This window comes from Mameliella sp. MMSF_3455 (genome assembly GCF_030733205.1).
In the GTDB taxonomy this organism is placed as follows: Bacteria; Pseudomonadota; Alphaproteobacteria; order Rhodobacterales; family Rhodobacteraceae; genus Antarctobacter.
The window spans coordinates 1-49,588 of sequence record NZ_JASHJL010000036.1; the positions used below are offsets into that span (position 1 = coordinate 1).

Below are 49,588 nucleotides of genomic sequence, written 5' to 3' on the forward strand. Positions count from 1 at the left end.
TAGCCCGAGGTGAAGAGCAGCGCCGCCTCCTTGCCGTGCAGGTCGGCGAGTTCACGTTCCAGCGCGACGTGGTGCGCATTGGTGCCCGAGATGTTGCGCGTGCCGCCCGCCCCGGTGCCGCACTGGTCCACCACCTCCTTCATCCGCGCGCGAACCGCCGGATGCTGGCCCATCCCGAGATAGTCGTTCGAACACCAGACGGTCACTTCGTCCGGCGTGTCGGCGTCATGGCTGCGCGCGGCGGGAAAGGCCCCGCAGCGGCGTTCGAGTTCCGCGAAGATCCGGTAGTTGCCCTCCTGTTTGAGCGCGTCGAGCTGGGCGGTGAACAGGGCGTCAAATTCCATGAGGTTCCTCCGGGTGTCGTGTCGTCTTGTCAGGGCGGGGCGCGGGCAGCATCCAGCGCCAGAGTTTCGCATCGGGCAGGGGCAGCACCATCAGCCAGTGTTCCAGCAGCGCCAGCGCGGTCAGGGCCGCCAGCAGGGCGAACCCCGTGGCCGCCCCGGGCATTGCCGCTGCCGCCAGCCGTTCCAGCCAGCAGGCGGTGGCCAGGCTCAGCGCCGTGACCGAAACCGGGAACAGCCAATTGAGCCGCTGCACGCGGAAATGGCTGGCAAGGTGCGAGAGCGCCTCGGGAATGAACTCGGTGTTGATCCGGGGTACGCCGAAAAAGAGGTTCAGCTTGGCCGAGATGCGCGCGAAGTAGAGGATGGTAAAGGTCCAGGGGGCGACGCTGTTCGTGGCGTCATGGCCGTGCAGCCAGATCGCGATCAGCACCGCGGCCAGCAACATCTCATGGTAGGCGATGGTGCCCCAGGCGCGGATAAAGCGTTCCCATTCCGGCAGGTCACCGGGGCAGGCATAGGGATTGGGGCCGGTGATCGCACCGGTCATGAACGACAATTCAATCCAGCCCCAGACCGCCAGCGCCGACAGGAAGGCCCAGTAGGCGGCGCCACGGCCGTTCAGCCCCTGGGTGACGTGAATGCCCCAGGCGCCCAGTGCCAGCAGGGGCAGACCCGCCAGCGTGACCGCTCGCCGTGCGCGCGGGCCGTGCCGGTCTGCCATGCGAACGGCGATCAGGATCGCCCCGGTGGAAGACCACCAGAGAAACAGCGCGGCCAGCGCGGCGACCCATGGCGCGCCCGTCATGATGGGCCCGGCCGAAAGGCGCCGCCTGCGCAGAGGCACCGGGGGATATGCGCCCGGTCAGTCAATAGGCCGGCTCCAGCCGGGTGCTGGCCGGCAGACGATGCTTTTTCGCCGGGATGAAATAGAGCCCGGCAAAGGCGGTCACCGCCCGCATCTGCGCCGAGATCCGCCGCGCGAACCCGGCCACGCCGCCCTGTTTGCGGGCGCGGTCAAGATCGGCATTGGCCCGTTGCAACCGCTTCAGCCCGGCCGACCAGCGCGGGCTGTCGATGTCCAGCGTGATCGGAAAGATCTGTTTCGACAGGGTGCTGGTCTTGGCAAAGACCTCTTGCCCGTACCAATCCGGATCGACGCCAAGCGCCTTGTGAAAGGCCGGGCGCTGGTGGTCGCGGACATACATCGTGGCAAAGACCGCCGTGAGAAAGAACTTGATCCACAGCACGTTGACGCCCGAGGTCAGTTTCGGATCGGTCTTCATCAGCAGGGCAAAGGCTTCGCCGTGGCTGAACTCGTCGTTGCACCATTCCTGGAACCACTTGAAGATCGGGTGAAAGCGGTGCTCGGGATGCGCCTCGAGGTGGCGATAGATGGTGATGTACCGCGCGTAGCCGATCTTTTCCGACAGGTAGGTGGCGTAGTAGATGAACTTGGGCCGGAAATAGGTGTATTTCTTCTTCTGCGTCAGAAAGCCGAGGTTCACCGCCACGCCTGCCTCGCGCAGCGCGTCGTTGATAAAGCCCGCGTGCCGCGCCTCGTCCCGTGCCATCAGCTGGAACAGCTGGGTCACGTCCTTGTTGGTGCCGCGCCGCTTCATCTCCTTGTAGAGCACGCAGCCCGAGAATTCGGCAGTGCAGGACGAGATCAGGAAGTCGATGAACTCCTTGCGCAACTGCGGCTCCATCCCGTCCCAGTCGATCCGGTCCCAGTCCTCGTTCTTCTTGAAATGGCCCTTGTTCGGGTCGCTGACCATCTGCGCGATCAGCCGGTCCCAGTCGTCGCGCACCGGGCTGACGTCGATGGCGTCCAGCTCGTCGAAATCGGTGGTGTAAAAGCGCGGCGTCAGCAGGGTGTTCTGCATCGCCGTCTCGGTGGCAGCCTTGCTGTCGAATTTCGCCTGTTCCTCCTGGATCGCCAGGCCTTCCTCGGCGGTGGTGGCGTCGGCGCTGTGCATGTTCTGGACGTTCATAGCGTGACCTCCTCTGAGAAGGAGAATTCACAGAGCTCCATGACCTCGAAATCGCCGGTCAGCCGGGTCCAGAGCCGTTCCAGCCCGGAGGCGCGGACGATCGTCGCCTCGCGCGCCTCGCGGATCACCTCACCATAGGGCGCCATGATCTCGGGTCCGTGGACCCGGACGCTGTCGCCGGGGTAGACGGTGGTGCCGTTGTCGAAACGCACATGCGCGTGCAGGCTCTCGAACCGGTGAGAGATCTCTACCGTGCAGGGCGCCCTTTCCAGTTCATGTGTCAGCCATCCCATTTGTTGGCCTCCTTCCCTCATTGCGCCAGCAAACGCCCGAAGGCCCTGGCATTGTCTGCGCCGAACCCCATCAGGTCGGCGCGCCACCCGGTGCTGCTGTCGTGCAGCTCGAGCCTTCCGGTATCGCGTTGCAAGAGCGTGACGGGGGCGTCAGGCGCGACGCCGTGTTTGCCACGTTCGTGCAGCAGGACCCGGTAGACACCGGAGATGAATCCGCCCTCTTCGGGCGCAAGATCGGCGATCAGCACACCCTCGGGCGTGTGGACCCGCGCGGCACCGGCCATGTCGCCGGACAGCACGATCTCGCGGCTGAGGGTCACGGCGCCGCCGGGCGGCACGGCCTCCAGCGGACGGTCGGTCAGGCGGGCGGCGGTCACCAGTGCCAGCACCGTCAGCATCAGCAGGCCCACCAGCCGCACCATGACGCGCGGGACAAGCTCCTTGTCGTTGGCGGGGCGTCTCAGGCGGGGCGGCATGGCGGTGCGGGACATTGCGAAACCTCTATTCTGCGGCCAGGGTCGCGGGACGGGCAGGGGTGCCACGGGCTACGCGGGGCGTCGCGATCTCGGCCTCGGCCTGGTCTGCCAGCAGGCGCGCGACGTTTTCGGCCTCGGGGATGCAGCGCAACGCGGGCTGCGTGCGGCGCAGCACCCAGGGGCGCACATGCGGCCAGCACACCAGGTAGGACAGGCGCACGTCCCCGGGCAGCAGGTCCAGCGCGATGGTTCCTGTGCCCCGGCGGCGCAATGACAGGTCGGCGCTGCGGATCTGGCTGTAGGGCAGGTTCAGCGTCACGGTCAGCGCAGCACCGATGCGCATCGCGACCCGGCGATTGGTGATCGTGTAGACCGTGGCCCGGGCCTGGACAAAGCCGACGACCATCAGCAGCGCGCAGACGATCGCGCCCAGGATCAGGAAGGGGGACGAGGCCGCAAAGGCCTGAACCGCGCTGCCCTGGTCGACCAGCGTGACAAAGCGCCAGGCCGCCAGCCCGGAAAAGTAGAGCGCCACCCATTTCAGGTTAAGCGCCTCCACCGTCAGCGCCCACCAATCCGGGCGCCCCTGCCAGAGGATCTGCTCTCCCTCCGGTGGGCGTTCGGGCAGGCCGCGGACCGGCTCGAAGGCGAAATCGTCATGGCTCATGGCGCTTTTCCTTTCCCGGTCTCAGCCCAACTGCGGGTCCTGCCGCGCGGCGCTGGCGTAAAGCGTGCCGCCGCCGTACCAGGCGCAGATCTTTTCCTCTTCCAGCAGGGTCACCTGTCGCGGTGAGGCATGTTGCGGCACGCCCGCGAACTGCGCGCCAAAGATCGAGCGCACGCGAACGCCGTCCTTGCGGATGCGGGCCATCGTCATCGGGATCAGCCGCTTGCCCGCCTCGTCGTCCAGCGTCACCTCCAGGTAGCGGACCAGCTGTTCCGGCGCGTCCACCCACATGTCGGAAATCTTGCCGACGACGGCGCCGTCCCCGGCCACCACGGGCAGCCCGCGCGGGTCGCGCCCGGCGGCGACGTGAAAGGTGCCGGTGGCATTCATCGGCACGATCTTGGGGTGGCCGTGGCCGTCCAGTTCCGGCACGTCGCGCCGTGCCGCCCAGGAGGCGGGGCCGACACCATCGGCCATCGGGTCGCCGGTCGGCTCAAAGGGGAACCCGTCCGAGGCGGCGGTGCGTGCCAGCGCCAGGTCGGCCCGTTCCCTGTTCTGGCCCGACGGCACGGTGACGGTGCCGCGCCCGTGAGGCAGCGTAAAGGTCTTGTCGTCGGGAACCGGGAACATGCCCTGGTTGGGCGCCGGGTCGCCGTCGTCGTTTTCGAGTGGATAGCCCTCGCGCATGTTCTCGCGCTGGATGTAGTAGATCAGCAGGGCGAAGAAGACGAGAAACAGCCAGAGCGCCAGGCTCGCCAGGTCGAAGTTTCCGAAGAAGGGGTCTGCCATTGGTCTTTCCTTTCCAGGGTGTCCGTGCTCTCGCCTCGGGGTCTCAGGTGGGGAAATCCGCAAGTCCGATGCGGGTCTCCGATTGCGGGGTGGGGGGCGGCCTGCGCAGGCGCACCAGCGGGCCAAGGGCCGCGAGGGTCACGAAAAGCAGCCCGATTTCCAGGTGGTAGACAAAGGCATAGCCGGTGGCGGGGGATTGCAGCGCGGTTCCCAGGTCGCCGGCGCTGGCCAGCGCCCCGATCCAGTCGCGCAGGCCGCCGCCCAGGGCGATGGCCAGCCCGGCCCCGGTGGCCTGTGCGGCGCCCCATGCGCCCAGGGCCAGGCCGTGCCCGGCCCGGCCGGTGGCCGGCATCCGCATCGCCGCCAGCAGGGTCGAAACTGCAAAAAGCCCGCCGCCCAGGCCGATCAGCCCGGCCCCGGCAAAGAACAGACCGGGCGCCTGCATCGGCGCGGCAAAGATCACCGCGCAGAAACCCGCGATCCCGGTCAGCATCCCGGTGCCCGCCATGCGCATGGCGTCCCGCCCGCGCGCCAGGGCCCGGCCCGCCAGGGCAAAGCCCGCCAGCGCGCCCGTCGCCCAGATGGCGGTCAGGAGAGTCGTGGTGGACACGCTCAGGCCCAGGATCTCGCCGCCGTAGGGTTCCAGCAGCACGTCCTGCATGTTGAATGCCAGCGTGCCGAGGAAGACCACCGCCAGCAGCCGCCCGGCCTCTCCGCCGGCCAGCAGGTCGGCCCAGGCCTCGGCAAAGCGCGGGCGGGGCGCTTCGCGTTCGGCGCGAGACATCGGGCGCATGTGTTCCTGTTTCCACAGCGCGACGAGGTTCAGCAGGATGCCGACGACCGCCGCGCCCTGCACCACGCGCACCAGCGTCAGGGGGCTGAAGTCCCGCAACAGCCAGCCGATCACCAGCGACGACACCCCCATGCCCAGCAGGAACATGACGTAAAGCAGCGCCACCACGCGTGGACGCGTCTCCGCATCGGCGCGGTCCGTGGCCAGGGCCAGCCCGGCGGTCTGGGTCATGTGCAGGCCCAGGCCCGTCATCAGGAAGGCCAGCGCCGCCAGCACCTCTCCGGCAAAGGGCACTTGGTGCACCGCGTCGCCGGACAGGACCAGCAGCGCAAAGGGCATGACCGCCAGCCCGCCCATCTGCCAGAGCGAGCCGAACCAGAGGTAGGGAATGCGTTTCCAGCCGATCGCGCTGCGGTAGGTGTCCGACCGGAACCCCAGCAGCGCCCGGAACGGCGCGATCAGCACCGGCAGGGCGATCATCGCGGCGACCACCGTGGCCGCCACCGAAAGCTCGACGATCATCACCCGGTTCAGCGTGCCCAGCAGCATCACCGTCGCCATGCCGACCGAGACCTGGAACAGCGACAACCGCAAAAGCTGGCCCATCGGCAGGCCGGGGCTGGCGGCATCCGCAAAGGGCAACAGCCGCGCCGTCAGGGCCTTGAGATGTGCGGGGCGCAGGATCATGAGGCCAGCTCCATCGCCTGGCTGATGTAGAAGCCGACCGAAACCCTCTCCAGCACCGCCAGCCGCCCGGGCGCCCCGGCGCGTCCCAGCGCGCGCGACAGGCGGCCCGGGGCATGCGGCACCATCACCGGCGACCGGTCGGCGCGCGGGAACAGCTGTCCCATGCGCCACATCGCCATCAACAGGGGCGTGCGCGGCGCCACGGTAAAGACCAGGCGGCCCTCGGTGCGGCGGGCCAGCCCCTGCAGGGCCTGCGCGATGTCGCTTTCGGCGTAGTAGATCAGGCTGTCCATCGCGGTCACATGGTCGAAACGGCCAAGCGCCGGGTCCAGCATGTCGCCGCTGGTGAAATGTACCTGCCCGCGCAGGTCGATGGGCAGGCGGTCACGCGCGATACCGACCAGCGCCGGGGAAATGTCGACGGCCACCACCTCGGCCCCGCGCGCCGCCAGTTCGGCGGTCATCTGCCCGGTGCCACAGCCCGCGTCCAGCACCCGCGCCCCGCGCAGGTCACCGGGCAGGCGCGACAGGATCTGTGCCCGCATCGCGTCCCGTCCGCGCCGCACGGTCTCGCGGATGCGGCTGACCGGCGCATCGCTGGTCAACCGCTCCCACGTGCGGGTGGCGGTGGTGTCGAAATAGGTCTCGACCCGGGATTTGGTGGCCTCGTAGCTCATTCAGTCGAACCCCAGCATTTCAAAGATGTCGCGGTCTTCCATCGGCGCCGGCGCCAGCGGCTCGGTCCCGCGCCAGAGCGTCTCGGCCAGCCGCAGGTATTCCGCCCGGCAAGCGATGATGTCGTCTTCGTCGTCCATCTCGAACAGCGTCTTCTTCTTCAGCCGCGAACGGCGGATGGCGTCGACGTCGGGCATATGCGCGATGCGGTCGAAGCCGACCCTTGCGCAGTAGCGATCGACCTCGTCGGTCTCGCGCGAGCGGTTGGCGATACAGCCCGCCAGCCGCACCTTGTAGTTGGCCGACTTGGCCTGCACCGCGGCGATGATCCGGTTCATCGCGTAGATGCTGTCGAAATCATTGGCGGTCACGATCACTGCCCGGTCGGCGTGCTGCAGCGGCGCGGCAAAGCCGCCGCAGACCACGTCGCCCAGGACGTCAAAGATCACCACGTCCGTGTCTTCCAGCAGGTGGTGCTGTTTCAACAGCTTCACCGTCTGGCCCACGACGTAGCCGCCGCAGCCGGTCCCGGCGGGCGGGCCGCCCGCCTCGACGCAATGCACGCCCCCCCAGCCCTCGGTCACGAAATCCTCGGGGCGCAGCTCCTCGGCGTGGAAATCCACTTCCTTCAGGATGTCGATCACCGTGGGCTGCAACCGCCCTGTCAGGGTAAAGGTGCTGTCATGCTTGGGATCGCAGCCGATCTGCAGCACCCGCTTGCCCATCTTGGCAAAGGCCGCCGAGAGGTTGGACGAGGTCGTCGACTTGCCGATGCCGCCCTTGCCGTAGACGGAAAAGACCTTGGCCCCCTCGATCCTGGCGTCGGCGTCCTGGTGCACCTGTACCGAGCCTTCGCCGTCCTGACCGCGCCGCAGCTGCGGGATGTCGTCTCTCGGGCTCATGAAGTCCACCAAACGGGGCGCAGCGCCCCTTGTTTCTTTGGGCTGCAAATACTTCGGGGTCCGGGGCAGCGCCCCGGTCCGGCCGTGTCGGATGCGCAACGCCCGTTCATTCCGCGGCCACCCCTTCCATCCGGTCCTCTAGCGCATCCGCCGCCTCGCGCAGCGCCGCCAGTGTTTCGGCGCTGGTTTGCCAGTAAGCGCGGTCGTGCGCCTCCAGCAGCCGGTTCGCCATCCGGGACGAGGCCGCCGGGTTCAGCGCCGCCAGCCGGTTGCGCATGTCCTCGTCCAGAACGAAGGTCTCGGAGATCCGCTGGTAGACCCAGGGCTCGACCTCCCCGGTGGTGGCCGACCAGCCCAGCGTGTTGGTGACGTGGCTCTCGATCTGACGGACGCCCTCGGCGCCATGTTTCAGCAGCGCCTCGTGGAACTTGGGGTTGAGCGACCTGGCGCGTGTCTCCAGCGCAACCTGGTCGGCCAGGCTGCGGACCTTGCCCGCACCCCGCGTCGTGTCCGAGATGTAGACGGCGGCGCCCTGACCGCCGCGCGCGCGTTTCACCGCGCGGGAAATCCCGCCCAGCGTGTCAAAGTAATGGTCCACCGTGGTCACGCCCAGCTCGACGGATTCGAGGTTCTGATAGGCCAGGTCGACCCGGGCCAGCGCACGTTGCAACAGCGCCGGTCGCGCCTGTGCCTTGCCGTCGGTGCCATAGCCGAAACTCTTGCGCGCCTCGTAGGCGTCGGCCAGTTCGTCCTCGTCGCCGAAGGCGGAGGAATCCACCATCTGGTTGACGTTCGACCCGTAGGCGCCCTCGGCGTTGGAAAAGACCCGCAGAGCCGCCTGCGCCATGTCGCAGCCGGTTTCCTCGATGCAGGCCAGCGCATGGGCGCGGATGAAATTGCGGTCGGCGGGTTCATCGACCTCTGCTGCCTTCAGCGCCGCCTCGGCAAGCATCCGGGTCTGCAGCGGCAGCAGGTCGCGGAAGATGCCCGACAGGGTCATGACGACGTCGATCCGGGGCCGCCCCAGGTCCTCCAGCGGGATCAGTTCGGCGCCGCAGAGCCGTCCGAAGCCGTCGAACCGGGGCCGCGCGCCCATCAATGCCAGCGCCTGCCCGATGGGCGCCCCGTCGGATTTAATATTGTCCGACCCCCAGAGAACCACGGCGATGCTGCGCGGCATTGTCTTGTGCGTGTCCAGCAGCAGGTCCGCCTGCGCCGCGCCGTCGCGGCAGGCCAGCGCGCTGGGCATCCGGAAGGGATCGAAGGCATGGATGTTGCGCCCCGTGGGCAGGATCTCGGGCGAGCGGATCAGGTCGCCGCCCGGCACCGGCGGGGTAAAGCGCCCCTCCAGCGCCCTCATCAGCGCGGGCAGTTCCGTATCACGCCGCAGTTGCGCCGCGATTTCCTCGCGGTCGGCCTCGGGCGGCAACAGCTCCACGTAGCTGTTGCGTGCCTCGGGCGTCATGGCGCGCCCGACCACATGCAAACCCTCGGGGATCAGCGCCGTTTCGGTTTCCAGCAGGCGCAGCCACAGCGCCTCGGGGTCGGTGCCCCCCATGTCCAGCGCCTCTGCCTGGTCGGCGATCAGCGTGGCGATCTCGTCGCGGGCGGGATCGCCGGGGGCGGCGGCGCGCCAGCGGGTCAGGCTGTCCTTCAGCTCGGCCAGCCCCTTGTAGAGCCCCGCCGTCGCCAGAGGCGGCGTCAGGTGAGAGACCGTCACCGCGCCGCTGCGCCGCTTGGCCAGCGTTGCCTCTGAAGGGTTGTTGGCCGCATAGAGATAGACGTTCGGCATGTCGCCGATCAGGCGGTCGGGCCAGCAGGCGGGGCCGGGGCCGGCCTGTTTGCCGGGCATGAATTCCAGGGCGCCATGCATCCCGAAATGCAGCAGAACATCGGCGCGGAACCGGTCCCGCAGCCAGAGGTAGAACTGCGCAAAGGCATGGGTCGGGGCAAAGCCGCGCTCGAAGAGCAGGCGCATCGGGTCGCCCTCGTATCCGAAGGCGGGTTGCAGCCCGACAAAGACCGTGCCGAAGGTGGCCCCAAGGATGAAAACGCCGCGCCCGTCGCTCTGGACCTTGCCGGGGGCGGGACCCCATTGCGCCTCGATCTCGTCCAGCCAGGGGGTGTCGGTCACGATCCGTTCGGCGCCGACATGATCGGCGACGTTGGCCTCCTGTCCGTACTGTCGGGCGTTGCCGCCCAGCACCGTCTCGCGCAGCGCTTCGACACTGGCGGGCGGGGTCAGGTCATGGCCGCGATCCGCCATCGCGTGCAGCGTATTGAAAAGCGACTGGAACACGTCCAGGTAGGCCGCTGTCCCGGCGGCCCCCGCATTGGGTGGAAAACCGAACAGGACGATGCCAACCCGCCGCTCGGCCACCCGTGAACGGCGAAGGGCCGCCAGCCGGTCGACCCGGGCGGCCAGCGCCTCGATCCGGTCGTGACAAGGGGCCAGCGCCTTGACGGTCGAGGACGCCTGGCAGGCCCGCGCACAACCGTCGCAGCCCGACGGCCCGTGACGCCCGGCAAAGATCGTCGGGTTGGTCGCGCCGTCCAGCTCGGGCAGGGCGATCAGCATGGTGGTCTCGATCGGGCCCAGCCCCTGCGCCGAGGCGGCCCATTCGCCCAGCGTCTGGAACTCCAGCGGATGCGCGGCGACATAGGGCACGTCCAGCGCCTGCAACAACGCGGTGGCGGCGGCGTTGTCGTTGTAGGCCGGCCCGCCCACCAGCGAGAACCCCGTCAGCGACAGCAGCGCGTCGATCCTGGCGCCGTGCTGGTCCCGGAAAAAGCCCTCGATGGCGGGGCGCCCGTCCAGGCCCCCGGCAAAGGCGGGCAGGACGCGCAGGCCGCGCGCCTCAAGCGCGCGGATCACCGCGTCGTAATGTGCCGTGTCGCCGGACAGGACATAGCTGCGCATCATCAGCAGGCCGACGGCGGCGCGCGGTGCCGCCGGGCCGGGCAGGTCGGCGGCATCGGTGGCGATACGGTCGGGCAGGTCGGGGTGGTACAGGCCCACCTCTGGGTAGTCCTGCGGTGCCGGGGCTTCGGCCCCGCGCCAGTCCGCGTGGCGGCAATAGCGCGAGATCAGGAAGCGGATCAGCGCCTCGACATTGTCGTCGGACGCGCCCAGCCAGTATTGCATGGACAGGAACCAGGCCCGCAGGTCCTGCGCGCGGCCCGGAATCAACCGCAGGATGCGGGGCAGGCGGCGCAGCATCCGCATCTTGCGGGCGCCGTCCTGCACGCCGGACTTGCCGCTGCCGCGCAGCTTTTTCATCAGCTTGCGCACGCCGCTGTCCGGGGCCGCCATGTCCAGCCCGCCCATGCGGGTCAGCTTGACGATGCGTGCGTCCGAGATCAGCCCCGCCATCGCGTCGCAGCTTTCGCGCCGCGCCTGCAGGTCGGGCAGGATCGCGCGGATGTGCTCGTCGAGGAACAGCAGGCTGGTGACGATGATGTCGCCCGTGGCGATGTCGCGGCGCGCGGCCTCCAGCGCCTCGGGGTGTTCGCCCCATTCGGCGGCGGCATGGATCGCGACGCGCAGGCCGGGAAACTCGTTGCGCAGCCGGTCTGCGGCCCGGGCGCAGGGACCGGCGGCATGGGCGTCCAGCGTCAGGATCACGACGCTGTAGCCGTCCGGGGCGTTGGGGCCACCTATGAACCCGTCATCGCGCATAATGGGCCTTTGCGTCATAAAGCGTGTCCAGCCCGATCCGGGTCAGACCGCGTTCGCTTGCATAGGTTTCGGTGTTGCGGCGCGCCTTGCCGCGCACGAAAAAGGGCACCTTGCGCAACTCGCGCTCGGCCTCGTCCAGCCAGATAACCTCGCCGCCAGAATCGGGCGCCTCGGCGGCATCGGGATCAGGAGTGCGTGGCGTGGCGGCGGCGCCGTGATGGCTGGCCCCGGCATCGTCGTGAAACTCGAAATCCTCGCGGAACATGGTCAGCAGATGCTCTTCCAGCCCCATGACCAGCGGATGCACCCAGGTGTCGAAGATCACGTTGGCGCCCTCGATCCCCATCTGGGGCGAGTAGCGGGCGGGAAAGTCCTGGACGTGGACCGGCGCGCTGATGACCGCGCAGGGAATGCCAAGGCGCTTGCCGATGTGGCGTTCCATTTGGGTGCCCAGGATCATCTCGGGGGCCAGCTCCGCGATGCGGGCCTCGACCTCGAGATAATCCTCGGTGATCAGCGCCTCGACGCCATGCTCGCGCGCCAGGGCGCGGATCATCCGCGCCTGTTCGCGGTTGTAGCAACCCAGTCCCGCCACCTCGAACCCCATCTCGTCCCGGGCGATGCGGGCGGCGCTGGCCACATGGGTGCCGTCGCCAAAGATGAAGACGCGCTTGCCCGTCAGGTAGGTGCTGTCGACGCTGGCGGAATACCACGGCAGGCGCAGGCGGCTTTCGTCCAGTGCCACGGACCGGCCCGTCAGGGCTGCGACCTCGCCCAGGAAATCGCGGGTGGCGCCGACACCGATGGGCACGGTCCGTGTATAGGGCTGGCCCAGCTCACGCGTCATCCAGCGGCAGGCGGCCTCTCCGGTCTCGGGGTACATCAACACGTTGAAATGCGCCGCGCCCAGCCGGGTCAGGTCCTGCGGCGTGGCGCCATAGGGGGCGCAGACGTTCACGCCGATCCCCATGTCGCCCAATAGGGCGGTCAGTTCGATGATGTCGTCGCGGTGGCGGAACCCCAGTGCCGTCGGGCCGATCAGGTTGCAGGTGACATCGGCCGATCTGTCCATCGGCCGGGCGAGGGCCCGGACCAACTGGAACAGCGTCTCATCGGCGCCGAAATTCTCCTTGCGCTGGTAGCTGGGCAGGTCCAGGGGGATCACAGGCACCGGCAGGCCCATCGTCTCGGCCATGCCGCCGGGATCGTCCTGGATCAATTCCGCGGTGCACGAGGCGCCGACGATCATCGCTTGCGGCTGGAACCTGTCGTAGGCGGCCAGACAGGCGGTCTTGAACAGCTGCGCCGTGTCGGCGCCCAGGTCGCGCGCCTGGAAGGTGGTGTAGGTCACCGGCGGACGGTGGTTGCGCCGCTCGATCATGGTAAACAACAGGTCGGCATAGGTGTCGCCCTGCGGCGCGTGCAGGACGTAGTGCAGCCCCTTCATCGCCGTCGCGACGCGCAGCGCGCCCACATGCGGCGGACCTTCGTATGTCCAGACCGACAGCTTCATTCCGCCGCCTCCAGCCGCAGGGCCGCGCGGCGGCGCAGGGGGCGCGAGAAGAGCCCGGCCAGATCGCCCGCCTGTTCGTAGAAATGCACCGGGGTAAAGACCAGTTCGATGGCCCACTTGGTGGCCAGCCCCTCGGCCTCCAGCGGGTTGGCAAGGCCAAGGCCGCAAACAGTCAGGCCCGGCCGGGTGCCCCGGCAGCGGTCCAGCTGACGTTCGACGTCCTGTCCTTCGGTCAACAGCGGGCCACGGTCCAGCAGGTCGAGTTCCGGCCCGACGACGGCGCGGTGGATGTAAGGCGTGCCGACCTCGATGGCCCGCATCCCGCATTCGCGGGTCAGGAAACGCGCCAGCGGGATTTCCAGTTGGCTGTCGGGGAAGAAGAACACAGACCTGTCGCGCAGGTCCTCGGCGGCCCGGGCCACGGCGCGGGCGGCGCGGGCACGGGGCGCGGCGGTCACGGCATCGAAATGCGCCTGATCAACGCCGAATTCCCGCGCCACGGCGGTCAGCCACGCGGTGGTGCCCTCCTCGCCAAACGGGAACGGCGCGGGAATGTGCCGCGCCCCGCGCCGTTCAAGGGCGGCAAGCGTGCCACCCAGGAACGGCTGTGTGAGGGCGAAGACGGTGTTCGGCCCGATGGCCAGGCCGCTGTCGGCATGGCGCGCGGGCAGGACGGCGACGTCCTCGATCCCCAGCTTGCTCAAAAGGTCCAGCGCCTGGTCCTCGACCACGTCGGGCAGGGCGCCCACGAGGATCAGCTGCCGCCGGTCGGTCTCTGGCAGGGCCGGAACCATCGCGGCCAGGCAGGCGTCTTCGCCTTCGGTGAATGTCGTCTCGATCCCCGAGCCCGAGTAGTTCAGCACCCGCACCTTTGGGGCGTACCGCGCCGACAGCCGTTCGGCGGCGCGCGACAGGTCCAGCTTGATGACCTCGGACGGGCAACTGCCCACCAGGAACAGCTGGCGGATGTCAGGACGCCGTGACAGCAGGCGGTCGACCTCGCGTTCCAGTTCCTCCTGCGCATCGGCCAGCCCGGCGAGGTCCGTCTCTTCGAGAATCGCGGTGCCGAAACGCGGCTCGGCAAAGATCATCACTCCGGCGGCGCTTTGCAGCAGGTGGGCGCAGGTGCGGCTGCCGACAACCAGGAAGAACGCGTCCTGGATTTTGCGATGCAGCCAGATGATGCCGGTCAGCCCGCAAAAGACCTCTTGCTGGCCGCGTTCGGCCAGGACGGGGACGTCACGGCATCCTGTTGCGGGGGCGGGTGCGGTCATGCGGGCACCGCCGCCTGCAACCGCGCGGCCCGCAGTTTCAGCAGGAACTGGGCCGCGTTGACGACATAAGCGGCGTAGGCCGCCAACGCCAGCAGCATCAGCCCGCCCGGTGTCAGGCTGCCCGCCAGCAGCGCCCAGACATAGGCGCTGTGCAGGGCGATCACGACCATGCTGAAGACGTCTTCCCAGAAAAAGGCGGGGGCAAACAAGTATTGGCCAAAGACGACCTTTTCCCAGATCGCCCCGGTGACCATGATCAGGTACAGGAACCCGGTCTTGACCAGGATCGAGACGGTTGCCGCCTCATAGCCCGCGCCCGTCGCCATGTAGCGCAGCACCAGCGCCAGCGAGATCAGAAAGGCCAGGAACTGCAGCGGCGCCAGGATGCCCTGAACCAGGGTCCACGCGCTCTTGTCGCGGCGTTGCTTCTGCGCCTGCGTGTAGAGCGTCTCGCGGCCGGAGTCCTCTTGGATCTGTCGCAGCATCTTCGCCCTCCCCAGCGGAGAAATCACCTCTGATGCTAGGGGGTGGGCTTGCGAAGTGTCAATTAAAACTTACACTCGAGATGGCAGAATTTTCTGACGCAAAAGACTGGCGCGAGTCCCCCAATTGCAGGCCTTGCCCTGCGAAAAAACGCGCTATCTCGGTTAAAGTTCGGTGTTTTCATCTGCTTGACGACAGTGAGGGAAACTCGATGTCAATTAAAATTGACAGATGCCTGTGCCGTCCGCACACTCTTGGGATGCGTTGGCGACTCGTTTCTGGCGAAAGCCGCCGGCGCCACCATCCAGGAGGGGGGATGGTCGCATGGAGCACAGCATGAGTCGGCGTGACCAGTCCGACGACCGGGACACGGCGATACGGTTCCTCGTAGAAGCGGCGCTCAAATCCGTTGCAGACAATCGCAGGATCCGGTCTCCGCAATCCAAGGATGACTGGATTGATCGTCTCTGCGAAGAGATCATGTCCGAGTCGGAGACCAGCCACCAGGCGGTCATCTCGTCCCTGATCGCAACCGGAGTGACCTCGGAAGAGGTGCTGACTGACTACGTGCCCGCCGTGGCCCGACGGATCGGTGAGCTGTGGGTCCAGGACAAGGCCACTTTTGTCCAGGTCACGATCGGCGCGGCGCGGCTGCAGGCCCTGTTCCAGAACCGTTCCGACCTGCCCGGGGGCACCTGGCTGGACCGTACCGTGCCGCTGGGACAGTCGATCCTGATGATTCTGCCCGCGGTCGAGGATCACACTCTGGGCGCCTTCGTGGCCGCCGACCAGTTTCGCCGGCACGGCCTCTGGGTGCGCATGGCGATCCGTCTTTCAAACGCCGAACTGCTGCGCGTCGTCGAAGAAGGCCGGTTCTCGATGCTCGGGATCTCTATGGCGACCTACAAATCTGTTGAAAACGTTCAGGAAATCATAAAGAATCTGAAGGCCGGCCTTGGTCGGTGCCCTCCGATCGTCGTGGGCGGCAAATATGTTGCTGATTCGGACGGTGTCGAGGTTCTGACAGGGGCTGACCTTGCGGTCCGGTCGGCGCGTGAGGCAATAGAGGGATGCGGACTTGCCACTGTGGCCAATTCGCTGACCGTCGACTCGCTTGCGTAGCTACTGCGTTAGGAGCTGGCGTATGTAAGACAAGTGAGGATGCACATTGACACGGCAGGATGCGCCATCGGAGTTCGAACACGTCGGCGTCTTGCCGGACGCGTCTGCGGTTGGCCAGATCATCGAGCACACCGCCGACATCGCCGTGCATATCGACGCCCGGGACACGGTCATCGGCATCTTCGTTAGTCCCGAATGCCCGGCCTTCGGATGCCTGGATCACTGGGTCGGCCGCAAGTTCGAAACCTTCCTGAACGTCGAAAGCAAGGTCAAATACGCCGCCCGCCGCGAGAGCCTTGCCGAAAGCCCGCAGCAATTCGGCGGTCCGCTTGAACTCAATCACTTCGACAATGCCGACTGGGAGTTCCCGGTGCGTTACGTTCCTCTGCCAGTCAATGGGGGAGAGACCCTGCTGCTGGTCGGGCGTGACATGCAGCCTGTGGCCGAGGTCCAGCAGCGGCTGGTCAACGAACAACTGGCCCGCGAGCGGGACAAGCAGCGCATCCGCAGCGCCGAGACCTTTTTCCGCGTGGTGCTGGAGGCGGCCGAGACACCGCTGATCCTCGTCGACCCGGACAGCGGGCGCATCCGCGATGCAAATAGCGCTGCCGCCGCCCTGCTGGGGGCCAAGCCCGACACGCTGCCCGGCAGCGCACTGAACCAGGCCTTTGAGGGGCGCCGCCGGTCGGAACTGATGGAGGCGCTGCAGGCGGCAGGGGGGCAGGACGACCGCCCCGGTATCGACCTTGTGGCGCGCCGCAACGACAAGCCCGTGGTCCTGTTCCCCGAGTTTTTCCGCGCCGCCGGAGAGCTTGGCCTGCTCTGCCGGCTTGCCCCGACCCGCGAGGAAGCCAGTGGCGGAACCGAGGCGGCGCAGGCATTGTCGACCCTCTTTGACGCCACCAGCGACGCCATCGTTCTGCTGGACGCCAATGGCATGATCCGCGAGGCCAACGAGGCGTTCCTTGTCATGGCCGATGCGGCGCAACTGCGTGACGTCAAGGACAGGCCCTTTTCAGATTTCCTGGTGCGCGGCGGCGTAAGCAGCCGCCTGCTGATGGACAGCACCCAGCGCGAGGGGCGCATCCGCAGCTTCATGGCGCAGTTCCGCAGTGTCGTGGGCACCCGCACCACCGTCGACATCTCGACGGCGCAACTGCGCAAGGGCGGGCGTGACCAGGGTATCGGGCTGATCCTGCGCGATGCCTCGGGCGGCGACATGGCGGTCGAAGCGGCCGCCGGGGCGGCGGTCAGCGAAGAGGCGCTCAAGAACGTCATGGACCTTGTCGGCACCGCCTCTCTCAAGGAGTTGGTCTCGGCCACCTCGGACGTGATCGAACGCATGTGCATCGACACCGCGCTGCAACTGACCAAGAACAACCGCGTCGCCGCCGCCGAGATGCTGGGCCTGTCGCGGCAGAGCCTCTACGTCAAGCTGCGCAAGTACGACATGCTGAACGGCGAACCCTCGGACGCCGGCTCGGGCGACCAGACAGGCCGATCGGGCTAGGCTGGCGGGGGCTCGGCCAAAGAAAACCCTTTCTCCGACTCGATGTGTGTAGTTAACTTGACGGCATGAGTGTATCGTCAAGTTTACATTTTACACGCCGCGCCCCGCATCCGCGGGCGGTGCTGACCTTGGTCAAGCCCATCACCTGGTTTCCGCCGATCTGGGCCTATCTCTGCGGCGCGGTCTCCTGCGGTGTCGCGGTCAACGCGGCGCCGGGGCAGGTGATCCTGAGCATGGTGCTGGCCGGCCCGGTGGTCTGCGGCATGAGCCAGGCCGCGAACGACTGGTGCGACCGCCATGTCGACGCCATCAATGAACCTGACAGGCCGATCCCTTCGGGGCGCATTCCCGGTCGCTGGGGGCTGTGGATCGCGCTGGCGATGACGCTGCTGGCGCTCTGGATCGGGTCATTCCTGGGGTCCTGGGGGTTTGGCGCGACGGTCTTTGGCGTGCTGGCCGCCTGGGCCTACTCGGCAGAGCCCGTGCGGCTGAAACGCTCCGGCATCTGGGGGCCCGGGCTGGTGGCGCTCTGTTACGAGGGATTGCCCTGGTTCACCGGCGCCGCCGTTATTTCCGCCGGGGCGCCCTCGGTGCAGGTGATCGCCGTTGCGGCGCTCTATGCGCTGGGCGCGCACGGGATCATGACGCTCAACGATTTCAAGGCCCTGAAAGGAGACCGCCGGATGGGGGTGAACTCCCTGCCCGTCACCCTGGGGCCGGGGCGCGCCGCGCGGGTGGCCTGTGGTGTCATGACGCTGCCACAAGTGGCGGTGATCGCGCTTCTGACGCTCTGGGGCGCGCCGATGCTGGCACTGGTCATCGCGGCGCTGTTGGCGGGGCAGGTCTGGGCGATGACCGTCCTCCTGCGTGATCCCGAAGGCCGCGCGCCCTGGTACAACGGCACCGGCGTGCTGATGTACGTCAGCGGCATGATGGTTGCCGCCTTCGCCTTGCGGAGCCTGGGGGCAGGGGGATGACGCTGGGGTGGCTGTCGATTGTCCGGCTGGGACTGGTGCAGATGTGCCTAGGCGCAATCGTCGTGCTGACGACCTCTGTGCTGAACCGGCTGATGGTGGTGGAACTGGCCTTGCCCGCGGTACTGCCGGGACTTCTGGTGGGGCTGCACTACGGCATCCAGATCACCCGCCCGAACTGGGGGTTCCTGTCCGATATCGGTGGGCGGCGCACGCGCTTCATCATCGGCGGCATGGCGGTGCTGGGACTGGGCGCGATCGGGGCGGCGCTGGGCGTGGCCCTGTTCGACATCGCTTTTGCCGCCGCGCTGATACTGTCGATACTGTCATACGCGCTGATCGGGCTGGGGGTGGGGGCCTCGGGCACCTCGCTGCTGGCCCTGCTGGCCACGGCGACCGACCCGCGCCGCCGCGCTGCTGCCGCCACCATCACCTGGCTGATGATGATCGCGGGCATCGCGCTGACGGCGGGCGGCATCGGCGCGCTCCTGGATCCCTACAGCCCGGCGCTGCTGTTGCGCATCGTGGCGGGCGTCACACTGGGCGCGCTGGTGCTGACGGTGCTAGCCACCTGGGGAATCGAGCGGCGCCTGGCCCCGCCCGCGCCGCAGCCCGAACCGCCCTCGCTGATCGAGGGCCTGCGCGAGGTCTGGGCCGAACCGGACGCCCGCGCCTTCACGGTTTTCGTCTTTCTTTCGATGATCGCCTATTTCATGCAGGAGCTGATCCTCGAACCCTACGCGGGCCTCGTCTTCGGTTTCACGCCCGGACAGTCCACCACCTTGAGCGGCGCACAGAACGGCGGTGTCTTCCTGGGGATGCTGGCGGTGGGCGTGGCGGCGACGGGGCTGCGCATCGGCAGCCTCTGTGCCTGGGTCATGGCGGGCTGCCTGGGGTCCGCGGCCAGCTTGGCGGCGATCACCCTGACCGGCGCCACGGGCAGCGTGGCGGCACTGATGCCGGCCGTGGTCGCGTTGGGCCTGTTCAACGGCATGTTCGCCGTGGCCGCCATCGGGTCGATGATGGCGCTTGCGGGACAGGGGCGTGGCGCGCGCGAGGGAACGCGCATGGGTCTCTGGGGCGCGGCCCAGGCCATTGCAGCGGGCTTTGGCGGGCTGACAGGGGCGGCGGCGGTTGACCTGCTGCGCCTGACGCTGGTGCCCGATGCCTCTGCCTTCGGGCTCGTTTTCCTGGCCGAGGCCGGGCTTTTCATCCTTGCCGCGCTGATGGCGCTGCGGGTCATCCCGGACCGTCGTCACGTGGCGGTCCGGATCACGCCGGGGGAATAGATCATGTTCGATGTCATCGTGGTGGGCGGCGGCCCCGCCGGGGCCACCGCCGCCGAAGACCTGGCGCGCTCGGGTCACCGGGTGGCCCTGCTGGACAGGGCCGGGCGGATCAAGCCCTGCGGCGGTGCCATCCCGCCCCGGCTGATTGCGGATTTCGACATCCCCGACGATCAACTTGTGGCCAGGATCACCACGGCGCGGATGATCTCGCCCACCGGGCGGCGGGTGGATATCCCGATCGAGAACGGCTTTGTCGGCATGGTCGACCGCGCGCATTTCGACGCCTTCCTGCGCACCCGTGCCCGTCGGGCCGGGGCGCGGCTGTTCTCCGGAACCTTTCGCCGGACCATCCGCGACGCCGGGGGCGCGCAGGTCGTCTACCGCGACAAGGCCAGCGGCGAAGAGCGCCGCCTTGGCGCCCGGCTGGTGATCGGGGCCGATGGTGCGCGCTCGCTGGTGGCCCGGGCCGAGGTGCCGGGCGGCGACCGCATCCCATATGTCATGGCCTACCACGAGATCATCGACGCCCCCGCGGCCTCCGGGCATTACGATCCGCGCCGCTGCGACGTGGTCTATGACGGGCGGATTTCTCCGGATTTCTACGGCTGGGTCTTTCCGCACGGGGCCTCTGCCAGCGTCGGCATGGGGTCGATGGTGCAGGGGGTGGACCTGAAGCGGGCCACAGCGGACCTGCGCGCGGCCTCGGGGTTGAGCGCCTGCCGCACTCTGCGCCGCGAGGGCGCGCCGATCCCGTTGCAGCCGCTGGCGCGCTGGGACAACGGGCGCGACGTGGTGCTGGCAGGCGATGCCGCCGGCGTGGTCGCCCCCAGTTCGGGCGAGGGGATCTATTACGCGATGGTTGGCGGCCGCGTGGCCGCCACCGCCGCCGCCGCCTGCCTGGCCAGCGGCCGGGTGCGCGACCTGCGGCTGGCCCGGCGCCTTTTCATGCGCGAGCACAAGACCGTGTTCCGGGTGCTGGGATCGATGCAGCGGGCCTATTACCGTTCGGACGAGCGGCGCGAGCGTTTCGTCTCGCTCTGTCATGACGTCGATGTGCAGAGCCTGACCTTCGAGGCCTACATGAACAAGAAGCTGGTCAGTGCCCGCCCGCTGGCGCATCTGAAGATCGGGCTGAAGAACCTCGCCCATCTGACCCGGCTGGTTCCCTCGGGCTATACCTAGGCGGGCAGGAGCCGCCCCTTTGCCCGCCGTCGGCATGTTGGCCGGGCGGGGAAGGGCATCTTTCTTGGAAACCTGAAAACGGCGGCCGCCGGACGGATCGTGCCGGACCGGGGTGTCAATCCCGGTCCCTCGGGGCGTCGCCCCCTTGTTCCGCGCAGATCAAAAGGCCCCCGAGCGGGGTCGTGATCCGGTCTTCAGTGCTAGCGGGGCAGAGGGTGCGGCGGGCAGGTTGACGAAAGATGAGCGCAGCGCGCGTTGCGCACAGCGGGCCCAGTCGAAGGCTCGTGCCACCACCGCCCGCCAGCCGCAAGTCATCCCCTGGGGCAGTTGCTGCAGCAGGTGGGTGAAGATCGTTGTGCCGCTGGGACGTTGAAAGAAGTCCACCTCCGTGGTGATCCGGTCGCCGACAAAGACAAGCTGGTCAAACGTGCCGGCCCAGTCCGCCGGTGGCACCTCGCCCAGCGGGTGGTCGACCACGACGCCGGCGGAATTTGCCTGCACGCCGGGCGCCGCATGGACCTGCGCCAGCGGATGGGCCGAGGCCCAGCTGGCCAGAAAGCCGTGGTGCAGGCCATTGGGGGCAACCAGGTAGCCGCGCCGGCCCCAGGTCGGTCAGCTCCTCGGCCTGCGCAGGATCGGGCGCGATGGGGGGGTATCCAAAGCCCGCCGTCCGGCAGGCGGGCGACGCACATTCGGGTGGGGAAATCGAACCCGGCGGCGCCCCGGATCGGCGGGCCGTCAACAGTCCAGAGGTCCTGCCCCAGCGGGATCAGCCTTGTCATCGCGTGCCCTCGGCGGATGAAACAATGGGGTACTGCCTACGGCCGCCAGATCGGCTTTGCCAATCTGCCTTGCAGCCAGTGGCAGGGGCCCGCGGCTGCAAGCGCGGGCTCCTGCCGGGGGCGGCGTCAGATCGCCGCCAGTTCGCCTTCGAGGTCCTTCATCTCGGCCCCGCCGGCCATCAGGCGGCGGATCTCGTCGTGGCTGAGCTCGCCCGCCTTGCCCGCGCCGATCACCTGTCCCAGCGCAAGGAAGGTGTACCGGTCGGCCACAAGCTGCGAGTGGATCTCGTTGTGGGTGATGAAGATGATGGCGATGTCGCCGCGCTTGCGCACGCGCTTGATCGTCTTCAGGACCTCCATCTGCTGCTTCTGCCCCAGCGCGCTGGTCGGCTCGTCCAGGATCAGGACCTTGGCGCCAAAGTAGATGGCGCGGGCGATGGCCAGCGTCTGGCGCTGACCGCCGGACATGGTGCCCACCGCCTGGGTCGGATCGCTGAAGTCGATGCCGATCTTGAGCATCTCGTCATGGGCGATCTTGTCCATCTCGGCCATGCGCAGGGTGCCCAGCGGGCCCTTCAACTCGCGCCCCATGAAGAAGTTGCGCGTCACGCTCATCAGCTGGTTCACGGCAAGGTCCTGGTAGACCGTGCCGATGCCCGCGTCCGAGGCATCGCGGGGCGAGCGGAAGTTGACTGGCTTGCCCTCGATGTAGAGCTGGCCGGAGGTCGGTTGGTGCACGCCCGCCAGGGTCTTGATCAGGGTGGATTTGCCGGCCCCGTTGTCCCCCAGAAGGGCGTGGACCTCGCCCGGGTAGACCTCGAGGTTGACGCCGTTCAGGGCCATGAAGGGGCCGAATTTCTTTACGAGGTTTTCGACGCGGAGATAGGGTTCGGTCATGGCTCAGATCCCCCCGGTGATGCGCTTGCGGATGCGTTCGTTGGCAAAGACCGCGGCCAGCAGGACAAGACCCACGAAGACCCGGTAGAAGGAACCGTCGAGCCAGGGAATGTAGAAGACCGCGTTGGCCACCAGCCCGAAGGTCACGGCGCCGAAAGCGACCCCGATGACCGAGCCGAAACCGCCGGTCATCAGCGTGCCGCCCACGACGGCGATGGCGATGGCGTTCAGTTCCATCAGGTTGCCCTTGGCCGCATCGGCGGTGTTGGTGTCATAGACCTGGCAGGCCGCGAACATGGTGGCGCAGAAGGCGGTGAACATGAACAGGCCGATCTTGACCTTGTTCACCGGCACGCCGTTGGCGCGGGCGCTGTCCTTGTTGTCGCCAGTGGCGTAGATCCAGTTGCCGATCTGGGTACGCGACAGCACGAACCATGCGCAGAAGGCGACCACGATCCACCACAGGAACCGCGCGTCGAACCCGTCGACCCATTGTTCCCCGCGGCGGTTGATGTTGCCGCCCAGCTGGAACCACAGGTCGTAGACCCAGCCGAAGACCTCGCCGCCCAGGATCCAGGCGACCCAGCTTTCCTCCTTGAAATCGGGCAGACCCGAGATCTGGGTGGACTGGTTGATGAGGCGGAAGCAGACCTCTGTCAGGCCGCGCAGGAAGAACAGGAAGGCCAGCGTCACGATGAAGCTGGACAGGCCCGAACGCACGACGATCGTTCCGATCATCCATCCGATGAACAGCGTCATGCACATGGTCAGGACAAAGGCGGTAAGCGGTGTCGCCTCTCCCAACCCGAAGGGCAGCCCCCATTTCAGCATCATGGCCATCGACATGCCGGCAAATCCGATCATCGAGCCGATGGAGAGGTCGAATTCCCCGGCGATCATCAGCATTGCGGCGCCGGTGGCGATGATGCCGAACTGCGAGATGATGGCGATGTTGTTCTTCAGCCCCAGCGCGTTGAACGCCTTGAAGTCCGAGGCAAAGGTGATCGCGGTCACGACGACGAGCATGACGATGAAGGCCCCGGCCTCGGGGCGGCGCACAAGGCGCATGAAGGTGGTTTCCTGCGTCAGCCGGTCCGCTTCGCTGCGGTCAGACATGAGACCCCCCAGTATGTAAGGATGTATCGAAAAAGGGGACAGGTTTGGCTGCCTGTCCCCGCGATGTTTCCGAATGTGCCCGCGATCAGCGGTTCACGCCCGCCTGCGATTTCACGTCGGCGGCGTTCGAAGCATCCACGAAGCCCGGGCCGGAGGTCACGTTGGCACCCGGTAGCATGCCTGCGTTGGTGTTGTAGAGGTGCAGGACGATGACCGGCATGTAACCCTGCAGGCGCTGCTGCTGGTCGATGGTGAAGGAGACGTGGCCCGCCTCGATCAGATCCATCACGCCGGGCGACAGGTCGAAGCAGGCCAGGTGCACGTCGGCGCCCACTTCCTCGACCGCTTCCCATGCCGCTTCGCAGACGTGGGGGCCAACCGCCATCAGGCCGTCGATGCTCTCGTCTGCCTGCAGGGCGGCGGCGGTGCGGGTCTTGATCTGGGTGACGTCGTTCGACACGTCGATCTGGTTCAGTTCCTGCCCGAAGGCGTCGAAATAGCCGGTGCAGCGATCCACCAGCGCGGTGTTGTAGGCTTCCTGGTTGAGGCACAGGCCGTTGGTCACGCCTTCTTCCTTGGCGCGTTCGCCCGCGGCCTTGCCGGCGTCGTATTCCGGTTGGCCGACGTGCATCAGCGCGCCCACATCCTTGGAGTTCTCAAGGCCGGAGTTGATGGTGATGACGGGGATGCCCGCGTCCACGGCGCTGCGGATCGCGCCGCCAAGCGCATCTGCATCGGGCAGCGAGACGATGATGCCGTCCGGGTCGGTCGCGGCGGCGGCCTCGATCAGCTTGGCCATGGCCGACATGTCGCCGGAAGGATCGAAATTGTATTCCAGCGTTGCACCGACGGCGGCAGCGGCATCCTTGGCGCCTTTCTCGACCACCGGCCAGAACGGGTCGGTGCCCTGGGTGTGGGTGATCATGACATAGCGTTCGGCCGCAGCGGCAGAGGCCATCGCCGCGATGGCAGCGGTGGCAAGCAGGATCTTTTTCATGGTGTCTCCTCCATTGGACAATTGCCCGTTTTCCCGGGCATTTGGTGCGGATCGGCTCTCTTCCGGAGCTGTTCTCCGGTTGAAAGCCTAGCAACGCCCCGGGGAGTTGTCAGCAATGAATGATGCCTCCTCCCGTCCCCCCGTGGCGGGTGGCGTTATCGCTAACGACCGAAGGTGGTTGCGTCGAGGATTTCGGCTGTTTCAGTGGTCAAATTCCCTCATGGATGAGGGGCTGTGACCCCGCATCCTGAGAGGATTCCATCATTTCAGGCCGAAGGGGCGAAAACCCTTGCGTCGCGACCGATGATCGGCGGCGCGGCGTTCAGCGTCTCGATGGCGAAACCGGCCGCGGCCTTGTAGTCGGCCAGAAAGGCCTCGCGCTCGTTCGGGGGGATCACGCTGTCGATGTCGTCGAAATGCCCGCCGCAGCGTTCGTCGACAAGGTTGAGCAGGCCAAAGGGACCGGCGCCGCGATTGCGCAGGATCAGCCTGGACACCGGGTCGCAAAGGCGCGCGTCATAGGCCCTGAGCGCTTCGGGGCGGACACCGTGTTCCAGCAGGCTTGCGCCCAGGGTGCGGGCGTCGATCACCGCCTGGCTGGCCCCGTTCGACCCGGTGGGATACATCGCATGGGCCGCATCCCCCATCAATGCCACGCGGCCCTGCACCCATGTCGGCACCGGGTCACGGTCGATCATCGGGTTTTCAAAGGCGCGCGAAGCGCCCCGGATCATCGTCGGCACGTCCAGCCAGTCATAGCGGAACTGGTCGAAATGATGCACGAAACTGTCGATCGGCACCTCGCGGAACCAGCCGGTTTCGGTCCAGTCCTCGTCCTCGCCCAGGGTGCGTTCGGCAATCCAGTTGATCTCGGCCAGCCCGTTCTCGTCGGGGGCGGAGATCGGGTAGATCACCATCCGGTGCCGGTGCGTGCCAAGGCCGACAAAGCTCGACCCGGTGCGGATCGGTTTCGCCCGCGTGGTGCCCCGCCACATCAGCGCGCCGCCCCAGTGGATCGGGGGCTGGTCGGGATGCATCTGCGCTCGGATCGCGGAATGGATGCCTTCGGCCCCGATCAGCAGGTCGGCGGTATCGGTGCGCGTGCCCCCGGCGCATTCCAGGTGCAGCGTCGCGCTGTCCTCATTCTGGGTATAGCCGGCCGCACGGCAGCCCGTCTGCACCGCGTCGGGGCCCAACCGGTCCAGCACGAGATCATAGAGCGCCATGTGGAACCGGCCCCGGTGGACGGCGTATTGCGGCCAGTTGTACCCGGCCTCCAGCCCGCGCGGTTCGGAATGGATGTCGGCGCCGCCGAGCCCGACCAGCGCCCATTCGCGGGCCGGGACACCGCAGCGGTCCAGCAGTTCCTGGCCGATGTCGAGGTCGAACAGCTCGCGCACCGCGTTGGGTTGCAGGTTGATGCCGACGCCCAGCGGTTTGAGTTCGCGCACCGCCTCGTAGACGGTGCAGGACAGGCCGATCTGGTGCAGCGTGAGCGCGGTGACAAGACCACCGATGCCGCCGCCTGCGATGATGACACGGGTCATTGCGCTCTCCGTTTCTGGGCGCTGAACTGGTATGCCAGAATTTCAGCCGAAGCAATTGGTTGCTACGCAAGGGAGAATGGCGTGCTGTCGCGCACAGCTTGTGGGTGTGCGGGCTCAGCGAGAGACCTTGATCTGCTCCATCAGGGCCAGCGACCGCAGCAGGTGATCGCGCATCCGGGCGCGCCATCCGCGCGGGGGCGTGGAAGTCCGCGCGACGTGAGGTCGCCCGGCGCCAGCGTTCCGGCGCGGATCTTTTCGGTCGGCGCATCGGTGACCTGGTCCGCGAACTTCTGCATCCAGAGCGCACGGCGGGAGGAAGCGTGGCTCATCCGTTGCCCTCCGCGCGGCCTTCGTGTCGGATCGAGGCGAGCAGCGACAGGCCTATCAGGCAGGCGCTCAGGAGGCCGGTGATGACCTCGGGTACATGGGGCAGCGACTGGGCGAACATGATGATCGACAGCACGAGCACGGAATAGAAGGCGCCGATGCCGAGCCCGATGGCGATCAGGAACAGGTTCTGGGTCAGGGCAAATGCGCCGATCACCGCGTCAAAGCTGAACGAGGTGTCCAGCAGCTAGCGGTAGAGAAAGGTCAGCAGCCCACAGACCGGGGCAAAGTGGACCTCGGCACCCTGGCCGGCCGGAAGGCTGACGGTAAACCCCACGGCGACGGCCAGAACAAGTGCAACCTTAGTGCCGCGAATCCCGGACCAGTCGCGCAGACGGCTTTCCAGCGCCTTCACCCGGTTGACCTCTTTTTCCTCGTCCATGCATTGGCTCAGCGCGACCATCATCAGGAAGGTGCCGCCGAAGGCCGAGATCGACAGATGCGCGCCTTCCATGATGTGGGCGTATTCCTGCGGCTCGCGCGGCGAGGATCAGCGCCTCGTTCGGCCCGGTGGCGGGGGCAAGGCAAAAGCCGCGCGCGTTGCCCGTGATGACATGCGCGCCGAATGAGTATTTTTGGAGAGAAGAAGCCCCGGGTGGTGTCAGAGGTTCAGCAGGCGCTTGGCGTTTTCCTTGAGGATCAGCGGGCGCACCTCGTCGCGGATGTCCAGCTCCTCGAAATCCTTGAGCCAGCGATCCGGCGTGATGGCGGGCCAGTCGGAGCCGAAGAGCATCTTCTTCTTCAGGATCGTGTTGGCGTATTGCACGAAGATCTTCGGGAAATACTTGGGCGACCAGCCGGACATGTCGATGTAGACGTTGGGCTTGTGCTGGGCGACCATCAGACCCTCTTCGGTCCAGGGAAACGAGGGGTGCGCCAGGACGATGGGCGTGTCCGGGAAATCCACCGCCACGTCGTCGACATGCACCGGGTTGGAGTATTTCAGACGCATCCCCATGCCGCCGCGCATCCCCGAGCCGACGCCGGTCTGGCCGGTGTGGAACAACATGACCGCGCCTTCCTCGGCAATCGCCTCGTACAGGGGATAGGCCCAGCGTTCGTTGGGGTAGAACCCCTGCATCGTCGGGTGGAACTTGAACCCCTTGACGCCGAATTCCTTGACCAGGCGCCGTGCCTCGCGGGCGCCGGCCTTGCCCTTGGAGGGGTCAATGCTGGCGAAGGGGATCAGGATGTCGTCGTTCTCGGCGGCGATCTGGGCCACTTCCTCGTTCGAGTAGCGGCGGAACCCGGTTTCGCGTTCGGCATCGACCGGGAAGATCACCGCGCCGATCTTGCGCTCGCGGAAATACTCGGCTGTCTGCTGGACCGAGGGCAGCATCCCCGATGCGCCCGCCGGGTTCTTGAAATACCTGGCCATGCCGGCCTGGAATTCGTCATAGCCATCGTCGCGGGGACCGCAGCAGGGTTCTTCGGCATGGGTGTGGATGTCGATGGCAACCAGGTCGTCGAGGTTCATCATGGTCTCTCTCCTATGCCTTCGGTCAGCTGGTGGGCGCCTGCACCTTGGCGGCGCGCTTTTCTAGGAAGTCCTTGAGACGCTGTTTCGCCTCGGGCGTCATGGTGGCCAGCGAGGCCACCATCGCCTCGGTGAACAGCCCGTCGTCGGCGGACATGTCCGCGATGCGGGGCAGGGCGTTGAGGATGGCGTAATTGGTGAACTCGGCGTTTTCCGCCATGCGATGCGCGATCTCACGCGCGCGGGACAGGGCCGTGCCGTCCTCGACGACATAGGACACGCCGCCCCAGCGTTCCATGTCACTGGCCGAGACAGAGCGCCCGGTCAACATCATGTCGCCCATGCGCGCAGGGCCGATCAACCGCGAGATGCGGACCGAGCCGCCGCCGCCGACAAAGATGCCGCGCGTGCCCTCTGGCAGGGCGAAAAAGGCGCTTTCCTCGGCCACGCGGATATGGGTGCTGGAGGCCAGCTCGAACCCGCCACCCACGGCCGCGCCGGTGATGGCGGCGACAAAGGGGATCTCGCCCAGTTCGATGGTCTCGAAGGTGCGGTGCCAGAGGCGCGACCCCTTGACCGCCTCGAAGAGCGGTTTTTCGGAATGTTCGGCAAGGTCCAGCCCGGCGCTGAAGTTCTTTCCATGACCGTGGATCACGCCCGCGCGGGCCTCTGCCGTGGCGCGGGCCACGGCCTGGCCCAGTGCGATCACAAAGCGGTCGGACAGGGCGTTGCGCTTGTCCGGACGGTTCAGCCCGATGACGGCGATGTCGCCGTCCAGTTCATAGGTGATCAGGCCGTCGCCCATCGTTTCCGGTTGTGCCGTCATGTCGGAAAACTCCTCCCCAGGGTGCCGCGCTGGCGGCAAGTTAGTTTCCAAGTAAACAATTTTCGCCGATGGAGTCAATCGGGCTTGCGCTTTGGGAGGATGGCATAACCGCTTTTCCTTGCGGTTCTTCTGGTATACCAAACTGGCGAAACGAGGCGCCGGGGAGGACGCATGAGTGATCTGAAACTTGCCGCGGGCATGTCGCGGCTGGGCACCGAATCCGCATTCGTGGTTCTTGCGCGGGCCGGCAAGCTGGCCGCCGAGGGGCGCGACATCATCAATCTTGGCATCGGGCAGCCCGATTTCGCCACGCCCGACCATATCGTCGAGGCCGGGATCAAGGCGCTGCGCGACGGCCACCACGGCTATACACCGGCCAACGGCATTCCCGCGCTGCGCGAGGCGGTGGCCGCCGACCTGCATCGACGGCATGGCGCCGAAGTGAACCCCGACAACGTGGTGGTGGTGCCGGGCGGCAAGCCGACCATGTTCTTTGCCGTTCTCATGTTCGGCGAACCGGGGGCGGAGATCATGTATCCCAACCCGGGCTTTCCGATCTACGAAAGCGTCATCAAGTATTCCGGCGCCACGCCGGTGCCCATCGCGCTGAAGGAAGAAAACGATTTCGCCTTTTCCGCCGAAGAGGTGCTGGGCCAGATCACCGAGAAGACGCGGCTGATCATCATCAACTCGCCCGCCAACCCGACCGGCGGCGTGACGCCCAAGGAAGAGATCGACAAGCTGGTGGCCGGTCTGGCCGATCACCCGCATGTGGCGCTGATGTCGGACGAGATCTATTCCAACATGCTTTACGGCGGGCGCGAACATGTCTCGTTGCTGAACTACCCGGAAATCCGCGACCGGCTGATCATGCTGGACGGCTGGTCCAAGACCTATGCCATGACCGGCTGGCGGATCGGCTACGCGGTCTGGCCCGATCAACTGGTCGACCATGCCACGCGGCTGTGCATCAACGACCATTCCTGCGTGAACGCGGCGACGCAATACGCCGGGATCGCCGCGCTGGACGGGCCGCAGGACGCGGTGCGCGACATGGTCGCCGCCTTCGACGAGCGCCGCCAGGTCATCGTCCGTGAATTGAACGCGCTGCCCGGCGTGCGCTGCGCCGATGCGGCGGGCGCCTTTTATGCCTTCCCCAATGTCGAGGGCACCGGGTTGACCTCGAAAGAGGCCGAGGCACGCTTTCTCGAAGAGGCGGGCGTGGCGACGGTGGCGGGGACATCCTTCGGCGCCTGGGGCGAGGGCTACCTGCGGTTCTCCTATGCCAACTCGACCGAGAACATCCTGGAGGCGCTTTCGCGCATCCGCAAACTTCTGTGACGAAAGGCCAAAGCCATGAGCGATACGCAACTGCTGATCTGCGGCAAGAGCTTCAATCAAGACGAGCGTGACCGGCTGAGTACGGCCTATCCGGCGGTGTATGTCGACGGGCCGGACGACATGGCGGGGCTGGATTCGAGCCTGCGGGCCAGCATTCGCGCGGTGGCCTACAAGGGTCACGCGCCCTTTGGCGGGGACCGGATGGACCTGTTCCCGCAACTGGGGGTGATCGCCAATTACGGCGTGGGCTATGATGCCATCGACGTCGAGGCCGCCAGCGCGCGCGGCATCGCGGTGACAAACACGCCGGACGTGCTGTCGGATGACGTGGCCGACCTGGCGGTGGGGCTGATGATCGCGCAGGCGCGGACGATGATCCGCGGCCATGCACATGTCGCCTCGGCGCGCTGGGCGCAGGAAGGGGAGATCCCGCTCAACCGCAAGGTCTCCGGTTCGACCGTGGGGATCGTGGGTCTGGGCCGCATCGGGCGCGAGATCGCCGACCGGCTGGCCGCCTTCAAGTGCGAGATCCACTATTCCTCGCGCACCGAGAAGGAGACACCGGGCTGGACCTATCATTCGGACGTGGTGTCTTTGGCGAAAGCGGTGGATTTCCTGGTGATCGCACTGGTCGGCGGGGCCGAGACCAAAGGCCATGTGACCCGCGAGGCGATCCAGGCGCTGGGGCCGCGCGGCGTGGTCATCAACATCTCGCGCGGGACGACCATCGACGAAGGCGCGTTGCTGGATGCGCTTGAGGCCGGAGAGATCGCGGGCGCGGGGCTGGATGTCTACGTGAACGAGCCCAACATCGACCCGCGGTTCCTGAAACTGGACAACGTTGTGTTGCAGCCGCACCAGGGGTCGGGGAGCGTCGAGACGCGGACCGCGATGGCGGAATTGCAGCTGGCCAACGTGGCGGCCTTCCTGAAGGGCGAGCCGCTGGTGACGCCAGTCAACTGAGGCCGCGCGGCGGGGCGAGCCCCGCCCTGCGCCACATGACCTGGGTCAAGGCAGGGCCGCGGGCGTTTCGGCATCCTTCGCGCGACAGGAGGGACGCCCATGAAGACGCTCATCGCCTATGCCTCGACCGAGGGGCAGACCCGCAGGATCGCCCGGTTCCTCATGGACCGGCTGGCCGATCAGGGGCATTCGGTCGAACTGTTGCCCGTCGCGGAAGCAGGGGACATCGACCTCGCGCGGTTTGACCGGGTGATCCTGGCCGCCTCGGTCCACCTGGGGCATTACCAGAAGGAGATGGGCGAATTCGCGGCCCGGCACGGAGCCGCGCTGGACCGCCTGCCGGTGTTTTTCGTGTCCGTCTCGCTGGCCGCTGCCGGACATGACGCCGAGGAATGGGCCGACCTCGACCGGATCGTGACGGATTTTGCGCAGGCGACAGACTGGCACCCAAGAAAGGTGCTGCAGGTGGCAGGCGCCTACCGGCCCTCCGACTACGACATCTTCCGCCGTTTCGTCATGCGCCGCATCGTTGCGGCCAAGGACCCGCAGGCCGATCCGGACAAGGATCGCGAATACACCGACTGGCAGGCCCTGGGGACGGCCCTCGATGACTGGATCGCGGCGAAGGGCTGACATTCGGCGGGCAGAATCGGTTAGGCTTCCTTCAAGGGCCCGCGACGGTCGGGTGAACAACGGGAGGAAGACCATGACTCAGCGCAGCACCGAGGGTCGGGGGCGCCGCTATGACAGCGTGCTCGACACGATCGGAAACACACCTGCGATCCGCATCAACCGCATCGCGCCAGACCATGTCACTGTCTACGTCAAGTTCGAGGCCTTCAACCCGGCGGGCTCGGTCAAGGATCGCCTGGCCATCGGTATCATCGAGCAGGCCGAACGGGACGGAACGCTGAAACCGGGGCAGACCGTGGTCGAGGCGACCAGCGGCAACACCGGTATCGGGCTGGCGATGGTCTGTGCCGCCAAGGGCTATCCGCTGGTGGTGACCATGGCCGAGAGCTTCTCTGTCGAACGGCGGCGGCTGATGCGTTTCCTGGGGGCCAAGGTCGTGCTGACGCCCAAGGCGCTCAAGGGGTTCGGCATGTATTCCAAGGCCAAGGAACTGGCCGAGGCGAACGGCTGGTTCCTGGCCAGCCAGTTTGAGACTTCGGCCAACGCCGATATCCACGAAAGCACCACCGCGCGCGAGATCATGAGCGATTTCGACGGTGAGCGGCTGGATTACTTTGTCACCGGTTACGGCACCGGGGGCACGGTCTCGGGTGTGGCGCGCGTTCTGCGCGCGGAACGCCCGGACACGAAGATCATCCTCAGCGAACCGGCCAATGCCGCGCTGGTGGGCTCGGGCTACACCAATACCCGCAACGAGGCGCATCAGCCCACCGAGAGTCACCCGAACTTCGAACCTCACCCGATCCAGGGCTGGACGCCGGATTTCATTCCCTGGGTGCTGCAGGAGAGCATCGACAAAGGCTATTACGACGAGTTGATCCCGGTGCCCGGTCCCGATGGCGTTGCCTGGTCGCGGCGGCTGGCGGCGGAAGAGGGGATCTTTACCGGGATCTCCGGCGGCGCCAGTTTCGCCGTGGCGATGAAGGCGGCAGAGAGCGCGCCCGAAGGTTCGGTCATGCTGGTCATGCTGCCCGACACGGGTGAACGTTATCTCTCGACGCCCCTGTTCGAAGGCCTGCCCGAGGACATGACCGAGGAGGAACGGGCGATTTCGCTGTCGACGCCCACGGCCCAGATGGCCGCGGAATAGGACAGGAACGGGTCCCCGCACCAAGGCCAAGGCTCTGCCAGCCGGGGCGCCACGACCCCGGCTGGCCGACATGATGAGGCGGACGACGAACTTGCGGCCCTGGTCAACCGATCAGATGGACCCGGCTTCGACCATGTAGTTCGACGCGGTGCACATGGCGCTGTCGTCGGAGGCCAGGAAAAGTGCCATGCGTGCCAGGTAGACCGGTTCGATCAGGTCCGGCAGGCATTGCCGCTGGCGGTGCTTGTCGATCGATTCCGGCGTGACCCAGAGTTCTTTCTGCCGTTCGGTCATGATCCAGCCGGGCACGATGGCGTTGACGCGGATGCTATGCTCGCCCAGGTCGCGGGCCATCGTCCGGGTCAGCCCGTGCACGGCGGATTTCGCCGTGGTGTAGGCAGGCATGCCGCCGCCCGCCTCCCACCAGCTGTTCGATCCCATGTTGATGATCGACCCGCCGCCGGCCTCGATCATGCCGGGTGCGACGGCCTGGATGGCAAAGAACTGGTGGCGGATGTTGGTGGCCATGCGCTCGTCCCAGTACTCGGGGGTGACGTCCTGCCAGCTGTGGCGGTCGTCGCGGGCGGCGTTGTTGACCAGCACCGTGGCGGGGCCAAGGGACTCGGCCAGGCGGGCGAAGCTGGCCTTGAGCTGGTCGATCTCACGCAGGTCGCAATAGTCGAAGAGGACCTCGCCATCGGTCTCGGCGGCGAGTTTCTCGCCGGCCTCGCGGTCGAAATCGACAAAGCCGGTGCGCGCGCCCTGCGCCGCGAAGGCGCGGACCATCTCGGAGCCGATGCCCGAGGCGCCGCCGGTGATGAAGACGGTCTTGCCCTTGAGGCTTGGGTAGATCGCGAAGTCTGGCATGCTGTTCTCCGTGGTTGGCGGGGTAGGGGGCGCTGATCGGCCGTTGTTTGCACCCAGAGAAACAACTTGGGTTGCGTCGTGCTCAAGCGCCGTACGAAAAGCCGACAGCGCTTGCCAGCTGACCTGACATTTTTGGTTTTAGCGCTCTTATAGCCGCCAGGCAAACTATTCGCACGCGCTCAAGCAGTTCCGCCGCAACCGCCCAGAACCTCCGCAAACAGGCCAAGATCTTTCCTGCACCGCAGCAACCTCGGAAAGCCTGACAGGAAAGGCGCTCGCGCACGAAATAGATACCACTTTCTGCGTCAGCAACACGTTGTTTATCCAAAGAATCGGCGGAAATCGGGCTTTCGCTGCGGTCGCGAGTACGTCGCTATCGGACATCGGAAGCCGCTATTCGCGCAGCGGGCCCGCTTCATCTGAAGTATTGTTGGGTATGGCGGAGGCGAGATTTCTCTGCGATCGCGGCAAGGTCACCTCGCGACGTCTGAGCCGACAAGAAACAATCGTGAATGCTGGGAAGAATGGACATCGCTTGTGAGCGCGAAGGGAGTGTGATTCAAGTTCAACTGCTTAAAAGAGGCTGGCAAAGCGAATTGGACTGAGCCGACCGCCAAGGATGGCTATCAATGCACCATATTCCGGACCAAGTAAGCCGCATCGCATCGAATTGCCATGCACGATTCAGGCAGCAACCCGCGACCAAAGATCCCTGACGATTTCTCGAATATTTAGCGCGTCCTCCCATCTGTCGGATAAATCGTCGCCGTCGGGGCCGGAGATGGCATAAGGTTTCGGCCCAAGTTCCACGGTGAAGGTCAGGCTGCCGCCGGGGGCACCCCGCGCCAGCCAGTCGCCGAAGCCCATTGCCCACCACGCCGCGAACTGGTCGACCCAGGGTTTGTGATAGGGGAAGCCGATCTCGATCTGGATCTGTTCGGCGCTTGAGACGCGCCCGTGAAATCCCCGCGCATGGCGCAGGATACGGGCGATCATCGCCTGATTCACCGGCGAGATCGGCATGGTCATTTCCTGACCGCAGACATAATGCGACAGGTCGGCCAGCAACGGCAGGTCGCCCAGCTTGTCGATCATCTCGCGCGTTGACCAAAGGTCGTTGGTCATCATGCCGCGGTGGGTCTCGACCAGCACCGGGACACCGTATTCCCTGGACAGTTCTTGCCATCCTGCGAGGATCGGCAGGCTGGAGGCGACATCGTAGGGGCGCACGTCCGGCTGGATGGTCAGGTGATGGATCTTGTGCTCGGCGGCCAGTTCCAGCGCCGGGCGCAGGTCGTCGATGTCACGTGGAAAGGCCTGACCTTCGACGACAAAGCCCCGGTCGCGCGCCTGCCCGATCCATTTGTCGACATCGGCGCGGGTGTGGAAATGGGTGCAGATGCCATCGAACCCGGCATTTGCGATCATCTCGAACTTTTCTTCGGTGGACCATTCCATGCCATCAGACTGGTGCCGCTCCATGCCCCAGAGCGATTGCAGGATGTGAAGATCAGGCATGACAAATTTCCATGAGTGAGGCCGCCGCGCCGTGGCACGGGCCGCGACAGTGGTGTGTGAAGGGCATCGGGACGGGCCGATGTCAGCCGTTCACCGTTTCCATGAAGGCGACGAAGTCTTCGTCCTTGATCGGGACGCTGTGCTCTGGTCCCGGGTAGCCACCGGCGTCCACGTCGGCCTTGAAATCCTTCATCGCTGCGACGCGTTCGGCCTGTAGCCGGGCCAGTTCCGGGGCGAAGTTGCGATAGACCTTGCCGTGGCGCGGCTTGTGGTTCTTGCCGTAGCCGCAGATATCCTCGGTAAAGAGGTATTGCGCGTCGGCGTATTTTCCCGCGCCCATGCCCAGCATGATGAGCGAGGAGTTCTCGGTCAGGAATTTCGCCACCCGGTCGGGGACGACCTCCAGCTCTGCCCCGAAAACGCCGATCTCCTCCAGCTTTTGCACGTGCCGCCAAAGCGCCAGTGCCTCATCCGCCGTCTTGCCCACCGCGCGCCAGCCGGTCCACGTGATGTAGGACGGAATCAGCCCGATATGGCCAACCACCGGGATGTGATTGTCACAGAGCACCTTCTGGATGTCGTATGACGCCGAACAGTAAACGCAGTCGCCGCCCAGCGCAGAATAATGAAAGGCCGCGCGCAAATAGTCCTCGGCGGTGGCAAGGGGACGCCCGTTGAACTGCCCCCAGCCGCCGTAAGGCAGGCCAACCTGCACAAAGCAGTCACCGGCGGCGGCGCGCATCTCGGCATCAAAGAACCGGCCCTCGATCGACAGCATGTGAATGCCTGCCTCGGCGGCGGCGGCGGCTTCGTCCGGCGTGGTGACAAACAGCATCGAGATTTTCTCGCCGCGCCTTTTCATTGCGCGGATGTCTTCGACGTGGGGGCGGTTGTGGTACATCTGTTCCTCCTCGGCCTTGGTCAGGCGGCTTTCAACTGGCGTTTCAGGTTTTCGGCAGGGTCGGCCAGAACATGGGGATCGATCCGCGCGCCGCGTTCGATGAGCTTTTCGAAGATGCGGAGATCCTTGGCGATCCTGTTGCCCGGCCCGATCCCGGCGGCAGCAGAGAGGCGCCCGTCGGCGTCACACTGGAAGACGAGTGTCTTGTCATCGCCAGTTTCGCGGCAGCGGACGGGGCGGCCCATGTCGAACAGGCCCGCGACCTGCAGTGTCAGGTCGTATTGGTCAGACCAGAACCACGGCACCTTGGCATAGGCGTCCGAGCCGCCCAGCATCGCCGTGGCCACATGCGCGCCCTGATCCTGCGCTGCCTTCCAGCTTTCCAGCCGGATGCGCGTGCCCCGCCATTGGAAGTTGCAGCAATCTCCGGCGGCAAAGATATTCGGGTCAGAGGTGCGAAACTGCCCGTCCACGACGATGCCGTTGTCCACCGTGATCCCCGCCGCCTCGGCCAGCGCGGTCTCTGGCCGCGCGCCGACACCTGCGATGACCGCGTCGAAGTCGAGCGCGGTGCCATCGGCAAGCGTGATCCTGCGCGCATCGGCTGCCGCCACATCCGCGCCGGTCAGTAGGCGGGCGCCTTCGGCCCCGTGGCGATCTGCGACCCGCGCGGCGATCTCTTGTGGTACGGCCCGGCCCAGAACGCGCGGCGCGGCCTCGATCACCGTGACCTCGGCCCCGGCCTTGCGAGCGGTGGCGGCCAGTTCGAGACCGATGAAACCGCCGCCGATGATGCCGATGCGCGCACGCGGCCTCAGCTGGGCCTGAATGGCGGTGGCATCCCGGTCGCTGCGCAGCGTCAGGCAGCCCGCCATGCCGGGGAACAAGCGCGCCCGCGCGCCGGTCGCCAGAAGCAGGCTGTCATAGGTCAGGCAATCCCCATCCGCCAAGGTCACGGAGCGGGCTGCCGGATCAATCCCGGACACCCGCGCACCCAACCGAAGCGTGATGCCCGCCTCGGCATAGGCTGACGCGGGCCTGATGGCCTTTGGTGCGGCCTGCGGGTTCTTTGACAGCGGCGGGCGTTCATAGGGCAGCGCGGCCTCTTCGCCGATCAGCGTGATGGTGCCGTCAAACCCCTGTCCCCGCAGCGCAAAGGCTGCGCGCACGCCGCTTTCGCCGGCGCCTATGATCAAGATTGCTGTCATGGATCGGTTACCTTGTCAGGCGGCGCGCAGGCTGCGCGCGGGGTCAGATTTCGACGAAGACGCGGCCGTTCTCGACCTTGGTAGGATAGGTGTGCAGGTTCTCGCAGGCGGGCGGGGTTTCGACCTCGCCGCTGGAGGCGTTGAAGATCGAGGCGTGCTTGGGACATTCGATGGTGTTTTCCACTACCAGCCCGTCTTCAAGATGCACGTCCTCATGGGTGCAGAGGCCGTCGGTGCAGTAATAGTTGTCCTCGTGATCGCGGATGATAACGAAGGTGCGGCCGCCGTGATCGAAACGGATCACGTCTTCTTCGTCGATGTCGGTGGCGGCGCAGGCGTCGATCCAGTCGGCCATGATGGTTTCTCCCTTTGTTCAGAGCGTGATAGAGCGGTTTTCCTCCGCGCTTTGCCGCGCGGCATCGAGGATTTGCAGCGTGCGCACGCCGGAGGCAGCGGTCACCGGCGGCGGCGTGCCATCGCGAACCGCGCGGGCGAAGGCGGCATAGTAGTCGTGATAGCGGCCCTGTTCCGACGGAACGTGGGCCGCGCCCACGGCGGTGCGCAGGGTGCCCCAGTGGCTTTCGGGCTCATAGCCCCAGGCGTCGGGGGCCTGAACGGGCCGAATGCCTGCAAAGATCGCCTGCGCCTGCACATCCGTCCCGTGCGAGACGTAGGATCCTGCATCGCCGTAGGCGCGCAACTCGCGCTGGTCGAAATGGTTCAGTTTGCTGGCCGAGATGTGGCTATGCGGGCCGCCCTCATGCCGGAGCGTGATGGTGAAACTGGCGTCGGTGCGCCCCTCGGGCAGGTCGACATGGTCTAGCTGCGCGTCAACCGCCACGACCGGCCCCAAGAGCCAGACCATCTGGTCCACCAGATGTGAGCCGAGATCGCGCAGAAGTCCTCCGGTCGGCCCGTGTTCCAAGGTTGCCGGATCGTCGAAATCCATCCGCGAATGCACGCGCCAGACGCGGCCCAGCCGACCGTCGGCGATCAGTTTTGCCAATGTCTGGATGTCGCTGTCGTAGCGGCGGTTCTGGTACACGCCCAGCACCACGCCCCGGGCGTTCGCCGCTTCGTCCAACCGCCGTGCGCCGTCGGCATTCGGGGCAAAAGGTTTGTCCGCGATCACATGCAGCCCGGCGTCGATCGCCTCCATCACCAGATCATGACGGGTCTGGGGCGGCGTGGTGATCGTGACCGCATCCACCTCGCCGCTGGCGATCATCTCGCCGAGGCTGGCATAGACAGGCTGTTCCGGCAGATCCGACCGCACCTTTGCAACCGTGCCAGGCGCGCGCGCCACCACCCCGGCCAGAGCGCAGCCTTCGGCGGCCTCGATAAAGGGGGCGTGAAAGTGCTGGCCTCCGGTGCCGTATCCGACAACGCCAATTCTCAACATGTCGAGCCTGCTTTCTGTCTGAAATGTGCGATGGGTTTTCAGGCTGCCGGAGCACCGGCCTTCTTGGCGTTCATGCGCTCTTTCTTGGCGCGAAAGCGGGCCTTCATCGCCTCGTCCGCCTCTTTTGAGCCGTCGTGCCAATAGCCGAACCATTTATCCAGCGGCACGATGCCGTCGGCGCCATAGTTCACCTCGAAATACTTGTGGTGCAGGTAGTGGCCGTAGGCGTGGCTATCGAGCGCGGTTTCGTCCGTCAGTTCAAGCTTGTCGAAGCCGATATGCCCGTTGATCGCGCCGTAGCCGACGATATGGCTGTTGAACATCATCACGATCGGGTTCGACGGGATGATGAAATGCCAGACGATCTCGGCGAAATAGAGCAGATGCTCGACCGGATGCATGGACAGCGAAGACCAGGGCGACGGGTTGATCGAGTTGTGGTGAACCGAATGGATGTGTTTGTACAGAAACGGCGAATGGATCAGCCGATGAATGCAGAAGAAGTGGATCTCGTGGATCGCCGGCACGAGGAAGATCAGCAGCGTCAGCCACAGCCAGTTGTCCTGCCAATCCAGCCAGCCAAAGACATGGTAGCCGTTGGCGAAGGCCCAGAGCATCAGCACCTCGATCATCGTCCAGATCGGGATGCCCACAAGGAACGAGCGCAGGAAGTTGTCGAGGTTCTGGCTCTGGAACCAGAAGATGTCAGACGGGTTTTCAGACGGGAACTTGTGGTTGAACTTGAACCGTGTGCCCTGCTTGCGCCGCACGTAGTAAAAGAGCTCAATGGCGCCATACATCGCGAAGATGCCGACCATGTTCACAACCAGCAGCCACAGGGCCCAGCCCCAGGACAGCGTCTGCAGCGTTGCGACGTCGGGAATGACAAAGACCCAATAGAGCAGCGCTGTGGCCATGTGAAAGGCATTCCACGGCCAGATCAACTCGAACAGGTAATGCCCAACCTTGTTGAATCGGCCCTCCCAGAAAGGGGCCACTTTCAGGGCCTCGTTCGGCGCCCAGTTGCCGCGCTTGTCGCGGGTTCCGTATAGTGTGTCGTCCATGTTCTTCCCCACTCTTCGCCCCAAAGCGTGGCGCCGCATTAGACGGGCCGCTGTGAAAGGGTGAGCCTTGATCAGATAGATCGGATGAATTTCCGGGGCGTGACCGACGCCCAAGGGATGCATACACCACCAATTGACAGCCTGTCGCAGAGCGTGTTGATTGATTTCAATCAGCGCAGCGGCGATGCGCAGGCAAAGCACTGAGACAATGGCAAAAGAAGCTTCTGGCAAAGTCACGTTGCAGGATGTTGCCACCAAGGCAGGTGTCGGAAGCGCGACCGTGGACCGGGTGCTGAACGAACGCGGCAATGTCAGCGACTCGGTGCGCAAACGGGTGATCGAGGCGGCCCGGGAGCTTGGGCTGCGGCGCATTCTGCCATCTGCCTATCGTCGCACCGTTCGGATCAACTTCATCCTGTCGCGGACGGAGCGGCCGCTGCTGAAACGCATGGCCACGGAGGTCGGACGGCTCAGCCAGCGCTGCGAAGAGGGCCTTTACATTCAACGGACCTTGCTTGACCGGGAAGACCCCGAATCCGTCGCCAAGGCGATGCTGCGTGGGGCCTATGACGCGGTGGCTATTTGCGCGCCCGATCACGCGTTCGTCCATCAGGCCATCGACACGCTGGCACGCCGCGATTGCCCCGTCGTGACATTGATTTCGGACGTTCCCGGCTCGGCCCGGCTTGCTTATGCCGGAACCGATCACGTCAAGGCCGGGCGCTCGGCGGCTTTTTTCCTCGCCCGGATGGCTCCACGCCTGGATGGGTTGGGAAAAGTTATCGTGCTCTGTCACGACGAGGGATTTCAGGCCCATGCCGAACGCATTCGCGGCTTTGCCGAGCAATTGGAGGCCGACGACCTTGGCTTGAAGTTGGCGGAAATCGTCCGTGGCGGGGATGACCCCTTGTTGTCAGAGATAAAGTTGAAAGAGACGTTGCGCCGTCACCCGGAAACTGTCGGGATCTACAATGCCGGTGGCGCAAACCGGGGAGTGATCGCGGCGATAGCGGCCAACTTACTGCCCAGGCGACCGCTCTTTCTGGGCCATGAACTCACGAATTTCACTTGGCACTGCCTGCGGGACGGGCGGATGACCCTGGCAATCGATCAGAGCCCCGAATTGCAGGCGCAATACGCACTGGAAGTGGTGATGCACCACTATGGATTCGAAGGCGCCGTGCGCGCGCTACCGCCCTATGTGTCCGATGTTCCGATCGTTTTGTATGGGCCGCAGAACCTGCCGGATGTGCCGCCAAACTGATGTCACCCTCGCCTTGCACCTGCCTTTACAAACATCAGGGACCGCAATTGTACCGGGTGTGGATCGAAATCTGCGTCTCTGCGGGCTCCGAAATTTCGGTGCCGCCGACATGGCTGCGTAGCCACTCTGCCGCCGTTGTCACCTCGGCGACGAAGTCGTGCGAAATGACGTAGTCCATGACGCCGCTTTCCAGCAGCGCCCGGGTATAGGGCGTCAGTTCGTGGCCGACAAAGATCGTCTCATGAGTCTTTTCAAAGGCCTCCAACGCTTCGGCGACGCCACGGTTGGCCCCGGCAACATTGTAGATGGCCGCCGGACAGCCATGTGTGTCGATATAGGCCGCAAGCTGTTCGCGTGTGGTTTCGGTGCTGTCGTCCGAGGTCACGCGCTCTTCGATCTTGAGGTAGGGGAATTCGCTACGCAGGACACGGCGGAAACCCATCTCGCGTTCCTGTTGGGATCGGAACGGCACGCTCATCATCAAGAGGATGTTGTTGCGCTTCTCCGGCAGGATCTGGCCAATCAACTGGGCTGCCACGCTGCCCGCCGCGTATTGGTTATTGCCGATATAGGCCGAGCGTCGCGACGAGGGCAGATCCGTTGTCAGGGTCACGACCGGACGGTCGCTGCCGACCAGTTTGCGCACCGCGCGGTTGATCGCGGGGTGTTCACGCGCAATGACGATCACCCCGTCCGCGTCAAAGCCTTCGTCCTCGATCTTGCGGGCAAAGGGCATCGGATCCATCTGGTGGGTCGATACATAGTGACCATCGATCTGAATCCCGGGGAGGGTGCGATTGATCCGGTCCACCGCCGCTTCCATCAACCCGTTGAAGGACGCGCCTGAATCGCAATAAAGCTTTAGGTTCAGCAGGCGTTCAACAGCGCCACGTTCGGTAGCGAGTTTCTCAAAGGCATTCTGGACCCGCTGCCGGGTCTTTTCGCTGACACCGGGGCGGTTGTTCAGAACCCGGTCCACCGTTGCAGATCCCACACCGGCAACCTTGGCGATTTCACTGACTGTCGGCCCTCGCCAGGGCAGTTTTTTTCGCACGTCTTCCAAATTGTTCCTCCCTGGTCGTCGAGATGGAGCGGGCACCACTGCCTGTGGGTAACATACACAATCCGGTTTGGTTGACCGTAGGCACCCGTGGCTTCGTCATGATGTTATTTACATCAGAAACACGCGAAAGCGGCAAATTTGACTGTTTTATTCGGTTTATCAAAGCGTTATTAACTTTCTGGTCGCCATATGATGGAAAACGCATCAAGAATTGGCGCGCAACTTCGTTCTCTCGAAATGACGATTCAGGTAGTTAACCTAGCGTCGGCACTCGGGAGGACACGCCGTCATCGTTCATTGCGCACCGGGGAGGTGTCGCTTCGAACGCCGTCCACACATGCAAATCGAATTGACCGTGTCCGCGTCGCGTTGGCACGCCGGTCGACTGATGTCGGGCCGCAGAGGTGCGGCCGTATCCAAGGGAGGAAATCGACATGAAACTCACCAAAACCATCGCAGCTACGGCCATCGCCGCAGTGATGTCCACCGGCGCCTATGCGCAGGACATCGCCGTGATCGGCGGATCGGCCCAGGATGGCTTCTGGAACCTGGTCAAGAAGGGCGTTGATGACGCGACACTGGTGGTCGAGGCCAATGGCGGCACCGTCAACTACCTGCTGACCCAGAACTACGACAACTTCGGCCCCGACCTCGTGACCCTGATCGAACAGGCCGTTGCGCAGGGCGCAGACGGCATCGCGATCCCGAACTGGATCCCCGAATCCGAAACGCCGGCGCTGCAGGCTGCGGCGGAAAAAGGCGTCAAGATCATCTCTTACAACGCAGGTCAGGGCGAAATGGACAAGTACGACTCGCTCAACTACTTCGGCTCTGACGAGTATCTGGCCGGTGTCGCGGGCGGCAAGTACATGGCTGAAAAAGGCGCCAAGAAGATCATGTGCCACATCCAGATCCCCGGCGCGATCAACCTTGAAACCCGCTGCAAGGGTGTCGAGGACGGAGCCAAGGACGCCGGTGCTGAGGTCTACATCGTGCGTGTTCCCGCCAACCTCGACGGTGACATGATCGGCACTTCCGAAGCCATCAAGGCAGAGCTGATTGCAGATGGCGACATCGACGCGGTTATCAACCTGGCGGCCTGGGCTGCGGATGCCTCCGCTTCGGCGCTGGAGCAGCTGGGCAAGACCGACAGCGTCATGCTGGGCACCTTTGACCTGTCGGCTTCCGTCCTGAACCGCATCGAAGGCGGCACCCAGACCATGGCCATCGACCAGCAGCCCTACCTGCAAGGCTTCCTGGCGACCTCGATGCTGTTCTCCAACCTGAAGTTCGGCACCGAGCTGGCGACCAAGCCGGTCCTGACCGGCCCGGCCATCGTCGACTCTTCGAACGTCGCGACCGCCATTGCCGGCGTGAAGCTGGGCGCGCGCTAAGCCGTCACCCACAAACCGGACCCGGCCGGTCAATGGCCGGGTCACCCAAGCTCACCCGCGACCGGGTTCGAGCCGCATTCCATCAGGAGCCTGCCCAAATGACCGATACGTCTTCCACCACTGGTTCGGGGGAAACGCCAAAAGCCGAAGAAATGTCGGCGGGCTTTTCCTTCGGTGATTTTCTGCGCAGCCCGGCAGCAGGGGCTCTCATGGGCTTTGTCGTTGTCTTCTGTGTCTTCGCAATTTTCGGCTTCAGCCGCAATTTCCTGTCCATCCCCGGGGTGACCACCTGGGTGAACTTTGCCTCGCTGGTCGGAATCATTGCCATTCCCGTCGGCTTTCTGATGATCGCGGGCGAGCTCGACATTTCCACCGGCGCGGTGCTGCCCGCGGGCGCCATGACGGTGGCAATCGTGTCCGGCCACTATGACCTGCCGGTTCTCGTCGGCATTCTGGCGGCACTGAGCGTCGGCGCGCTGGTCGGGTTCATCAACGGGTTCATCGTGACGCGGACCGAAGTGCCGTCTTTCATCGTGACTTTGGCCACGCTCTTTGCGGTTGCCGGTCTGACGCTGTACCTGTCGATCCTGTTCATCAACAACACCAACTCCTTCTACCATGCGCCGGACTGGGCCAAATCGCTCTTCGGCGGCAAGGTCTACGGTTTCAACTCGTCGGTCTTCTGGTGGCTGGCGCTGGTGGCGGCGTTCTACTTCTTCCTGCACAAGTCGCCCAAGGGGTCCTGGGTCTTCGCTCTTGGCGGTGATCAGGAAAGCGCGCGAAACGCCGGTATCCCGGTGCGCAAGCTGAAGATCAGCCTGTTCATGCTGTGCTCGACCTGCGCGGCCTTCGCCGGGGCGCTTCAGGTGATCACGTTCAACTCGGCCACCAGCCAGGCGAACTTTGGCCTGATCTTCAACACCATCATCTCGGTCGTGGTCGGCGGTGTGCTGCTGACGGGCGGGTTTGGCACCGTGATGGGCATCGTCTTTGGTGTGCTGACCCTGTCCATCGTAACGCAGGCCATCGGCTTTACAGAGATCGACCGCAACCTGTCGTTCCTCATCATCGGTGTGATGCTTCTGATCGCGGTTCTGATGAATGACACCTTCCGCAATTTGGCGACCAGCTGGTCGACCTCGAAGAAGAAGTGAGGAGAGAGACCATGTCCGACAAGAAACCCGTCCTCGAACTCCGCAAGGTCGACAAGAGCTTTGGCCCGATCGACGTGCTCCACGAAATCAGCCTGAAGGTGGGCGAGGGCGAAGTGCTCTGCCTGCTGGGGGACAACGGCGCCGGCAAGTCGACCCTGATCAAGACCCTCGCCGGGGTGCACCAGCCGACGCGCGGCGAAATCCTGATGGATGGCACGCCGACGTCGTTCTCCAGCCCGCGAGATGCGCAGGGCCGGGGGATCGCCACGGTGCACCAGTTTGGCGGGACCTATCCGCTGATGTCCGTCGGGCGCAACTTCTTCATGGGGATGGAACCGACCAAGGGCGTCGGTCCGTTCAAGGTCTTCGACCGCGCCAAGGCCAACCGGATCGCGGTGGAAGAGGTCCAGAAGATGGGCATCACCCGCATCACCGACGGCGACCGTCTGGTTGGTGGCCTGTCGGGTGGCGAGCGTCAGTCGCTGGCCATCGCCCGTGCGGTGTATTTCGGCGCCCGCGTGCTGATCCTTGATGAGCCGACCGCCGCGCTGGGGGTCAAGCAGGCCGCCCACGTGCTGCGCATCGTGAACGAGGCCAAGAAGCGCGGTCTGGCCGTGATCTTCATCACCCACCAGGTGATGCACGCCATGGCCGTGGGCGATCACTTTGCCGTCCTGATCCGGGGCGCAATCGCCGCCGATTTCCGCAAGGGCGACAAGACCCGCGAAGAAATCGCCGACCTGATGGCAGGCGGGGAAAGCATGGCAGACCTCGAAGCCAATATCGAGGGCTACATGGAAACTCACGACGGCCATCCGCCGCAGCCTGCGGCCTGACCTGACTGGACGGGGGCCTACCCCGTCCATCCCTCGAACACTTGTGACGCAAACCGGGGCGGCCAGACGGCCAGCCCCCTGGGAGGAGATTTGCCGTGACGATAAGACTTGCCGTTATCGGGGCCGGATTGATGGGCGCGGACCACGCGAAGATCGTGGCCCAGGATCTGCCCGGCGCGACGTTGCAGGTGATCTGCGATATGGACAGGGCCCGTGCCAAGAGCCTCGCGGACACCTTGGGCGCGCAGGATGTGGCCAATGATCCGAACGCCGTGATCAACCGCGCGGATGTGGATGCCGTGATCATTGCCAGCCCCGACTTCACCCATGCGCCCCTGTCCAAGGCCTGTATCGCTGCGGGCAAGAGCGTGCTTTGCGAAAAACCGCTGTCGCAGAAGCCCGCCGAATGTCTTGAGGTGATCGAGGCCGAGATGGCGGCAGGCGCGCGCCGGGTCATGCTGGGCTTCATGCGCCGCTATGACCGGGCCTATGCCGAGATGCGGCAGGCCCTGCAGGACGGCACGCTGGGCCGCCCCCTGATGATGCACAACTTTCACCGCAACGTGGAAACGCCGGCGTCCGACTTTACCGGCGCGATGGCGATCACCAATTCCGCCCCGCATGAATTCGACGTGGTGCGCCATGTGTTGGGATGTGAATTCACCAGCGTCACCGCGATGCAGCCCAAACGCTCGGACGACAAGGTCGCGCCGGTGGTGATGGTTCTGGAAACCGATGGCGGTCAGCTGGTGACCATCGAGATCAACAACAACGCCGACTATGGTTATGACGTACGCGCCGAACTGGTGGGTGAGACCGGGTCGATCGCGACGAACAACGTGGCCTACAGCCGAACCGATATGAAGCTGGCCTCGGCGACCCGCTACGACACCGACTGGCGCGGCCGTTATCACGACGCCTACGTACAGCAGAACCGCGCCTTCCAGCGCTTTGTCGAGACGGGCGAATTCCCCGAGATCGCGTCCGATTGCTGGGACGGCTACTGCGCCGCCGTGGTGGCCGAAACCGGTGCGAAGGCACTGGAAAGCGGCCAGAAGGCAAAGGTCGAGATGATCGCCAGGCCGGGGTTCTATTCTACCAAACAAGGAAAAGCGGCATGAAACTCGGCTTTGTTTCCGACAGCCTCGGTGGCATGAGCCTGCAAGAGGTCCTGCAGAACGCGCAGCGCATGGGCGTTCAGGGCATCGAGGTGAACACATGCGGCTGGTCCACCGCGCCGCATTTCGACCTAAAGGCCATGCTGGGCGATGCGCAGGCGCAAAAGGATTTCCGCGCCCGGTTCAAGGATCACGGGCTGGAGATCATCAGCCTGAACGCCAATGGCAATCCGCTGCACCCGACCGATCCAGTACAGGCAGAGGGTCTGCGCGACACCATCCGTGTCGCAGGTCAGATGGGCATCAAGACGGTCTGCACCATGTCCGGTCTGCCCGCTGGCTCGGCCTCGGACACCATGCCCAATTGGGTGGTCTCCTCCTGGCCGCCGGAAACGCAGGACATCCTGAAATACCAGTGGGAAGAGAAGCTGATCCCCTTCTGGACAGAGATCGCGGCGCTGGCCCGCGACAATGGCGTCGAGCGCATCGCGCTCGAACTGCACGGCAACCAGTGTGTCTACAACGTGCCCTCCCTGTGGAAACTGCGCGACGCGGTCGGGCCCGTCATCGGGGCAAACCTCGACCCGTCGCATCTTTTCTGGATGGGTGCTGATCCGCTGGTGGCGGCAGAGGCCCTGGGCGAGGCGATCTATCATGTGCACGCCAAGGACACGATGCTGAACGCGCCGGTGCAGGCGACGACCTCGCTCTTGGAAAACGGATCGTTGATGGACATCCCGGCCCGCAGTTGGTCCTACATAACGCTGGGTTTCGGCCACGGCGAGGAATGGTGGCGGCAGTTCTGCTACCGGCTGAAGATGGCCGGCTACGACGGCTGGCTGTCGATCGAACATGAGGATGTTTTGCTCAACTCTCTGGAAGGGTTGGAGAAATCCGTAACGCTGCTGCAAAACGTGATGCCTTCCGCCCCGGCGGACTACAAACCACAGGATATCTGACATGGCTTTTCAACTCGCGGCCTGCGCCGAGATGCTCTGGGCCGACAAACCGATCCACTGGCGCGCCGCGCGCCTCAAGGAGATGGGCCTGGGCGTCGGCCTCTGGAACTGGCCGGAATGGGATCTGGACGCGCTGGAGAAAACTGGTGCCACCTTCACCATCATGAACGGCTACCTGCAGGGACGGCTGACCGATGCGGCAGGCGCGGACATGCTGCTGAAATCGGCGCGGGAAACCGCGCAGGTGGGCAAGCGGCTGGGCGTGCATCGGCTGAACCTGCACGGCACCGGCCTTGGCGACGGCGGCATCCCGATCCCGCAGCACGGCACCTTTGCGCCCGGCATGGAACTGCGCGCGCGCGATACCCTGCACCGGATCTGCGACATGGCAGAGGAAGAGGGCGTGACCTTCACGCTGGAAAACCTCAACCCGCTGGATCACCCGGGCTGTCCCTTCGGCTCCACCGAGGCGGTGCTGTCGCTGGTCTCTGCCGTCAACCGCCCGCAGTTGCGCATCAACCTTGACCTCTACCACACCCAGATCGGCGAGGGCGACCTTGTCCGTTGGTGTCAGGCTTGCCTGCCATGGATCGGCGAGGTGCAGGTGGCTGACAATCCGGGCCGCTGCGAACCGGGCACCGGTGAAATCAACTATCCGGGCATCGCCCGCGCGCTGGCCGACATGGGCTATGACGGCCCTGTCGGGATGGAAGCCAATGCCAAGGGCGACTCTGACGCGGCTGTCGAAGCCTTCCGCGCTGCCTTTACCCTTTGACCCCTCATAGAAAGACTCTGCCATGATCAACGTCGGACTTCTGGGCGCAGGCCGCATCGCCGGTGTCCACGCCACTGCCATCACCTCCAACCCGGACAGCACGCTAACCGCCGTGTCGGACTATTACCCCGAAAACGCCGAAAAGCTGGCGGCGCAATATGGTTCTGTCGCGCGTACAACGGATGAGATCATTGCCGATCCATCGATCAACGTGGTGCTTATTGCCACCTCGACCGACACCCATTCGAACCTGATCGAACAGGCTGCGGCGGCGGGCAAGGCCGTGCTTTGCGAAAAGCCCGTCGATCTGTCGCTTGAGCGCGCGCGCCAATGCCAAGCCAACGCGGCCCAATCGGGCAAGCCGGTCATGATCGGCTTCAACCGCCGGTTCGATCCGAACTTTGCCGCCGTCAAACAGGCGCTGGACGCGGGTGAGATCGGCAAGGCCGAGATGCTGGCCATCACCTCCTATGACCCGGCGCCGCCGCCGCTTGCCTATATCAAGGTCTCGGGCGGCATCTTTCGCGACATGATGATCCATGATTTTGACATGGCCAACTTCATGATGGGCACAGCACCGGTCACGGTCTCGGCCGTGGGCTCTTGCCTGGTCGATCCGGCGATTGGCGAGGCGGGCGATTTCGACACAGCTGCCGTGACGCTGACCTATGCCGATGGCCGGATCGCGACCATCCGCAACACCCGCCGCGCCGGTTATGGCGACCAGCGGGTCGAGGTGCAGGGGTCGGAAGGGATGCTGCAGGTCGGCAACCTGATGGAAAACCTCGTGATGAAGTCGACCGCGAATGGCGTGACCAGCGCCAAGCCGGTGCTGTTCTTCCTCGAACGCTACATGCCGGCCTATGCCGCCGAGTGGAACGCCTTTGTCGCGGCCTACAAGGCGGGTGGTGCGATGCCGGTGACGCTGGACGATGGCGTGGCCGCGCTGGCCATGGCAGAGGCCGCCACGCAATCCGCAAAGTCGGGCCAACCGGTGAGGCTGTCCGATGTCTGACCTTGACCTGATCACGATAGGCCGTTCCTCGGTCGACCTCTACGGTGCCCAGATTGGCGGGCGGCTGGAGGATATGGGGTCCTTTGACAAGTATATTGGTGGATCGCCCACCAATATCGCCTGCGGGACGGCGCGTCTTGGGTTGAAATCGGCGGTGATCACCGGGGTCGGGGATGAGCACATGGGCCGCTTCATCACCGAACAGCTTGCGCGTGAAGGCGTCAGCACGGAAGGCGTGAAGGTGGACCCCGACCGGCTGACCGCGCTGGTTCTTCTCGGCATCCGGGATCA

The 49,588-nt window shown here is 65.4% G+C and carries 48 protein-coding genes and 1 pseudogene; 18 read left to right on the plus strand and 31 right to left on the minus strand.

Annotated elements, in window-relative coordinates; genetic code table 11:
* From RBB42_RS20930 to bchF, 14 genes are all read right to left on the minus strand, one after another.
* Positions 1-344: aminotransferase class I/II-fold pyridoxal phosphate-dependent enzyme (locus RBB42_RS20930; RefSeq protein WP_305971567.1), on the minus strand; the 344-nt coding region annotated here is incomplete at its 3' end.
* A complete protein-coding gene (gene puhE, locus RBB42_RS20935; protein WP_305971568.1) occupies positions 334-1,149 on the minus strand; it encodes a putative photosynthetic complex assembly protein PuhE in 816 nt (271 codons plus the stop codon). The genes RBB42_RS20930 and puhE, both read right to left, overlap by 11 nt.
* Positions 1,150-1,210: 61 nt before the next feature.
* Positions 1,211-2,335: a magnesium-protoporphyrin IX monomethyl ester (oxidative) cyclase gene (acsF, locus tag RBB42_RS20940; protein WP_305971569.1), complete on the minus strand. Its 1,125-nt coding sequence runs from the start codon at positions 2,333-2,335 to the stop codon at positions 1,211-1,213.
* On the minus strand, positions 2,332-2,628 hold the full coding sequence (locus tag RBB42_RS20945) for an O2-dependent cyclase accessory protein (RefSeq protein ID WP_043143925.1): 297 nt from the start codon (positions 2,626-2,628) through the stop codon (positions 2,332-2,334). Before RBB42_RS20945 ends, acsF begins: the two co-directional genes overlap by 4 nt.
* Before the next feature lie 17 nt (positions 2,629-2,645).
* Entirely contained in the window at positions 2,646-3,119 is a 474-nt protein-coding gene (gene puhC, locus RBB42_RS20950) for a photosynthetic complex assembly protein PuhC (protein WP_305971570.1), read from the minus strand.
* Positions 3,120-3,129: 10 nt separating this feature from the next.
* Complete coding sequence (puhB, locus tag RBB42_RS20955; protein WP_305971571.1) at positions 3,130-3,771, minus strand: photosynthetic complex putative assembly protein PuhB; 642 nt, start codon at positions 3,769-3,771, stop codon at positions 3,130-3,132.
* A 21-nt stretch (positions 3,772-3,792) separates the two neighbouring features.
* On the minus strand, positions 3,793-4,560 hold the full coding sequence (puhA, locus tag RBB42_RS20960) for a photosynthetic reaction center subunit H (RefSeq protein ID WP_305971572.1): 768 nt from the start codon (positions 4,558-4,560) through the stop codon (positions 3,793-3,795).
* Positions 4,561-4,603: 43 nt separating this feature from the next.
* Positions 4,604-6,040 (minus strand): PucC family protein, encoded by a 1,437-nt coding sequence (locus RBB42_RS20965; RefSeq protein ID WP_305971573.1) that lies wholly within the window; start codon positions 6,038-6,040, stop codon positions 4,604-4,606.
* Positions 6,037-6,717, minus strand: coding sequence for a magnesium protoporphyrin IX methyltransferase (gene bchM, locus RBB42_RS20970; RefSeq protein ID WP_305971574.1), 681 nt, complete (start codon positions 6,715-6,717; stop codon positions 6,037-6,039). Before bchM ends, RBB42_RS20965 begins: the two co-directional genes overlap by 4 nt.
* A complete protein-coding gene (gene bchL / locus RBB42_RS20975; RefSeq protein WP_088715733.1) occupies positions 6,718-7,617 on the minus strand; it encodes a ferredoxin:protochlorophyllide reductase (ATP-dependent) iron-sulfur ATP-binding protein in 900 nt (299 codons plus the stop codon).
* 106 nt (positions 7,618-7,723) lie between these two features.
* A complete protein-coding gene (locus tag RBB42_RS20980; protein ID WP_305971611.1) occupies positions 7,724-11,296 on the minus strand; it encodes a magnesium chelatase subunit H in 3,573 nt (1,190 codons plus the stop codon).
* Positions 11,286-12,809, minus strand: a complete 1,524-nt coding sequence (gene bchB, locus RBB42_RS20985; RefSeq protein WP_305971575.1) for a ferredoxin:protochlorophyllide reductase (ATP-dependent) subunit B — start codon at positions 12,807-12,809, stop codon at positions 11,286-11,288. Before bchB ends, RBB42_RS20980 begins: the two co-directional genes overlap by 11 nt.
* Positions 12,806-14,083, minus strand: coding sequence for a ferredoxin:protochlorophyllide reductase (ATP-dependent) subunit N (locus tag RBB42_RS20990; protein ID WP_305971576.1), 1,278 nt, complete (start codon positions 14,081-14,083; stop codon positions 12,806-12,808). Before RBB42_RS20990 ends, bchB begins: the two co-directional genes overlap by 4 nt.
* On the minus strand, positions 14,080-14,568 hold the full coding sequence (bchF, locus tag RBB42_RS20995; RefSeq protein WP_305971577.1) for a 2-vinyl bacteriochlorophyllide hydratase: 489 nt from the start codon (positions 14,566-14,568) through the stop codon (positions 14,080-14,082). Before bchF ends, RBB42_RS20990 begins: the two co-directional genes overlap by 4 nt.
* Positions 14,569-14,902: 334 nt before the next feature.
* Between bchF and RBB42_RS21000 the strand changes: the two genes are divergently transcribed.
* The 5 genes from RBB42_RS21000 to RBB42_RS21020 all read left to right on the plus strand — a co-directional run bounded on the left by RBB42_RS21000 (position 14,903) and on the right by RBB42_RS21020 (position 20,643).
* Entirely contained in the window at positions 14,903-15,688 is a 786-nt protein-coding gene (locus RBB42_RS21000) for a cobalamin B12-binding domain-containing protein (protein ID WP_305971578.1), read from the plus strand.
* A 46-nt stretch (positions 15,689-15,734) separates the two neighbouring features.
* Positions 15,735-17,198, plus strand: coding sequence for a transcriptional regulator PpsR (gene ppsR / locus RBB42_RS21005; protein WP_305971579.1), 1,464 nt, complete (start codon positions 15,735-15,737; stop codon positions 17,196-17,198).
* 65 nt (positions 17,199-17,263) lie between these two features.
* The gene (gene chlG, locus RBB42_RS21010) at positions 17,264-18,175 is read left to right on the plus strand and encodes a chlorophyll synthase ChlG (RefSeq protein ID WP_305971580.1); all 912 of its coding nucleotides are present in this window, start codon (positions 17,264-17,266) and stop codon (positions 18,173-18,175) included.
* A complete protein-coding gene (locus RBB42_RS21015; protein ID WP_305971581.1) occupies positions 18,172-19,461 on the plus strand; it encodes a BCD family MFS transporter in 1,290 nt (429 codons plus the stop codon). The genes chlG and RBB42_RS21015 overlap by 4 nt, the downstream gene beginning before the upstream one ends.
* Positions 19,462-19,464: 3 nt before the next feature.
* The gene (locus tag RBB42_RS21020; RefSeq protein WP_305971582.1) at positions 19,465-20,643 is read left to right on the plus strand and encodes a geranylgeranyl diphosphate reductase; all 1,179 of its coding nucleotides are present in this window, start codon (positions 19,465-19,467) and stop codon (positions 20,641-20,643) included.
* Between the two features lie 159 nt (positions 20,644-20,802).
* Here the strand turns inward: RBB42_RS21020 and RBB42_RS21025 are convergent, their stop codons facing one another.
* The 9 genes and pseudogenes from RBB42_RS21025 to RBB42_RS21065 form a co-directional block, all read right to left on the minus strand.
* Positions 20,803-21,144 carry a hypothetical protein gene (locus RBB42_RS21025; protein WP_305971583.1) on the minus strand — a complete coding sequence of 114 codons (342 nt, stop codon included), beginning with the start codon at positions 21,142-21,144 and terminating at the stop codon, positions 20,803-20,805.
* A 407-nt stretch (positions 21,145-21,551) separates the two neighbouring features.
* A complete protein-coding gene (locus RBB42_RS21030) occupies positions 21,552-22,322 on the minus strand; it encodes an ATP-binding cassette domain-containing protein (RefSeq protein WP_305971584.1) in 771 nt (256 codons plus the stop codon).
* Between the two features lie 3 nt (positions 22,323-22,325).
* A complete protein-coding gene (locus RBB42_RS21035; protein WP_305971585.1) occupies positions 22,326-23,438 on the minus strand; it encodes an ABC transporter permease in 1,113 nt (370 codons plus the stop codon).
* A gap of 85 nt (positions 23,439-23,523) precedes the next feature.
* A complete protein-coding gene (locus RBB42_RS21040; RefSeq protein ID WP_305971586.1) occupies positions 23,524-24,435 on the minus strand; it encodes a sugar ABC transporter substrate-binding protein in 912 nt (303 codons plus the stop codon).
* Between the two features lie 266 nt (positions 24,436-24,701).
* Positions 24,702-25,982, minus strand: a complete 1,281-nt coding sequence (locus RBB42_RS21045; RefSeq protein ID WP_305971587.1) for a flavin-dependent oxidoreductase — start codon at positions 25,980-25,982, stop codon at positions 24,702-24,704.
* Positions 25,983-26,122: 140 nt separating this feature from the next.
* Positions 26,123-26,311: a hypothetical protein gene (locus RBB42_RS21050; RefSeq protein ID WP_305971588.1), complete on the minus strand. Its 189-nt coding sequence runs from the start codon at positions 26,309-26,311 to the stop codon at positions 26,123-26,125.
* Positions 26,308-26,823, minus strand: a pseudogene (locus RBB42_RS21055) (DUF475 domain-containing protein). The gene RBB42_RS21050 and the pseudogene RBB42_RS21055 overlap by 4 nt, the downstream one beginning before the upstream one ends.
* A gap of 147 nt (positions 26,824-26,970) precedes the next feature.
* The gene (locus RBB42_RS21060; protein ID WP_305971612.1) at positions 26,971-27,846 is read right to left on the minus strand and encodes an amidohydrolase family protein; all 876 of its coding nucleotides are present in this window, start codon (positions 27,844-27,846) and stop codon (positions 26,971-26,973) included.
* 25 nt (positions 27,847-27,871) lie between these two features.
* Entirely contained in the window at positions 27,872-28,672 is an 801-nt protein-coding gene (locus RBB42_RS21065; RefSeq protein ID WP_305971589.1) for a crotonase/enoyl-CoA hydratase family protein, read from the minus strand.
* Between the two features lie 171 nt (positions 28,673-28,843).
* Here RBB42_RS21065 and RBB42_RS21070 point away from each other — a divergent pair, with 171 nt between their 5' ends.
* The 4 genes from RBB42_RS21070 (at position 28,844) to RBB42_RS21085 (ending at position 32,759) form a co-directional block, all read left to right on the plus strand.
* Positions 28,844-30,013 carry a pyridoxal phosphate-dependent aminotransferase gene (locus RBB42_RS21070; protein WP_305971590.1) on the plus strand — a complete coding sequence of 390 codons (1,170 nt, stop codon included), beginning with the start codon at positions 28,844-28,846 and terminating at the stop codon, positions 30,011-30,013.
* 15 nt (positions 30,014-30,028) lie between these two features.
* Positions 30,029-30,976 (plus strand): 2-hydroxyacid dehydrogenase, encoded by a 948-nt coding sequence (locus tag RBB42_RS21075; protein ID WP_305971591.1) that lies wholly within the window; start codon positions 30,029-30,031, stop codon positions 30,974-30,976.
* 99 nt (positions 30,977-31,075) lie between these two features.
* Entirely contained in the window at positions 31,076-31,609 is a 534-nt protein-coding gene (locus tag RBB42_RS21080) for a flavodoxin domain-containing protein (RefSeq protein WP_306043825.1), read from the plus strand.
* Positions 31,610-31,682: 73 nt separating this feature from the next.
* A complete protein-coding gene (locus RBB42_RS21085) occupies positions 31,683-32,759 on the plus strand; it encodes a PLP-dependent cysteine synthase family protein (protein ID WP_305971593.1) in 1,077 nt (358 codons plus the stop codon).
* Between the two features lie 111 nt (positions 32,760-32,870).
* On the opposite strand, the gene RBB42_RS21090 is transcribed toward RBB42_RS21085, so the two are convergent.
* The 7 genes from RBB42_RS21090 to RBB42_RS21120 form a co-directional block, all read right to left on the minus strand.
* On the minus strand, positions 32,871-33,626 hold the full coding sequence (locus RBB42_RS21090) for an SDR family NAD(P)-dependent oxidoreductase (protein WP_305971594.1): 756 nt from the start codon (positions 33,624-33,626) through the stop codon (positions 32,871-32,873).
* A 684-nt stretch (positions 33,627-34,310) separates the two neighbouring features.
* A complete protein-coding gene (locus RBB42_RS21095; RefSeq protein WP_305971595.1) occupies positions 34,311-35,144 on the minus strand; it encodes a sugar phosphate isomerase/epimerase family protein in 834 nt (277 codons plus the stop codon).
* An 82-nt stretch (positions 35,145-35,226) separates the two neighbouring features.
* Positions 35,227-36,045: a 3-methyl-2-oxobutanoate hydroxymethyltransferase gene (locus tag RBB42_RS21100; protein ID WP_305971596.1), complete on the minus strand. Its 819-nt coding sequence runs from the start codon at positions 36,043-36,045 to the stop codon at positions 35,227-35,229.
* A 20-nt stretch (positions 36,046-36,065) separates the two neighbouring features.
* Entirely contained in the window at positions 36,066-37,253 is a 1,188-nt protein-coding gene (locus RBB42_RS21105; RefSeq protein ID WP_305971597.1) for an NAD(P)/FAD-dependent oxidoreductase, read from the minus strand.
* Positions 37,254-37,296: 43 nt separating this feature from the next.
* A complete protein-coding gene (locus RBB42_RS21110) occupies positions 37,297-37,608 on the minus strand; it encodes a MocE family 2Fe-2S type ferredoxin (RefSeq protein ID WP_305971598.1) in 312 nt (103 codons plus the stop codon).
* 18 nt (positions 37,609-37,626) lie between these two features.
* Positions 37,627-38,655 (minus strand): Gfo/Idh/MocA family protein, encoded by a 1,029-nt coding sequence (locus RBB42_RS21115; protein WP_305971599.1) that lies wholly within the window; start codon positions 38,653-38,655, stop codon positions 37,627-37,629.
* A gap of 38 nt (positions 38,656-38,693) precedes the next feature.
* Positions 38,694-39,719, minus strand: coding sequence for a sterol desaturase family protein (locus RBB42_RS21120; protein ID WP_305971600.1), 1,026 nt, complete (start codon positions 39,717-39,719; stop codon positions 38,694-38,696).
* A gap of 208 nt (positions 39,720-39,927) precedes the next feature.
* On the opposite strand from RBB42_RS21120, the gene RBB42_RS21125 reads away from it, so the two are divergent.
* Positions 39,928-40,983, plus strand: coding sequence for a LacI family DNA-binding transcriptional regulator (locus RBB42_RS21125; protein WP_305971601.1), 1,056 nt, complete (start codon positions 39,928-39,930; stop codon positions 40,981-40,983).
* Between the two features lie 34 nt (positions 40,984-41,017).
* Here the strand turns inward: RBB42_RS21125 and RBB42_RS21130 are convergent, their stop codons facing one another.
* Complete coding sequence (locus RBB42_RS21130; RefSeq protein ID WP_371931810.1) at positions 41,018-42,085, minus strand: LacI family DNA-binding transcriptional regulator; 1,068 nt, start codon at positions 42,083-42,085, stop codon at positions 41,018-41,020.
* Between the two features lie 395 nt (positions 42,086-42,480).
* Here RBB42_RS21130 and RBB42_RS21135 point away from each other — a divergent pair, with 395 nt between their 5' ends.
* From RBB42_RS21135 to RBB42_RS21170, 8 genes are all read left to right on the plus strand, one after another.
* On the plus strand, positions 42,481-43,440 hold the full coding sequence (locus RBB42_RS21135; RefSeq protein WP_305971603.1) for a substrate-binding domain-containing protein: 960 nt from the start codon (positions 42,481-42,483) through the stop codon (positions 43,438-43,440).
* Positions 43,441-43,538: 98 nt separating this feature from the next.
* Positions 43,539-44,594, plus strand: a complete 1,056-nt coding sequence (locus RBB42_RS21140; protein WP_305971604.1) for an ABC transporter permease — start codon at positions 43,539-43,541, stop codon at positions 44,592-44,594.
* Positions 44,595-44,605: 11 nt separating this feature from the next.
* On the plus strand, positions 44,606-45,430 hold the full coding sequence (locus RBB42_RS21145) for an ATP-binding cassette domain-containing protein (RefSeq protein WP_305971605.1): 825 nt from the start codon (positions 44,606-44,608) through the stop codon (positions 45,428-45,430).
* A 95-nt stretch (positions 45,431-45,525) separates the two neighbouring features.
* Positions 45,526-46,551 (plus strand): Gfo/Idh/MocA family oxidoreductase, encoded by a 1,026-nt coding sequence (locus RBB42_RS21150; protein WP_305971606.1) that lies wholly within the window; start codon positions 45,526-45,528, stop codon positions 46,549-46,551.
* A complete protein-coding gene (locus RBB42_RS21155) occupies positions 46,548-47,507 on the plus strand; it encodes a sugar phosphate isomerase/epimerase family protein (protein WP_305971607.1) in 960 nt (319 codons plus the stop codon). Before RBB42_RS21150 ends, RBB42_RS21155 begins: the two co-directional genes overlap by 4 nt.
* A gap of 1 nt (position 47,508) precedes the next feature.
* A complete protein-coding gene (locus RBB42_RS21160; protein ID WP_305971608.1) occupies positions 47,509-48,282 on the plus strand; it encodes a TIM barrel protein in 774 nt (257 codons plus the stop codon).
* Positions 48,283-48,304: 22 nt separating this feature from the next.
* Entirely contained in the window at positions 48,305-49,297 is a 993-nt protein-coding gene (iolG, locus tag RBB42_RS21165; protein WP_305971609.1) for an inositol 2-dehydrogenase, read from the plus strand.
* A partial coding sequence (locus RBB42_RS21170; RefSeq protein WP_305971610.1) for a PfkB family carbohydrate kinase occupies positions 49,290-49,588 on the plus strand: 299 nt, incomplete at its 3' end. The genes iolG and RBB42_RS21170, both read left to right, overlap by 8 nt.

Coding starts and splice junctions, on each gene's coding strand:
- puhE (WP_305971568.1), bottom strand. CDS start 1,149: ATGACGGGCGCGCCATGGGTCGCCGCGCTGGCCGCGCTGTTTCTCTGG.
- acsF (WP_305971569.1), bottom strand. CDS start 2,335: ATGAACGTCCAGAACATGCACAGCGCCGACGCCACCACCGCCGAGGAA.
- RBB42_RS20945 (WP_043143925.1), bottom strand. CDS start 2,628: ATGGGATGGCTGACACATGAACTGGAAAGGGCGCCCTGCACGGTAGAG.
- puhC (WP_305971570.1), bottom strand. CDS start 3,119: ATGTCCCGCACCGCCATGCCGCCCCGCCTGAGACGCCCCGCCAACGAC.
- puhB (WP_305971571.1), bottom strand. CDS start 3,771: ATGAGCCATGACGATTTCGCCTTCGAGCCGGTCCGCGGCCTGCCCGAA.
- puhA (WP_305971572.1), bottom strand. CDS start 4,560: ATGGCAGACCCCTTCTTCGGAAACTTCGACCTGGCGAGCCTGGCGCTC.
- RBB42_RS20965 (WP_305971573.1), bottom strand. CDS start 6,040: ATGATCCTGCGCCCCGCACATCTCAAGGCCCTGACGGCGCGGCTGTTG.
- bchM (WP_305971574.1), bottom strand. CDS start 6,717: ATGAGCTACGAGGCCACCAAATCCCGGGTCGAGACCTATTTCGACACC.
- bchL (WP_088715733.1), bottom strand. CDS start 7,617: ATGAGCCCGAGAGACGACATCCCGCAGCTGCGGCGCGGTCAGGACGGC.
- RBB42_RS20980 (WP_305971611.1), bottom strand. CDS start 11,296: ATGCGCGATGACGGGTTCATAGGTGGCCCCAACGCCCCGGACGGCTAC.
- bchB (WP_305971575.1), bottom strand. CDS start 12,809: ATGAAGCTGTCGGTCTGGACATACGAAGGTCCGCCGCATGTGGGCGCG.
- RBB42_RS20990 (WP_305971576.1), bottom strand. CDS start 14,083: ATGACCGCACCCGCCCCCGCAACAGGATGCCGTGACGTCCCCGTCCTG.
- bchF (WP_305971577.1), bottom strand. CDS start 14,568: ATGCTGCGACAGATCCAAGAGGACTCCGGCCGCGAGACGCTCTACACG.
- RBB42_RS21000 (WP_305971578.1), top strand. CDS start 14,903: ATGAGTCGGCGTGACCAGTCCGACGACCGGGACACGGCGATACGGTTC.
- chlG (WP_305971580.1), top strand. CDS start 17,264: ATGAGTGTATCGTCAAGTTTACATTTTACACGCCGCGCCCCGCATCCG.
- RBB42_RS21015 (WP_305971581.1), top strand. CDS start 18,172: ATGACGCTGGGGTGGCTGTCGATTGTCCGGCTGGGACTGGTGCAGATG.
- RBB42_RS21020 (WP_305971582.1), top strand. CDS start 19,465: ATGTTCGATGTCATCGTGGTGGGCGGCGGCCCCGCCGGGGCCACCGCC.
- RBB42_RS21030 (WP_305971584.1), bottom strand. CDS start 22,322: ATGACCGAACCCTATCTCCGCGTCGAAAACCTCGTAAAGAAATTCGGC.
- RBB42_RS21035 (WP_305971585.1), bottom strand. CDS start 23,438: ATGTCTGACCGCAGCGAAGCGGACCGGCTGACGCAGGAAACCACCTTC.
- RBB42_RS21040 (WP_305971586.1), bottom strand. CDS start 24,435: ATGAAAAAGATCCTGCTTGCCACCGCTGCCATCGCGGCGATGGCCTCT.
- RBB42_RS21045 (WP_305971587.1), bottom strand. CDS start 25,982: ATGACCCGTGTCATCATCGCAGGCGGCGGCATCGGTGGTCTTGTCACC.
- RBB42_RS21050 (WP_305971588.1), bottom strand. CDS start 26,311: ATGAGCCACGCTTCCTCCCGCCGTGCGCTCTGGATGCAGAAGTTCGCG.
- RBB42_RS21060 (WP_305971612.1), bottom strand. CDS start 27,846: ATGAACCTCGACGACCTGGTTGCCATCGACATCCACACCCATGCCGAA.
- RBB42_RS21065 (WP_305971589.1), bottom strand. CDS start 28,672: ATGACGGCACAACCGGAAACGATGGGCGACGGCCTGATCACCTATGAA.
- RBB42_RS21070 (WP_305971590.1), top strand. CDS start 28,844: ATGAGTGATCTGAAACTTGCCGCGGGCATGTCGCGGCTGGGCACCGAA.
- RBB42_RS21075 (WP_305971591.1), top strand. CDS start 30,029: ATGAGCGATACGCAACTGCTGATCTGCGGCAAGAGCTTCAATCAAGAC.
- RBB42_RS21080 (WP_306043825.1), top strand. CDS start 31,076: ATGAAGACGCTCATCGCCTATGCCTCGACCGAGGGGCAGACCCGCAGG.
- RBB42_RS21085 (WP_305971593.1), top strand. CDS start 31,683: ATGACTCAGCGCAGCACCGAGGGTCGGGGGCGCCGCTATGACAGCGTG.
- RBB42_RS21090 (WP_305971594.1), bottom strand. CDS start 33,626: ATGCCAGACTTCGCGATCTACCCAAGCCTCAAGGGCAAGACCGTCTTC.
- RBB42_RS21095 (WP_305971595.1), bottom strand. CDS start 35,144: ATGCCTGATCTTCACATCCTGCAATCGCTCTGGGGCATGGAGCGGCAC.
- RBB42_RS21100 (WP_305971596.1), bottom strand. CDS start 36,045: ATGTACCACAACCGCCCCCACGTCGAAGACATCCGCGCAATGAAAAGG.
- RBB42_RS21105 (WP_305971597.1), bottom strand. CDS start 37,253: ATGACAGCAATCTTGATCATAGGCGCCGGCGAAAGCGGCGTGCGCGCA.
- RBB42_RS21110 (WP_305971598.1), bottom strand. CDS start 37,608: ATGGCCGACTGGATCGACGCCTGCGCCGCCACCGACATCGACGAAGAA.
- RBB42_RS21115 (WP_305971599.1), bottom strand. CDS start 38,655: ATGTTGAGAATTGGCGTTGTCGGATACGGCACCGGAGGCCAGCACTTT.
- RBB42_RS21120 (WP_305971600.1), bottom strand. CDS start 39,719: ATGGACGACACACTATACGGAACCCGCGACAAGCGCGGCAACTGGGCG.
- RBB42_RS21125 (WP_305971601.1), top strand. CDS start 39,928: ATGGCAAAAGAAGCTTCTGGCAAAGTCACGTTGCAGGATGTTGCCACC.
- RBB42_RS21135 (WP_305971603.1), top strand. CDS start 42,481: ATGAAACTCACCAAAACCATCGCAGCTACGGCCATCGCCGCAGTGATG.
- RBB42_RS21140 (WP_305971604.1), top strand. CDS start 43,539: ATGACCGATACGTCTTCCACCACTGGTTCGGGGGAAACGCCAAAAGCC.
- RBB42_RS21145 (WP_305971605.1), top strand. CDS start 44,606: ATGTCCGACAAGAAACCCGTCCTCGAACTCCGCAAGGTCGACAAGAGC.
- RBB42_RS21155 (WP_305971607.1), top strand. CDS start 46,548: ATGAAACTCGGCTTTGTTTCCGACAGCCTCGGTGGCATGAGCCTGCAA.
- RBB42_RS21160 (WP_305971608.1), top strand. CDS start 47,509: ATGGCTTTTCAACTCGCGGCCTGCGCCGAGATGCTCTGGGCCGACAAA.
- iolG (WP_305971609.1), top strand. CDS start 48,305: ATGATCAACGTCGGACTTCTGGGCGCAGGCCGCATCGCCGGTGTCCAC.